We start from the raw sequence: 57,366 nt of genomic DNA, 5'->3' as shown, positions 1-57,366 counted from the left end.
TTGCCTGCGAAATGCTTATACACGTAAAATGCTTATTTATTGCACGTAAAATGTGCCGAACAGTTGCTCCATCACGTCGGTGAGCTTCACGTTCCATTGCAGGAACACTTGATCCGGCTCCGGTTTGATGACTGGTGCATCGCCGTAGTAAGCCGGGTCGAGAATGACATCGTAGCCATCTGCTTCGATGACGTTGCTCAGCGACAGCTGTGCCAGGTATTCTTTGATTGCACCGATAAGCGCCAGACGACCTTCCACCGTGTTGTTGATTTTGCCAATGTAAGTCTCTTCGGCTGCACGCTGCAAGTCAGCATTAATAGCGTCCATGACACGGATGGAACGGATTTTCTTCCATGCGTTATTTTGTCCGGCAGACGGGTTTACCAAGCTGTTAATCCCACGCAGCGCTTTGACCTGACGTCCGTCGAAGAACAGCAGGAAGACACCATTACGGACAGCCTGCTCCTGCTCGGAACGTGTCCAGCGGCGGGTTACATCCTCAAAAGGCGTAACCGCATACGTTGCCGATTGATTCAGACGTTGGCCTGCGATCAGTCCGGCTACATAAGCAGCCGTTTGGGCAGAACTGTAGTCCGTACCTGCCAGACGTACGCCTGTACCGACGTTTACGATGCCTTCATGGTTCAGTGCCAGGGAACGTGCAGAGGCCACGCTGACGGCTGTTTTGGACACATCATCTGCCGCAGAACCGCCGAATACAGCGATTACGCCTTTACCTTCGTTGCGAACACGCTTGATCCAGGCCGCGAAGCTTTGCAGCAATGCCAGATCAGCTGCATAATCCAGGGCCAAGACATTAAATTCCTGTCCTTCAAGCGCCTCCTGCATCGCGATGTAATCGGCATTAACCAGCTTGCTATTGCCGCTGTTGCCGCCAGTGAGGTGTACGCCGCTGACATCCACCGGAATGCCGCCGTCGCCGACAACCTCAGCCTTCACCCATACGTTTTCGCTGTTCTCGTTCATGGCCTTGGCAATGGAGGCAGCCGTACCGTCACTGCCTTTGTACGTACCGAGCAGCTTGGTTCCTTCATAAAGGCGCACCTCACGTGCTTGCTCATCACCCAAAGTTGGCTGTACAGTTACAGCAAAACCATTACCACGGCTACCTGTATACAAAGCCTTCAGGCGCAGCACATCCGCTGGGGTCTCACCGCCGCTTTTCAGCGTCACAGATGCTTCAGCAGCTGTATCATCTGCCAAACGGTAAGCTAACAGCTTTTTCGGACCGCCCAGCAGAGCCAGATACAGCGTCGAATACGCGGTCGCCCCGTCCAGACTGTCACCCGAAAAGATTTGACTAATTGCCGTTTCACTGCCGATCTCTACAAACTCACGTACTGGGCCCCAATTCGCCTTAACGGGCACAACGACCGTACCACGCGACCCACCTTGAATTGCTGAAGCTGCTGCTGCCTGAAAATTCATATACAAACCCGGCAATACCGGTTTATTCGTGTTTTCCCATGTTCCGCCTGCCATAATTAGTCCACCTTCGCTTTCATAAATTGTTCGATTTTAGTGTGTGCTTCTGCTACCGTAAACAGCTTGTCCTGTGTGCCAAAAAAGGCGCCTGCCAGCACTTCTTCTTTCACGGAAAACAATTGTTCTGCGTGCTCCTTTAGCTCCTCCAGCGTATAGCGAGGGCCACTTGCTTCCTGCCCGGCATATACCAGGGCCTTCTCATGGTTTTCCAAGGTCACTCGGACCACCTCATTTCAAAATAGGATGAATTTCCACTCTGCGAATCAACGCCGCTTCCTCAGCTGGGCGCATACGCCGCTGTACCAGCGTCAGCCGAAGCTGACCGTCTAAAATGGCATCCGCCTGCAAATCGGCTGAAGCTTCAGCTGTAGACATATAACGGCCTTTGTCCTGATCCAGAGGAAGCTGGATTTGAGCGGCAAAGCCCTCGATCAGTGCGGAAGCTGCGCGGTTTTCTTCAGTGGTGTCCGGGGCGGTAATATGCCCGATGAACCGTTTGCGCAGCTCATACATGGAGGCTCCCGCCATCCTAGTTTCGCAGCCGCTCATCCGCCATAGTACCGCTTGCCGCCCCGGCTGTGCGGGCCATGCGTTGGCGTATACCGACCACGTTTCGCCCAGTTGCTTCTGCGTCCAGCGGACCAGCGCGGCCAGCCACTCTTCCGGCTGTGCAGCACCGCTTGCTGTAGTGGCCGAACCACTTTCCGTTTCAGGCACATACACGCCAAAACGCAGCGTTCTATAGGCCTTCCCCGTAACAGTGTCCAGCTTTTCTGCATCCCGCACGCCCAAATAGTGCGCGGTAAAAGCCGACGTGTCCTCACCTTCGCCTGTCACCGATTCCCGGTGCAGTCCGGCAATCAGGGCATTTGCCCATACATCAGCCTGCGCCAGTCCGGCTTGTCCTGCGTACAGCTTGATGCGAATAACCTGCCGATAGCCGGCCCAGGAAGACTTCCAGATCTCCTCGCCCAGCGCCATAACAGCATACGGCTCCTCTGCCGTCTGCGACGGTGGCTGAACATCGTATACACGCCCTTGCAGCGCTGGAATAATTTCAATGAGCTTTTGCTTAAAGGCTTGTCTCATCCTGCGGCATGCCACCTTTGCGTCCCCTGCGTTCGCATGTTGTGGCTGTTCAGCCAGGCTTTTTTCCACTTCCGTGTTTTCAGCCGGCGTAGCCTCGTGCTCATGCATTGCAGCATCCCTTGCTTAGGCAACACGACTCCTCCTTTCTATTCAACGAATTCCCGGGAACCGACAGAGACGATCACCGCATGAAAAAACCGGCCCTAATGGCCGGCTAACGTTTGACTGTGTGTGTCTTCGGTATGTCCTCTTGTCTTGATTCCCGATGATATAATCTTACACCCTAATAACGAATGCGTTGCCGGGCAAATGGACGATAAAAGCAGAGACTAGGGATGAAGTTGGGAGGTTTTTCGAGAACATGTGTTCCCGTCATGAAAAAAGGCCTTGATCCCTGTTATTACAGGAAATCAAAGCCTTTTAGGAAACGATTTTAAAATAGAAATGAGAACAAGTGGATAATTATTACATTAACCCAGTTTTCGATCCGCGCCCTTCTGCAAGCCTGCCAGATTCAAAATGCCTTGGTCCGCCAGCGCAAGCGCCATTTTGTAAAAAGCACGCGTACGAAGCTTCGTATACGTATCCTTGCTGACTGGCGGGTCTAACACATAATTGTAAACCTTGTAATCAAACACATCGTCATCCTTTAAATAACGTTCACGGATGAGCAGCTGTTCGCGTTCATTCAAGCGACTCACTACGGTATCCACCATTTCGCAGTAGGCCAAGCGGGCGGCAGGAGCATCTACATTATATACGGCTGTCCGAGCCGTTGGATCGCTTGTCACATTCGTTGGTCCGTTCGGGCGATCCGTATAGCCAGCAGTAATAAAGCTCTCCCGATCCATAAAAGTAATCGTTTTATAAATTCGGTATTTCTCAAACACACCCTCCAATGCATTCTGCGTTTTGCGACGGTCCAATTCGGGTAAGTTATTTCTCATGTAAAGCAACACTCCTTATCTTATGCCTTTTGACAATGATGTATTTTTAAATGAGGATTTTGCACTTCGAAGCGACTGGAATCGAATTTTGCAAAATCCTGAAATAGAAAAACGCTCGTGTTTACAATTTGTTCCCCTTTTGTTCGTATCTTGAGTATAACATAACATTATTTAGGATAGGTATCCATCCTCAAAAAAAGCAGTATAGCTCCAAAAACAGGATATTCGCTTTATTTTCCTATGCCTTTTGGCATATTACGTGCTTTTACTATTTACCTAATGGTATAATAAAACTAATATCTATGATTCTCTTGCAGAAAGGAGCCCCCATTGTGGAACAGCCAGCATTCGGAACTTACTTAAAGCAGCAGCGTGAGCACAAACAATGGAGCATCAACCAGTTGGCAGATGCTGCAGGTATTAGCAATTCACAAATTTCCCGCATTGAAAATGGACTGCGCGGAATTCCCAAACCCTCCACTCTCCGCAAAATAGCGGACGCGCTTAGCGTATCCTATACCGAAATGATGAAGGCCGCCGGATATTGGGGAGACGATGATTCAATGGAGCCAAGTCCACATGAACTTTATCCTTCTACTGTGCCGGAATGGGCAACCTCTAAAGACCGCCGGGATTTTAAAAAAATGCTGGAGGAAGACGACGAATTAATGTTCGATGGCATTCCGCTGGATGAAAAAGATCGTCAACGGATCAAAGACGTGCTGACAGGTCTGTTCTGGGAAGCCAAGCAGATGAACAAACATAAAAAGCCCAAAGAGCCCCGAACGGGCAAAGATCAGGGATAGCAGGTGAGCGTATGAACGAACTCATTCACAAACTTGTCCGAAAATACCGTACCAACTGCCCCTTCGATATTGCGAAAGCCCTAGGTATCCATATCCGATACTGCGATCTAGGCCCCACAACCAAAGGGCTGTATTACCACAAGCTGCGTAGAAGATTTATCGTTATCCACAATGGCCTCACACCCGAATGGGAACGGTTCGTCTGTGCGCATGAATTGGGACATGACCGACTGCATAAAGGCATCAGCCGCTTTTTTATGGAGGAGCATTCCTACTTTTCCCCAGGAAAATTTGAACAGCAGGCCAATCGGTTTGCCGTGCTTTTGCTGAGTGAAGGAAAACCGCCACTAGCTGACGAAACGTTGGATCACTATTTACCCCGTATCGGGCTGCCCAAAGAGACTGCCCTTTTTTTTGACCATAAATTAGAACATTAGTTCTCATTCTGTGAGCTGCTGTTGATTACTTCCTCTATAATATAGGTAACTAGACGATAGATTTAACAACCGATATATCAAAAAATTTTAATGCTTTGATATAAAATAGAAGTTATTTTTACAATCATCTGATAAAATGTGGTCGTAAGCGGTTTCTCTAATTCATTCATTTTATGGGAGGTTGAAGGAACAACATGAACTCATGGAAAAAACTCTCGTCGATCCTGACGACTGCCGCGCTTCTACTTGGTTGTCTCGGTACAGCAGCAGCAGACCCAGCAACCAATGTGGGAACAGCGGGAACGGCAACGGCTCCAGTCAGCGGTAAGCACATCACCATCCTACATACGAACGATACCCATGCCCACGTGGTCGCGAACGACAAGGAAATGGGATTCGCCAAGCTGGCGGGTATCATTGATCAGTACCGGGCTTCCAATCCCAATACACTGCTGCTAGATGACGGGGATACCGTTCATGGAACGACCTTCGCTACTTTGGTTAACGGTGAGAGCATTGTGAAAGTGATTAACAAGCTGCGTTATGATGCTATGGTTCCGGGTAACCACGAGTTTAATTATGGTTGGAAGCATCTTGTTGAGCTAAGTAAGGAGATTCAGTTCCCTGTGCTCAGCGCCAATATTAAACAAACAGACGGAACACGTTTGTTCGAACCCTATGTTATTAAAGAAGTGGACGGCGTTAAAATCGGTATTATCGGTCTGACTACGCCAGAAACAGCATATAAGACGAATCCCAAAAATGTTGAGGGTATTCAATTCACCGATCCTGCGGCTGAGGCCAAAGCGGCTGTTGATGAAATCCGCAGCAAAGTAGATGTCGTTGTTGTTCTTGGTCACCTGGGGCAGGATGCGTCTAGTAAGGACACCAGCCTCAAGGTTGTTAAGGAAGTGCCTGGCATTGATATTTTCATCGATGGACACAGCCATACCGTACTGGAAAAAGGCTTGGTTAGTGACAATGGTACATTGATCGCTAGCGCAGGTGAATACACCAAGTATTTGGGTGTTGTGGACTTATGGGTCGACGGCGGTAAGGTTACGCAAAAGCAAGCCAAGCTGATTGATTCGACTCAAGCAGTCGACGTTCAGCCCAACGCTGAGATTGCTGCATTGATCGCCTCCATTCAAAAGGACCAGGAACCTATTCTTAAAGAGGTTGTAACGCAAACGAGTGTGGATCTGGAAGGAGCACGCGAAAAGGTACGTGCAAGTGAAACCAATCTCGGTGACCTGCTCACCGATGCTATGCGTGACATTTCGGGAGCAGACGTAGCTTTAACGAATGGTGGCGGCATCCGGGCTTCCATCAAGACAGGGACGGTAACCAAGGGAGACATCATCACTGTACTGCCCTTCGGCAACCAGATCGTTACCCTGAAAGTGAAGGGCTCTGACATTCAGGCCGCACTGGAAAATGGTACAGCCTCCTATCCAGAGCCAAGCGGAGGTTTCCCACAGGTATCAGGTATCACCTTCAAAATAGACACATCAGCAGCCAAAGGCAGCCGTGTTCATTCCATCCTGATCGGCGGAAAAACACTTGATCCTGAGGCAACATACACACTGGCCACCAATGATTTTACTGCCGTAGGTGGTGACCAATATACGATGTTCGCTAAATATCCACAAGCAGGTATGTTCGGCTCGCTTGATGAGGCGTTAATCCGCTATATGCAAAAGGTCGGCTCCGCTAGCCTGCAAGTACAAGCGGACGGTCGCATTCAAGAAGCCAAGGCTGACGGTAAAACTTCTGTCCCTGCCACACAAGCTGGGCCGTCTGCCTCAACCGCAACACCTGCACCTGTGCAGGAAAAGCCGCAACCCGTTCCTACACCGGCTGCGAAACCAGCACCCGCAAAACCGGCGCCGGCAAAGTCTCAAACAGCCAAGCCACAGCAGACATCAAATTCTGCACAAGTTACAAATAACCATGTATATGTTGTGAAATCCGGGGATACGCTGTATGACATTTCCCGCAAACATGGTACCACCTGGCAACAGCTTCAGCAGTTGAATAAGTTGAAGAATCCTCACCGCATTTATCCGGGACAAAAGTTAGACCTCCCGGCCTAATTCAATAGCTAGCAAAAGCAGCGTCCGGAATCCTAGTGGTTTCGGATGCTGCTGTATGTCAGTGCGTTTTTAGATATGCGATAGTCCAAGCTTATTTGGACATCGCATATTTTTTTTTAAAAGCAAACCTTTTAACCGCTGACAAGTTGTGAACCGAGAGGTATGATGGAGAAGAGTCATTCGGGCAGAGAACATTCGTCCCGATACCCATCGGGATCAGTTATATGTGTGAAAGGAGTCCAGAAATGCAATACATTATTTACGATCTTGAATTTACCGTTAGTCGTAACGCCAGATATTCCTCCGAAATCATTGATATCGGTGCCGTCAAAGTTGTTCAGGGAGACGATGGCCTATACGTTGCGGATACGTTTCACAGTTTTGTAAGACCCTCGAATCGGCCTGTACTCTCTACAGATACCGTTCAGTTCACAGGTATTACTCAACGAGATATTGATGCCGCTCCACTATTTCCTGAAGCTGTGAAGGAATTCATAGCCTGGCTCGGTACGGATTCCCCTTATTATTTATGCGCATGGGGCCCGGATGACCGTCAGAAGCTGGTATCCCATTGTCGTACCCATCATGTAGATCTCGGATGGATTCATAATACAAATGATATACAGAAGCAGATTTCCCGTCTGTTTGGTTCCAATGGAAAGTACCGTCAGTTGAGCCTGTCTCAGGCGCTGGAATTGTGCAACATTGACTTTGACGGTCAACAACACCGGGCACTGGATGATGCCGTGAACACCGCTCAGGTTTTCATGTACCATTTTGATCGTATTACATTAGTTCATAATGCTGCTGACGATGAGGAAAGCCGTGGATCGAAGCTCGTCTACTCCTCACCAGAAGAAGAACAGGAGCAGTACAGTCCTTTTGGCAATCTCGCCAACCTGTTTAAGGACCGTTAAGCGGATAGCTCCCCGGCCCGTTCCGGGGGATCTCCCCCTGTTATTCTTGATTTCCTGCCTTTTTATCGAAATAGAATGTCCCCCAGGTCCGCAGCATTTCTTGCATTCGTTTGCGGTACCGTAAAGGCTCCAGGATCTCGGCCTCAGCTCCATAGGAAGTGAGCCAATCCAAAAATTCACGGTCATGATTGACCGTCACCTCAAACAACAAACTTCCATCCGGCAAATCCCTAAGAAAAGGCTTGATGAACAGCTCCTCTTCTTTGACCCGATATACAGACTCGGCAGAAAAACGTACCACAAACCGGATATTCTGATTTCCTTTGGTCACCGACCAGGTCCCTTTAAAAAACATTTCCATTTCAGTTGTATTTTTTTGAAACGTATACGGCAAAATTCTCATGTTCCGAAATCGACTGATCCGAAAGGTTCTCATCGCGGATTGCTTGTGACAAAAACCAAGCATATAGAATCGCCGATCCTGCGGAACCAAACAATAAGGATCCACCTGAACGAGTGATACATCTTCATTTTGAGGTGAGCTGTATTCCGCTTCAATAGTCTGCTGCGTAAGACTCGCTAAAACAATCAGCCTGAGCAGATAGGGCTGGTTTTCCCGATCAAGTGTCGAGCCGAGCCGGACAATATTTTTCATTTCCTGCGCGAAGCTCGTCTGGTCCATCTTTTTTTTCTGACTAGAGGCCATCACTTTCTCATAAGCACTTTCAAAAGCTGGCGGTAAAAGAGGCTTTACCGTTTCCATAATCTCTCCCAGCTTAGTAAAAGCCTCTGCCTCTTCTTCCGTCCAATTCAAAGGATACAAAGCAAAATTGCTAATAAAAATGTACCCCTTGCCATGCCCCATATTCGTAATCGGTATATGCATAGCGCTTAGCGCCTCCATATCTCGGTATATGGTACGTTCTGATGTTTCACAACGTTCGGCAAGCTCTCTTGCCAATATCCCTGGATTTGCCTGAACAATAGTAATAATCCGCATTAAACGTATCAACCGATCAGTCAAGGAAGTCTCTCCTTTACAAAAAGATAGTAAATTAGACTCACTATATTACACAAATAAACTAGCATAATTGCCTATCTCAAAGTATCATTTTCAGTAAAACGAACATTTTCTAGCGATATCGCCTTATTAAAAAAGACTTTAGAACTATACGCTGTAAATGATACAAAAGTACCACTCCATTTATTACGTATAGCCAGAAGCAACTCGGCTTCCTGCAGGTAGTCCATATCATCGCTTCTTGCTGCACGTATAAGTAATTCATCTGCTTGTCTGGTAAGGATGAACGCCCCTTGCTCATATTCCCCTTTCTCGTACATACGCAATGCCTTTTTTACAATAGGAGGCGTCTCATTCAGTTTTATGTATTTTTCCACCTTCGGGTTGGATGGAATGCTCAGCAGACCAAGATGATGCGTAAAATGAATGTAGAGCTGGTCTGTCCGGATCAGCGTTCGCTTTTCCTGCGATGGCTTGCGCCAGCTCCACTCCATCATTCCAATCGTATGTCTTCCGGACGAGTGAGCCGGTATAGAAAACGTCAAAATAGCCTGTCTATATTTTCCCCGCCTTACATCACCACAGTGAACAAACATTCTATCTCCGTTTTCCGAGCGTTTAAAACCGAGCCTTACCCCTTCAGCTTTTAATAGACTTACCCCGTTTTCTGGAATGAACTGGAGTTGAAGGTCACATCCCGCTGCTTTCGGTATTAGATTTCCTTTTCTTTTGCGTATAGCTCCATAGCCCCATTCTATCAGTAGATTTACTTGTTTGGACCCATTCGCAGATATAGACTCTTTGTCCCATGTGTACGTTACATTGAGCATTGACTTCACCACTGGTAAATTCCCCCTAAAAGAACATGTAACTCTAAATTAACAGTGTTATCTGACACTATATTGTCAGGGAACGTATGTTTGATTGTGAAAATTATACATGGGAATCTTTATGAAGGGGGACCTAGTTTGGTAAATAACATTTTAAACCATTTGAATTACATGAATGCGCAAAAATAGCCCGGCGTATGCCGGGCTATTTTATAGTCTACTTCTATATTTACTTATGAGATTGTAGTTTCTGTTAAAGAAACATTCGTTTTTGTGCAAATATCAGATATAGGAGCAAAAGTAGTGCTATCTACGACGAGATCCTTTGATAACGGCTTTCCATTTACAGTGATTTTTAAAGTTTTATAGTTTTGTTCTCTCTCATTCATCTTGCAAAATCTCCTTTTATATCAATTTTTAATATATTTCAGTTCATTTATTCAACTTAAGCCCCTGATCAGGTGCGGATCGTTCTTTACTCATATGCTGGGAAAAATGCCGGAATGTTGCCGCTTCCTTGATATACCCGTTTTAAGGTACACTTAAACTAATATATCGACTTTTTTGAGAACATTTTCTTCATATTTATCGTCCGTCTATTCTAAAATCTGCATCCGAATCGTTATATTATACGTAACCATGTCATATGGGTAATGATCTATATCATCTAACATCTTGGTTTATCAAAAGGGGGAACATCTCTTGGCACGACCAACTTGTCGTTTTGCTTTGTACCGCCGCATTGTCTGCGCTGCTATAGCACTTTTGTTTATTTTTGGGATAACTCGTGTACCCGAAGTACATGCTGCTTATTGGGATGATGTGTACCAAGGCTTCGAGCAATTTTCGCGGTTGCCCGGTGATGTGTATCAGCTCAAGGAAAGCTACCGACAAACACAGGAGGATCTGGAGAAGGCCCGTAACAGCTTAGAAGCCTATCAAGAGCAAAACGCCCAATTACTGGAGCAAAACCGCAAGCTGACTGACACTGTCACAGAATTAAAAAATCTTCAAACCCAGCGCGATCAGGCTTCACACCGAAATAAAATGCTCATCATCACAGCTATAATTCTGCTGGCCGGTTATTTTATCGGTATCCGACTGTTGCGTTACGGGATGCGTCGACGTTCGGGAAGATACTAACTGCCTGAAAGGATGAAAGGTCTGAATGGACATACAAGCAGGACAACACCATGATGAAAGCGTCGGTTCGGTCGTAACGCTCGACCTGGCGGAAGGAGAAAAGCTGCACGTTCTGCATCCGCAGCAAATCATCGCATACCGCGGACCCAGCTCAGGCCGTAGTGATAAACTAATGAATATAAAGGGCATGTATCGCAAACACAAACTGATTCAGGCCGATTTCACAGGTGCTTGTCGCCTAATTGCCGCACTTCCACCTGGCTTTAGTCTAAAAATGATTAAGCTTGAAGGAAGCGATGATCTGTTATACGATTTTCGCAACCTGTTCTGGTACAGCTCCGGTATTCAAATGCGTACCAAGCTGCTAAGCATGAAAAACATGTTGTTTAGCCGCGATGTTATAAAAATGAAATTTGACGGTGTGGGTCAAATCGGTCTTTTGACACAGGGATTGGTATGTCAAGAACAGCTTCATCCGACAGAGCCGATATATGTGGATGCGAGCAGCGTCATTGCCTATCCCGAAAACGCCAAACTGGAGTTGACCGTGTACGGCAACCATCTGGCCAGCCAGCATATGAACTATCATTTTAAAATGACCGGACAGGGTACCGTACTATTCCATGCCGGGGAACATCATCGGCGGCTCCAACAGGATATGAACGACGATGGCGTGATCAAGCGCTTTTTACGGGAAGTCATTCCATTTGGTGGAGTGTTTATCAAATAGCCCTGCCATGCTATAATGACAATGCTAAAGCCGTCTGTCCTCGTGGCAGATACTAATGAAGAAAATCCATGCGTCATGCATGGGAGAGGTTCGCGAACTCCCTCTATAAAAAACTAACGATGCTTTGTCCTCCGCAAGAAAAATGAATTCGCGGGGCAAGGCCTGTTTTTTGTTGAAGTCGGTTCAAGAACTCTCCTTCTTCCAAGTGACAAGACTCCGTGTCTTGCACCATTCCAAGAAGATCGAGAGGTTTTTTTATGTTTGCAAACGAAAAAGCAGTCGTCGTATTCAGCGGCGGCCAAGACAGCACAACCTGTTTATTTTGGGCAAAAAAACATTTTGCTGAAGTAGAAACCGTGACGTTCGATTACGGTCAACGCCACAAGCAGGAAATCGAAGTAGCCGCTGGAATCGCCCGTGAACTAGGTGTTCCGCAAACGGTACTGGATATGAGCCTGCTTAATCAACTAGCCCCTAATGCCCTCACACGCACCGACATTGACATTACACAACAGGAAGGCGAACTGCCTAGCACCTTTGTAGACGGTCGCAACCTTCTGTTCCTGAGCTTCGCGGGAGTTCTCGCCAAGCAAAAAGGAGCGCGCCACTTGATTACAGGCGTTTGTGAGACGGATTTCAGCGGCTATCCCGATTGCCGGGATTCTTTTATCAAATCGCTGAACGTCACACTGAACCTTTCGATGGACTATCCCTTTGTGATTCATACCCCGCTCATGTGGCTGAACAAGGCCGAAACCTGGCAGATGGCCGATGAGCTGAAAGCTTTTGAATTTGTAAGAACACGTACACTAACGTGCTATAACGGCGTCATTGGCGACGGCTGTGGCGAATGCCCTGCTTGCAAACTTCGCCGTGCTGGACTCGAGCAATATCTCGCGATGCGCGGAGCTTCCTCCCAAGGAGTTGAAGGTCATGCGTGATCCAGGTACCTTCCGCATTGTCGACAAGCTCCAGCAGTTCGGGACAGACATTAAGCACTCTCAGCTGCGTTATCACCGCAAACGTGTATTGGTCAGCAAACAATTTACATTCGATGCAGCACATCATTTGCACTGCTACGAAGGCAAATGCAAAAATCTGCACGGTCATACCTACATCGTCGTTTTTGGCATAAGCGGTATACCGGGCGAAACGGGTCTAACGCTGGATTTTGGTGACATCAAAACGATCTGGAAAGAGCGGATTGAACCTTTTCTGGACCATCGTTACTTGAATGAGACGCTTCCTCCAATGAATACAACGGCGGAAAATATGGTCGTCTGGATCTTTGAACAAATGGAGTCAGCCTTGACCTCGGATGCATATTGCAACCGTGTCGAAGGTGGACGTACCGAGTTTGTACGGTTGTTCGAGACACCTACCAGCTACGCCGAGTTCCGACGGGAGTGGATGCTCGATGAGTAATACCGTGACTACTCACCAACCCATGACAGCCTCCCGCGGGACCCAAATAGCCCCTATTCCCGTACTAGAGGTGTTTGGTCCCACCGTTCAGGGCGAAGGGATGGTCATTGGTCGTAAAACGATGTTTGTTCGCACCGCAGGCTGCGATTACCATTGCTCGTGGTGTGACTCCGCCTTTACCTGGGACGGCAGCGCCAAGGATCAGATCCGTCGTCTGAGTGCCACAGACATTTGGCAGGAGCTGAAGGCCATCGGTGGCGAACGGTTTTCGCATGTGACCCTTTCTGGAGGAAATCCTGCCCTGCTACCGCAGCTTGGGGAGCTAATCACCCTGCTACGCAGCCAAGGCATTGCCACCGCTGTCGAAACACAAGGCTCCCGCTGGCAGGAATGGCTGTACGATATCGATGAGGTAACCCTGTCCCCGAAGCCACCCAGCTCGGGTATGACGACCAACTGGGATGTGCTGGATGATATCGTCGCCCGTCTGTCGAACCGGAAGATGGCTAGTGAGCCCCGAGCTACGTCCAACGTCCCAACCACAACGGGCTTGAAGGAACCCGCTAATGAATCTGCGCGGCTCTATATCGGAGCTTGCAGCTTGAAGGTCGTCATCTTCGATGACACCGATCTTGCCTACGCCCGCACCGTTCACGAGCGCTATCCACACGTACCGCTGTTCCTCCAGACGGGTAATCCAGATGTGAACACGGAGAACACCGGACAGATTGCGGAGTCCCTACTCCATCGTTATGAATGGCTTATCGACCGTGTCATGGACGATTCCCGACTAAACGACGTAAGAGTACTCCCACAGCTCCACACCCTCGTATGGGGCAACAAACGCGGCGTATAACACTTATATGTAATATATTCCGTATGAGCTGTATGTGATACACAAGATAGTCGAAGTACACCTTCGACATCCAAGTTACAAAGAAACCCTCGTCCGAGGACGGGGTTTCTCACAACGCTCCTTTCATATAGGAGCGAGCATTATTCACTTCTGCCCCAACCTACAGGTAAACGAGCAGGGACTTTATGGTGTTGACGGCGGTCGGCAGCGAAGCGGAGGATTTGAAGCTGGAGAAGCGTTAGCGTTCGCCTTTGAAATGGGATTCTAACCTATATCTTTTAAATCATCAGAAAGAATCCCATTTCAACAGCGATCGGAAGCTCAAATCCTTCGCGGAGCGACCTTCCCATTCTCATAACTCCCTCTCTCTTTTACCAAACTAAACTTAAGGAGCCGCATCCATATGACCGGAAGAACACCCGAAGAAATGACCGACGTTACCCTACTTGGCAATCAAGGCACACAATACACTTTTGCCTATGATCCCGCCATTCTCGAAAGCTTTGATAATAAACATCCGTATCGGGATTATTTTGTAAAGTTCAATTGCCCGGAGTTCACCAGCCTGTGCCCGATTACAGGACAGCCTGATTTTGCAACCATCTACATCAGCTACATCCCTGATATTAAAATGGTAGAAAGCAAATCCCTTAAGCTGTACCTGTTCAGCTTCCGTAACCACGGCGATTTCCATGAAGACTGCGTCAATATCATCATGAATGACTTGATTAAGCTGATGGACCCTCGCTACATTGAAGTATGGGGCAAATTCACGCCACGCGGTGGCATCTCTATCGACCCGTATACCAACTACGGCAAGCCAGGAACGAAGTATGAACAGATAGCGGAGCACCGCATGATGAACCATGATATGTACCCGGAAAAGATCGATAACCGTTAAGCTAATACTCCCTATCCTTAAACAATAAAGTGCACCCCTAGAATACACGTTGGGATAACCTTCTGGTTTATCCCCATGTATTTTAAAGGTGCACTTCAATTGTTATATAGCGAGCTAATTATGTTTTACTTCGTGACTTTCAACTGAGCACTGTCAGCTGTATAGATAACCTTCACTTTATAATTGCTTGGTAAACCTACCGTTTCAATCGAAGAAAATGCTCCATTCCGTTTAGCATAAGTTAAGATCGTAGCACCATTAGCCGGTACATATTTGTTAGAAAAATTCAGACGTAATTTTCCGTTGAGTATAGCTGTTCCCCTCGTTTTGAGTACATCATTTTTACTGCGCAGGTTAAGCTCAAGTGTTCCCTTGGCAGATTGTCTGTAATTTCCGCCAATAATCAGCTTTCCAGAAGCATTTTTAAGAAGAGTTCCCCCGTTATTCGTAATTCCACCACTTCCGAAAGCCGTTTCCGAAGTTCCCTCCAAAGTACCTTGGTCGATCTGTGTACCGCCGGAATACGTATTGTTACCCATTAGCTTCAACGTACCTGTTCCCTTTTTAGTCAGCTTTCCAACACCAGAGATATTATTGCGCCAGCGATCCAATGCATTGAAACCGCCTTTGGAAGCGTCCATATTCACCGTCACATTATTGGCGAAAGCACCGTAGCCATCCGCAGCGGAAAACAAGTTCAATCGTCCCCATCCCTCAGCATCATCAAGTACAGGATAGCCGGAAGGAATCCCCGTGGTAGCCAAAACCCAACGACGTTGTGTGCTATCCAGGTAAGGCAAGCGTGTCTCCAATAGTACCTCAGCTCCCTTAGGCACTGTCATTGGCGTCGTAGTTGGATTAACCTGACTGAATCCGTATGTTAATCGTTGATTATAATTTTTTTTGTTTGTGGCATAATTGCTGAACCGATCTGGAGCTGTACCTTTTTGAGATAGCAGTTGTTTACGAGCATCCTGATAAGCGGCTTTCTTCAAGCTGCTATTGGCTGGATCAGACAGGATAGCAGCCGCCATCGCCGTTGCCATGACACGCCCTCCCATAACATCAAGCGGTGAATGCATACCAGCAACAACACGGTTATTGCCCAGCTCCGAAGCTCGCGTCAGCAGTTCTTGATAACGCTCCGGCACGGCGTAGGCCATAGCAATAGAACTGAGATACGCAGCATTGGTATGACCGCTAGGAAAGCCGCCATCGCTAGTAGCATCAGCTTTGAGAGCGGGAATAAGGCTCGGAACAACTACTGAGTTATCGCTCCAGCGAAATGGGCGAGGGTAGCTAAAATAAGACTTAGCTGGGTTCGTCGTAGAATATTCCCCGCGCAAGGTATTTACCAGATTTACGATGTTGCCGAGATTGGAGCTTGTACTCCCAGCATTCGTTCCCTCATCTTCGTATTTCTTAGTCAGAGCATCTGCCGGAATGTCGTTGATCGTTGTCGTGGCACCTGCATTCTTTCGATATACATCAGTGAGCGAAACCAGACCGTCGATCACACTGTAGCTCTGGTTTCTGCGATCATCCAAATAAGCTGCATCAGCCTCACTAGAAGTGCGACGGGCAGCTATATCAATCACTTTTTGAATATTGGCGTCCAGCACGCTGCTGTTTTGCTTGGTACCTGTATCCCAAGTAGCACCGGGAGTCCAAAGCTTATTAAATTCGGAGAGCAATCCGAGAGTCGGATTAGAGCTTTCCGTCTTATTTGCAGAACTATTATTTTTATAATGATCTACGAAGTATCCCCATGACGGTTCTGTTGGAGTTACCGTTGTTGGTAGGGTTGCCGCACTCGCATAACTTCCACCCAGGGAACCTAGAAGTAATGGTAAAGATAGTAATGCAACTGATAATGGTTTCCTTAGCGATTTCATTCTCAAATCAGATCCTCTCTTCTCTGGTGCTCTTCATACTTTCTCTACGGAGCTATTATCTATATAACAAGATGTATGACATAAAGAATCATATCTTAAGTTTGTTAAATCAAGAGCTTAGTTTTGTTAAATGAAAAAAAGGCATCCCAAGAGCCGTATATACGACTCTGGAGACACCTCGTTCAAACCGTTATAGAAAAACCAGCTACCCTACAGCCATACTTCTATGACTTTGCCATTCACGAAAGCTACCGCCTTGAAATAAAGACTACGGTTGCCGTATACCCAGGCTTCGACTTGAGTTCCGTTTGAAGCAGCCCCCTTTTCTCTGACTGTTGGGTTTCCCCATGCGAACTGCACCTGCGTCGTATTCATGCCCAAGCTTACCTCATTATTTTTAATCTTGTTCCAGATGGCTTGCGACCATTGGTATTTCTTGTACGGATCGTAAGTCAGAAATTGATCGGAATCAGACAGCATTTGTGGAATGCGTGAAGCTCCGAGGATGGAAAACGTGTCATAAGTTTCGCCATTGGCCCCCTGGAAAATAACTTCGTAAGATTTAACACCATTCGGGTCCGTGCTGACTTCGATATCTTTAACTGTTACCTTGCCAAATCGCTCTCCAGCGCTATAGAAGTTATTGACCCAATAGGTTTTGCCAATTAATTTGGACAGACTGCCCAGATCAATGGCTCTGATAATTTTTGCCGTTTCCGGCGTCTCAATGACCAGCTTGGTAGCGCCCACAGATAATTCTCCTTGCTGGCGGTCACGATTCCATTTGAATCCGCCCAACTTCAGATCGGTCAGTAATGTTCCCGGGAATACAACCTGTCCGTTAACCGTTTGAACCTTGCCCTTCAGTGCAACAGGTTTACCATTCACCATTGCGGTGGAACTCCCTTTTTGGAGTACGATATTGTTTTTACCCAGCTTGATCGTAAAGGTCTGGTTCGCCACGATAACAGATCCACCCAGCGTCTTGAACACAGACTGCACAGGCAAATACACATTGCCGTTCAGTATAGCCGCCCCGGTCAAGGTTTGATCGGACGATACCTTTAGTGTAAAAGAAGAGGGTATTCCTTCGGTCCGCAGAGCTACGGATGTGCTTCCAATGCCCCTTACTTTGAGTGTACCGGAACCATTCTGCTGTAGCTCGGCAACCTGCGGTTTCTCCACTTCAATCTCACTAGCTTCGGGATGACGTATTAGTCGATAACCGTTCGAATACGTCTCTTGTACATTTAATTGAATCGTATCGCCGATGGCAGCCTCTTTGGAGGTCGTCAACAAGGACATACCCGTTAATGTAGGCAAGCTCAGCGCAGTCGTGATTCCGTCCTTATAGCCGACCCAAGAGCCATCCTTTAATTGTGCAAAAAGCTCGTCAGGCGAATCAACCAACCGTGCAACATTAGACAACCCGCTAAGCTGCACAGCTGGATATTTCTTCATTCGGTCATAGCTCCATACAGTCCCGTCATGATGTACAGTAATCAAGACATGTGTACCTTTTTTCCATAAAATCGAAGCAATATCACTTCCCACTTCGCGCGGTGGTTCATTGGTCAGCATATCCAGCATCGTGACATGGCCATCTTCCTTAAGCACTGCAGCATACGCCGTACTCATTTTGATATCAAGCGCACCATCTACATGACCTATCTTGCGGGGCTTAGATTCTGCGTACCCTGTGGAATACCATACATCACCGGATCGAGTAAGAACCGTAAAGTAAGTACTTACCTTATCACCGTCTATAGCATCCGATATTCCCTCAACCTGTTCTCTTCCCCAGGAGATCGTCCCATCGGTTTTAATAGCCAAACCCTCACCTGTAATTTCTTTAACTCCTGAGGATTGAGCCGTCACTTTTGGGTCGGAGTTATCATCCCAGATGGCTACCTTCCCGTCCTCAGTCCAGCCATAATAACCTTGGCTCTCGTTTTTGCTGCCTGTAATGCCTTTCAAATTCAATTTCTCAATAACCGGGCCATCTATACTCTTTCTCCATAAAGAACCGTCATCCAGTATGTAGTTATTCCGGTCGATCACGTCTATAATTTTAGCGTTTTTCCAAGTGTTGTTCGTCGTTACATTTGCCGCTACTGCTGTTTCTCCATTGTTTAACGCAGTTCCCACCACCGCTCCACATACCAAAGATACTGCCAGCAAAATCTTCATTGCTTTTCTCATCGTGGTTCCCCTTTTCTATCTATATTTCAATATCAATATTTTGCATAACTTCATTCCCAACGCTCAAAAATACATTATATAGACGAACTAGATCACTTCGATCTCAATATTGCTGATTTGAAAAGCGCTCTTGGGACTTATGCAAAATACTCACATATATATCGGTTTTGAGGATGGTAAATGTTTGAATTCGGATATGTCATTTTAGAAATTCTAACTAAATGGAGCAATGAAGAGTATCCAGCAGGATGGGCAAGCAGTAATGAGTAAAGGTGGCCTTTATCCCACTTTCAGCCATTTGCTGCAAACGGATCGCTTCCTATATCTTAAAATATACATACATATTCGGAGGATGCCATGACTAGTAAATCTGCTACAAAAAATGAAACGGGCCGATCGCTCCCCCTCCCGGGTCCACAAGCGAAAGGCACCGTTTTTGCGATACTGATTGCGATCAGTTTCGTCCATCTGTTCAATGACTCGATTCAATCGGTCATTCCAGCGATCTTTCCGATCTTAAAGGAATCTATGAGCCTGAACTACACGCAAATCGGCTGGATTTCATTCGCGATCAATTTTACAGCTTCAATCATGCAGCCTGTGATTGGCTTGTTTTCAGACAAACGGCCTACGCCCGCTATCCTTCCCATCGGCATGGGCTTTACGCTGACTGGCATGCTGTTGCTCGCCTATGCTGCCGATTATAAAGCGGTGCTGATCGCAGTCATTTTTGTGGGTCTGGGCTCGGCTGCCTTTCACCCTGAAGGCTCGCGCGTATCCCATATGGCGGCCGGGCCGCGTCGGGGATTGGCACAATCCATTTTTCAAGTTGGCGGCAATGCGGGCCAATCGCTGGCGCCGATGCTCACGAGCTGGATTTTTATTCCGTTAGGACAATTTGGCGCGATCTGGTTCACAGGTATTGCGGCAGCGGGAATTGTGGTGCAATCGTTCATCGCCCGCTGGTACGGTAACGTCCTACGTACAGAAGGCATTGCACGCAAAAAAGCGGTGGCACGCCGCATGAAGCCCGAAGTGCGTAACCGCGTTATGTTTGCCATGATTGTCCTCATTCTACTGGTATTCGTCCGTTCGTGGTACTCGACCTCGGTCGGAAGCTACTATTCGTTTTACCTGATGGAAGTATTTAAAATGCCATTGGCTGATGCACAGCTTTACATTTTCCTGTTCCTCGGGGCTGGAGCGCTGGGCACCTTCTTTGGCGGTCCGCTCGCGGACCGTTTTGGTAAACGCAACATGATTTTTCTGTCCATGGTATTAGCTGCACCACTCGCACTGGCACTACCTTATGCCAACCAATTCTGGACGGCAATCCTGCTGGCAATTATCGGATTTATTATGCTGTCTAGCTTTTCGGTCACAGTCGTATATGCACAGATGCTCGTGCCCGGCAAAATCGGGACCGTGTCCGGTCTCATTACGGGCCTCGCTTTTGGCCTTGGTGGTGTGGGCGCACTTGTGCTCGGCAACTGGATCGACAAGGTAGGCATCACTCACATCATGTTCCTATGCGGCTTTTTGCCACTGCTCGGCATCTTAACCTTCCTGCTTCCTACAGATAAAACCCTGAACCGCTGGGCGGAAGAAAATGGAGCCGAAGTGTAACAGGCAAACGTGTGGCGGCCATTTTGGCCGCTGCACACCTTTATACCCACCTAACGTAACTCCTCACTCTCTACTTCTGCCAAACGCATTAAAATCCGACGCTTCCGATACAGCATTTTCCCTGCTTCAGCTACGTCACTAATAGCGCTTCGGTTCGCAATGGAGCCAAACAAAATACCCGCAATCGGGACCATTTGAAGCAGCTTTTTCCATCCAAACTGGTCACGATAAGTGTTAATGACCTCTCTCCATCCCTGCATCTGGGAAAAAACCTGTGCCTGACGTGAAGGATCATCAAACAAAGCCAGCTCCTCTAATACGGCCTTCTTACCCACAATATCGGATGAAGCAAATTGCATACATTTAATAATAAAAATGCGTTCCTGCTTATCATGGGGATTAAAGCCATAACACAAGGCTATTTCCTGAAGCACTTTGAGTGACAAGCCGAGCAAAAGAGGAATATCCGCCGCAATCGTAAACACACCGCCAATTCCCGTTGTTGCTCCCTGAGCGGTAGCAAAGGTAATACGAGCCGACGTCATATCGTCAGCAGTCCGATCCATGATTGTTAACGGGAGCTCAGCCGCCTGCTTCAACTCCCACCTAGGTTCGGCACTATGTTCCGAATCAGCGTTTTCCCCGGCACGAGGCAGGTCCTGCGTATCCGACACGGAATCTGCGCCATTTTGCTGAATTACATGTTCATGGGCCATCTTTTTCAGCCTGTTCAGAACCGTTTCTTCCTTCACCAAATATTTGCCGCCGTTCTGAATGAAACTACCCATCTCATTAAGCAGTTGCTCCAGCTTGTCTTTAATGACTTTGGGCGTCAGCCGATCCAGCAGCATAAAAGGCCATCTACCGATTTTTTCCCAGAAAAAAATGTCCTTCTGTTCCTTTTCCCATTTTTCAATATTCTTCAGCTCATGACGCAATACGTCCTGGCTTTCCCGATATTCTGTAAGCTGCTTCATAACCGTAGACGTCTCCTTTTGACTATGCTAGTTTATGTATGGGTAATACGTAAGTAAGGCGAGTTCAGGTTTCTTTTTTTAGCAAACTAGATGATAAAGAAAGTTAAAAATCCATACAGATCGGAGTGTAATGATGAATAATCCCACATTCGCCTCACAGTCTTCTTCAACTGCTAATGTAGAGCTTGTCCCTTACCATTGTGAACATCATGCCATTTTACATACCTTCTACTTGCCTGAGGAGCAGAAGCAGTTTACTGGAATGCCGGATGAAATGCTGACACTGGCCAAGGAAGATCCGCACCGCCATCCTGTCGTGATTACGGCTACTAGAAGACCCGTTGGATTTTTCATTTTATACGATGGGGATGAATTAGCGGACTATACGAATACTTCTGAGGCACTGCTGCTGCGCGCGTTCTCTATTCATTACGCAGATCAGGGACAAGGATTCGCTAAGAAAGGGCTGCTTCTACTACCACAGTTCATCGCCAGACACTTCCCACATATTCGCGAGATTGTACTGGGCGTCAATGCCCGTAATCTATCTGCCCAAAGTCTGTATCGCAAATGCGGCTTTATCGATGAAGGCAACACTAAAATGGGACAACACGGATTACAGCATATTTTAAAAATGAGCCTATAACGTTGACCTCATAGCCCTCGCCCAAATAAAAAAGCTTTCGGCACAAACGCCGAAAGCTTTTATCGTTAAATCTCACCAATGGAAAAACTCAATTTGTAATTACCAAACTTCGTAAGCTCATCCAGCATGGTATTTAACTCTGCCTGTGATGACATGCGCAAGCGCATCCAATAACAGCCTTCCCCACTCACTCGATGGATTTCGACAATAGAGGGATGCTCCCGTGCAAAAGCCTGGAAAGCACTGTGAGTTGCTCCTGAATTCAAAAAAACCGTAATAAAGGCATGAATCGTCTGTCCAATTTTCTCAGGGTTCCAGCGCAGCGTATAGCCCTCGATAATGCCCGCATCCTGCATTTTTCGAACACGCGCTCCTACTGCTTGGCCTGTCAAATGAACAAGCTGACCGATCTCCTTGTGCGATAAAGAGCTGTCTTCAATTAAATGATGAAGAATGCGCAGATCGGTGTCATCAGGTACGAATAGTTCCATAGTTATTTTTCCTTTCATGATGAAACGATAATGCTGGTTTTCCTTTCAGCAGGCCGTAGCCTGTAGCTCCTTGCGTCAGATATGATTGTAACAGAAACAAAGAACCACCGAAAATACACTCTGTCCAAAAACATTCACTACCAAAGGAGCTTCCATAGATGAAAATCACACTAATCCGCAACGCAACCTTATGGATCGAATACGCTGGAGTAAAATTTCTGGTTGATCCGATGTTGAGTGATGCTGGCGTAAATCCGCCGGTTCCCAATACGGAAAATGCCCGCCGTAATCCGCTGGTTCCCTTGCCGCCGCAATGGCAGGCACTCGGACAGCCTGATGTTGTGATCGTCACACATTTGCATCCCGATCATTGGGACCCGGCAGCAGTACGCTGGTTGGACAAACAAATTCCCGTCTTCTGCCAGCCCGGAAATGAAGAACAAATTACTGCTGACGGTTTTACACAGGTTACTCCGATTTCGGTGGCTGGCTCCGTGGGAGAAATTGAGATCATCCGTACTACCGGGCATCACGGCACCGGAGAAATCGGGGAACAGATGGGACCCGTATCCGGCTTTGTGTTTCAGGCACCAGGTGAACCTGTCGTCTATTTGGCCGGGGATACGATCTGGTGCAGTGAAGTCGCGGAAGCACTGGATAAATACCGTCCGGAGTGGACAATTGTGAACGCTGGAGGGGCTCGGTTTACGATTGGTGATCCCATCATTATGACTGCCCAAGATGTAACGGCTGTTGCGCAGCATGCCTCTTACACACAAATCGTGGCTGTCCACATGGAAGCAATCAACCATTGTTTACTAACTCGCTCCGAGCTTACGGAACACATCAACCGTGAAGGTTTGGAGGGACGTGTCCATATTCCATCAGATGGAGCGACGATTTCGGGATAAGGCGATAATCCCGAGTCACCGCTTGCGCCCATTTTGAATATATTGGATTTCAAAACGCCTAAAGAAGGGATTATCAATGAATTGGCAATATCCTTATTATGGTACACAAACCCAATGTAAAGAAGTTCCGATTGTCTTTCCTCCCCAGCATCAATATAGACAGCCGGGGTTGGAATACCTGATGGTTCCACGCCCTATTTATGATAATCCAAAGTATATCGGCACCGGAAAGCTTCTGGATCGGGTGGCTATTATTAGCGGCGGAGACAGCGGTATTGGTCGTGCGGTTGCTGTGGCATTTGCCAAGGAAGGGGCCGATGTGGTCATTGCCTATCTCGATGAGCATCGAGATGCTATGGAAACCCGTGATGTCATTCATAAGCTCGGCAGACGTTGTTTGTTAATTCCGGGCGATCTAAGGCTAAAAAGCAACTGCTGTCTGGTTGTTCAACAAACGATGGAAACCTTTGGTCGTATTGACATCCTGATTAACAACCTAGGTATTCAGTTTGTGCGCGAATCGTATCTGGATATCAGCGAGCAGCAGCTTCGTGATACGTTTGATACGAATATTATTTCCTTCTTCCATATGACTACAGAAGCACTGCCGTATATGCGGGCTGGGGCCAGCATCGTCAATACGGCATCGGTTACAGCCTATGTTGGTCAAAAAAATCTGATCGACTATTCAGCTACCAAAGGAGCCATTGTCAGCTTCACCCGCGCTCTGGCTAATAATCTGGTCGATCAGTGCATCCGCGTGAACGCCATTGCTCCGGGCCCGATCTGGACTCCGCTGAATGCCGTGACACAGTCGCCCGAAGCGATCCGCACCTTTGGCACCAATACGCCGATGAAGCGTGCCGGGCAGCCTTATGAATTGGCCCCCGCCTATGTGCTGCTGGCTTCGGATGATGGCTCCTACATTACAGGGCAAACGCTGCATGTCAATGGCGGACAAATGGTGACGGATTAGTTGCGTTGGCTGACAAGACCTAACAAACAAGACACCTCCAGCATCCACATTTTAAGTGGGACTGGAGGTGTCTTGTTTTACGATATCGAATCTGAGCTTAAGCTGATCTTTTGTTTTTGTTGTAAATATCGAAGGCAACCGCCAGCAACAGTACCAAGCCCTTGATGCCTTGCTGCCAATCAATACCCAAACCAATCAGAGACATACCGTTATTCAGTACGCCCATGACCAAACCACCGATAATGGCTCCAAAAACGGTACCGATCCCGCCGGATGCCGAAGCACCGCCGATAAAGCAAGCCGCGATGGCATCCAGCTCAAAGTTCGTACCTGCTCTCGGCGTAGCCGCGTTCAGACGTGCAGCAAAGATCAGACCGGAAATGGCGGCCAGCACGCCCATATTGACGAATACCCAGAACGTTACTTTTTTCGTTTTGACACCGGACAGACCCGCTGCCTTTTCATTTCCACCCAACGCATACACATGACGGCCCATAATCGTGCGGTTCATGACGAAGGAGTATACAACGATCAGTATGAACAACAGCACGAGAATGTTAGGTATCCCCGCGTAGCTCGCGAGCATGAAGGTGAACAAATTGATGACAGCAGCTACCACAATCAACTTGAGTACAAATAACGTCTGTGACGGAACCTCAAATCCATATTTAAGCTGAGAACGGCGTTCGCGAAGTTCGTTCACGATAAACCATACCGTGAGTGCAATACCGACAATGATGGATACCAGGTTATAACCGGTAGATGAAAAATCCGGTAGGAAGCCTGAACTGATTTTTTGGAATCCCCCCGGAAATGGAGAGATAGATTGGCCTTCCAGCACGATCATGGTCAATCCGCGAAAGAGCAGCATTCCCGCCAATGTAACGATAAATGCCGGAATCCGTACATAAGCGACCCAGAACCCTTGCCATGCGCCGATTAACGCCCCGACCAGCAAAGATGCAATCACAGCGATCCATGCTGGAAGCTGCCAGTCGACCATCATTATGGCGGCAACCGCACCGACAAAAGCGGCTATGGAACCGACGGACAAATCTATATGCCCAGTGATGATAACCAGCACCATCCCGATGGCCAGCACGAGAATGTAGCTGTTTTGCAGAATCAGATTTGTAATATTAATCGGCTTCAACAGCAGGCCGCCCGTCAGCACCTCGAACAAAATCATAATGACGACCAGCGCAATCATCATGCCATATTGGCGAATGTTATTTTTAAATAGTTTAGTTATGGTTTCCATGCTTCACGCCTCCTGACTTGGTCATATATCTCATCAACGTTTCCTGCGACGCGTCCTCACGGCTAACCTCTCCAGTGATCCGCCCAGCATTCATGACATAAATCCGGTCACACAAGCCTAGTACCTCTGGCAGCTCGGACGAAATGACCAGCACTCCCTTGCCTTCAGCGGCAAGTCGATGAATAATCGTATAAATTTCATATTTGGCGCCCACATCAATGCCGCGTGTCGGCTCATCCAGAATCAGAATATCCGGCCCGGCAAAAATCCATTTGCTCAGCACCACCTTCTGCTGATTGCCACCACTCAGATTACCCGTTTTCTGTAAAATGCTCGGCGCTTTAATGTTCATGCTTTTTTTCATTTCCTCTGCAACGACGACTTCCTCCTGCTCATTGACGACAGCGCCCTTCGTCAGCTTGTTCAGGCCAGTCAGCGAAATATTACGCTTGATATCATCCATCAGAATGAGGCCATACTCCTTACGATCCTCTGTCACATAGGCAAAGCCGTTGTTGATCGCGTCCGTAACCGTGTTGTTCTGGATCGGCTTGCCGTCTTTAATCAGCTGACCGGAAATGTTGCGTCCGTACGACTTGCCAAAAATGCTCATTGCCAGCTCGGTCCGTCCCGCCCCCATCAGCCCGGCAATACCGACAATTTCACCGCGACGAATGTTCAAATTCACCTGATCCAGCACCTTGCGGTCTGCATGATGCTCGTGATACACCGTCCAATCCTTCACTTCCAAAACGACTTTGCCAATCTCGGCATGACGCTCTGGATAACGGCTGGTCAGATCACGTCCAACCATCCCGCTAATGATCCGATCCTCCGTGACCTCATCCTTTTTCATATCCAGTGTCTCAATCGTCTTCCCATCCCGCAAAATCGTAATTGAATCCGACACCTTTGCGACTTCATTCAGCTTGTGGGAGATGAGAATGCAGGAAATGCCCTGTCTTTTAAATTCCAGCATCAAATTAAGCAGATTTTCACTATCATCCTCATTCAACGCCGCTGTCGGTTCATCGAGAATAAGCAGCTTCACCTTTTTAGAGAGCGCTTTCGCAATTTCGACCAGTTGTTGCTTCCCGACCCCGATGTTCGTAACTAATGTATTGGGATTCTCACTCAAACCGACCTTGGACAGCAGATCGCGTGTACCCACAAAAGTCTCTTTCCAATCAATCACACCACCACTGGCGCGTTCGTTGCCCAGATAAATATTTTCCGCAATCGAGAGATACGGAATCAGCGCCAGCTCCTGATGGATAATGACAATGCCCAATTCCTCGCTCTGCTTGATATCCTTGAACTCACACGTTTTGCCCTGGAAAACAATATCCCCTTCATAGGTTCCATGCGGATATACACCGCTTAGTACCTTCATCAGCGTCGATTTGCCCGCACCGTTCTCACCGCACAGGGAATGGATTTCGCCTTCCTTGACCTTGAGATTTACATTTTCCAATGCCTTCACGCCGGGAAAGGTTTTGGTAATTCCCTTCATTTCCAAAATGATTCCAGTCATGGGATACGCTCCTTTCGGTTGGATTCTTACCCTTATTTCAGTCCGATTTGCTCTTTGGTGTAATAGTGACTGCCGACAATATCCTTTTCCACATTCGTCCGATCCACCGAGATTGGATCAAGTAAGTAAGCAGGAATGATCTTTTTACCGTTGTTATAGGATTCAGTGTCATTCACTTCCGCTTGTTTGCCCTGTAAAATGCTGTTGGCCATCACGACCGTTTGCTCAGCCAGCTTGCGAGTGTCCTTAAATACAGTTTGCGTCTGCTCCCCAGCCACAATCGACTTGATGGAAGCCAGCTCCGCATCCTGCCCTGTAATGATCGGCAGCGGCTTGTTCGCTGATCCATATCCGACCCCTTTCAGGGATGAAATGATACCGATACTGATTCCGTCATAAGGGGATAGTACCGCGTCCAGATTAGCCCCCGAATAGTACGCACTCAGCAGGTTATCCATTCGCGACTGGGCCAATGCTCCATCCCACCGCAGTGTAGCGATCTGCGCCATCGTCATCTGCTTGCTGCGCACGACCAGTTTGCCGGAATCCACGTACGGTTTAAGTACAGACATCGCGCCATTAAAGAAGAAATAAGCGTTATTGTCATCCGGTGAACCACCGAATAGCTCGATATTGAATGGGCCTTTGCCTTCCTTAAGTCCTAACTTTTTCTCAATATACGCCGCCTGTAGCACGCCCACCTTAAAGTTATCGAAGGTCGCATAATACGTCAGATACGGTGTGTTGCGAATCAGCCGGTCGTAAGAAATGACCTGAATGCCTCGGTCGTGTGCCTTCTGAATTACATCCGTCAGCGTGTTTCCGTCGACCGAAGCGATCACCATAACATTGACACCCTTGGTGATCATATTTTCGATTTGAGAGATTTGGTTTTCCACCACGTCCTCGGCGTACTGTAAATCCGTTTTATAGCCTTGCTCCTGAAACAACCGGACCATATTCTCTCCGTCCCCTACCCAACGCTCGGACGATTTGGTCGGCATGGAAATGCCCACATAGCCTTTTTCCTTGCTACCCGTTCCACTCTCCGCCAAATTACAGGCCGAAAGCATCAGGGCCAAAACCAGAAGCCATACGACAACAGCTCCTTTTTTCATATGAAGTTCCCCTTTCCTCATGTGATGCGGGTCAATTTGAAGGTAAGTGCTGATTAGAGTTGAAACGAGATAGCGCTTACATAAGTGAGGCAACGAGTACCTCTCCTTTTTTTATGTGCAAACACATGGTATCATTCCAGCCCGGGAAAGGTCTTTGCTGGTTTTGAACTTTTTTTATAAAATTTTAACCTTTGTGTGGAGGGAGGAGACGGGATTGGATTTAAGGAGAATGGAGATTGTCGGGAGAGCCGTCAAATGTTTTGAAATGAAAAAAAAGACTTAGCCTTCTTACGATTGGCAAAGTCTCAATTTGTTGAATCATTAAATCGGCTATCTAAAGAGTTCACACTTTTATTTACAATTCATCAATGAGAGGTTCGTGTGGGCAAGTAAACGCCAGCTAATCCTATTAGATAAAAAGACTATATAGCAGGCCCAGGCTCCAACGGAGTCACAGCTTGAATATTTTTGTTATACGACGGAATCACTTCTTCGATCAACTAAAATTCTTCCTTGATCTTGATCTGTCATTGCTCTGCTAAGTGTTCCAATAAATCTCCTGGCTGACAACCTAAAGCCGCACATAATTTGTCAATCACTTCTAGTGATACATATTCGTTCGTATTGAGCTTCGCCATTGTAGCAGACGAAATCCCCGTCATTTTAAGTAAGTCTTGCTTCTTAATTTCCCTATCGATCAATAATTTTTGAAAAGGTTTGTAACTAATCATCTGTTATTCCTTTCACACATGAAGTGAATTTTCTTTAATTATATGAAAGTATATTTTCTTTATCAAAAACATCTTCAATATGTATTGATCTGTATGTTCGTTATGTTAAAATTATATTCAATAAGTTAAACTTTTATTCACAAAATCAAATCCGTTGGATGGTGTTTAATTATGCATAATTCTTTAGAAGTCTTACTTGATTCACTGATTCACACTCGAATTGAATCTTTATATGGCAAGCTTATGAAACACAACTCCAGCTACAACCAGTTCTCATCCGAACGGAATCTCTATTTCAAGCAGTTACGTGAAGGAGTACCGGAAAATATACAGAAGACCCTATTTCTTTACGATGATGCTGAGCTTTCTGTTCAAGCTATTTTAGAACGTGAAATTTATTTGCAAGGTTTTAAGGACGCTCTTCACCTGCATAACGAATTACATATATCTTTAGACTGAGAGCCTTCTGGCTCTTTTTTCTTTTGATTCTGTCGTATAACGTCTTGCCCATTCACGAACTCCGTCAGGAGTTATCTGCCACGATTTTTCGGCAGATCAAGGAACGTAGTGACGCTGCGTGAATGGGATGTTATTCAGAGTCCTTGTCGTCACTGAGTTACTTACTGAACTCCTTAATTTCCTCCTTCGCAACAATTGCTTCAGCCTTATAATCTATCATTGTTCTCATGTGTTTTTTATAAGCTGAAAATGTTGAATAAATATAGTAAAAGTAAAATACTGGGATACCGATACCCAGATACATTAACAAGTCACCAAGTAATAATTCTGTTGAAAAAAGATTGATCTTACTATTAATATTGGAGTTATTATTTGTATAAAGACCTAAGATAAATATTATGATGGGTATGGGGGAGAACGTCTTTAACAGGTCTAATTTTGTTTTAGTTATTTCAACAAAAGTCCCTGACCACACTGCATACATCTCTAACTTTGCATAAGACAATTTTTCTTTTTTAGTTTCATAAATCAAGTCCATGTGTTTAGAAGAGTCAATAATTTCTTTATAATTCTTATAACATATACCAATTACAATGATCGAATAAATTAACCAAAAATAAAACGAGAACATAAATTTTGATACATCAGGAAAAAAAGTTTTTCCCAAAAATGAAACTATAATCATTAGAATAATCTTAGATATAAAGGACTTAATAGATCGTTTTAAGTGATAATTCAATTATTTGTCTCCCTTCATAAATATTTTTAATAACGTTCCTGATTCACGACCTCGGCGAATGCCTAGGGATCCGGCTACCTCTACTTCTTCGAAATCCTTCCATGCCGGACCAAGGGCGAATGCCCGTAGCGTGAATATTATGTTAAGGGTTGCTTCTGTCTTCCTGAGCTACCCTCGTTGCATTTTCTTATCGCCGGGCGCGCTTCGATTCCGAGTTGAGCATGCTATTCGGAAGATGGCAGAACTTAACTCCAACAAAAGAAATTTAAAACCCACGAAAAGCATTGATAAATCAAGGTTTTTGCGGTTTTTTCTGCTTCCCTCAAGCTCCACAAGACTTTTCGACGCGAATCCAAATGTTTGACACCACCTAATGCCCTACTTTTTTGAAACAATTAAGTTGCGCTACAGCGAATATGCGCATGAATTAGAACAATCACAACCAGTTCTTCCCTTGCCTATACCGGTCGACAGTGACGTGCAAGAAGCATATGAACGAGAAATCTGATTCCGCGTCCTTCATTTCAAAGGAGAAAAGAGTGCCCGTTATGAATCGAGCAAATCGACTGCGCGACCTGTACACATCAGCCCTAGCCGAACCCACCCAAAGCGGCGGCGCTTGGCAACGATATCTGGATTTCGCAGCTTCTATTTATAAATACTCCTTCGTTAATAGCTAACCTCCTTGAAGTTTGCATAAACGTATACTTATTTAGGTGCGATTCTTTAATAAAAAGGCCTTGAGAAAGAGATGTGAATGAAAGCTTAATAGTTATCTAAAGTAAAAATCGTACACCTGTTCCTCCACAATGATCGGAGATTTTTGAATGAAATTTTATTCATAAAGAATATGCTGTATTTTATTCTGAGTAAGAAACGGGCTTGTAAAACTGAAAACCTGCATATCATCTTTTTTATGTTCATTCTTTTTCAAAAATAGTTTTACAAAATCCAAGTCATGTGTAGAAAAGATAATCTGCTTATCCAGCTGACCTAACACATCACAAATGGAATACTGATTTACATCATCCATATTTTGAATAGGGTCATCAATTGCAATGAAGTCGAGAGCATTGATATTTTGAGCTTCATTAATCGCCAAAAAAATAGAGATGGCCAAGACGTTTAGTTGCCCAGAACTCAGTATATTTTGAGCATTACTTTCTTCAAAACCATCCTTAAAAACAACTTTAATAGACAATTTTTCATCTGCTCCGTCGAACTGAATCAGATTGTTAGTTGGAAGTGGATTCAAATACCTGTAATACTTTTGTATAGGAGAATTGCTGTCGTTCAAATAATCTTTTGTGTCCGAATCGAAGAAATCAAATAATTGCATAATATATTTCTCTAGAGAATCAGCAATCTGATCAATTTCACTTTTCTTATTATCAAGTTCCTCAATTGTTTTTTTGACTTCTTGAATTTGGTTTTGAATTTCCTGATTGTGCTTAATTGTATATTGCACTTGACTTACATCTGACAGTCTGCTTATCTTCTGTTCATTACTGGAAATCAAATCTTTATTTTTAGAAATTAAAGATTGGAGTGGAATATCGTACTGTTCCTGCTTTAGAAATGGACGTAGACGCTTTAAAATAATTTGGTTATCCTGAATATCAGAATACAGTTGTTGAATATTGCTCTCGATTTGATTCTGATACTTTACTACTCTGCCGCTCGCCCTTCTCATTCGTTCAATCGACTGCTCTACCTCATTCTCCGTTTTTATTATCTTTGAAGAAGTTGCATTTCCAAGATCCTTCAATTCATCTTTTAGTTTTTCAAGAGAGATTTTCAATTCAATGATTTTTTGCTGCAAGATAATTTCTTCTCTTGCCTTGCTTAACTCATCGTTTAAATCAGAAGCCGCAGCTTGACTCAGTTCCTCAGAAAACAAATCGTTATTTCTGTAGGTGTTGTACTCCTCATTCAAACGTTCTAATTCTAAATTCATTTTTGTGATGTTATTGTTCATTTCGTTGATTCTCTCATCCGTTTTAGCCAACTTATGGGAGATCTTGCTTCTTAATGAAATAGCTTTACTAACGTAAGAAGTATCCTCTTCTAACTTTGTTGTATATGAAAGAATGTTATGATCAATGCAAGTCTCTAAGTTTTCTTCGGGGATAGAAGAGCATACTGGGCATCTCTCCAAGTTATTTGCAGCGACATAACCTTTTATATCTTTTATGTTTGCAATAAGTTGAAGAAGTAAATTGTCCTTATTTTCTTGTATAACCAGAGATAGTTTTTCCGTCAAATTAACTAACTTTTCTTTTCTTTTTCTAAGAGTAGCTTCTATTTTTATAGAAAGTCGTCTGTTAGCAGGTAGATTTTTTTGTCGTTCTAAATTTTGCGCGATAGTAGGCTGGAAAGACAGCACAAATTCTAAGGAAGAGGCCTTCTTTCTAATAACATTAAGATTCTCCCTGACTTTATCTAAGTCCACGGAATCCATGTCATATGAAGCTAACTCTTGTTCCTTTTCTTGAATGGTTTTTCGCGTTTGATTGTACTTTTGAATATTCTCCCTTTCTTTTATATAGGAATTAGTTCTCTGGTTTATTCTCTTCAATAATTCTTTTACTTCTTCCCCTCGGGTCTTCAAATTTTCATGAATTGATTCTTTCTCGGAAATTTGATTTACAATAATTCTCACTGTTTCGAAACGCTCTAAATTTATCTCTTCGTAAAGCTCTAAAAACTTCTCGGCATTAACTTTATCAGAAAGTGCCTGCTTGTGAGATTCATTAATTTGAGTATCTATATTACTATCAAACTCTTTAAAACCAATGTCCAGTAGTTTCCTATTAAACTCAAAAATATCGACTTCCTTTTTCACCTCCTGCTTCCCCTTCATTGAATTCTCCTGTAAGGTAATTTGATTACTTATAGCCTCAGATTGCTTGATCAAAGACGTGTGTATTTTCTTCATATTATCAGACTCATTTAGTAAAGCCCTGAATCCCATAATATCTGCCAGCGCTCTGAATCGTTCAGAAGGTTCTTCCGATGTAACAAAATCCGTGACTTGGCTTTGAGATAATATAAATGTCTGTTTGATAAGTTGTCCATAGCTGCCGCGTCCAAAGCTTGTCTGATCTAAAGTTCCTTGTTTCAAGAATGTTTCAACGTCCACTTGCCCCCGATAAGATTTTCCATCACTACTATTCAAGGCAACCTGCGTATATCCATAGTCGTTTCCATGGCCATTTCCAGTGACACTGAACCAACGAGTTAATGTGTTTCCATCAAATTCAATAGAAACTGATAAAACCTCATTCTCTTGAAATTTACAACGTTTATTAAAAATGTCCCTTTTTATTTCTGCATCAGTGCCATTCATGTGCGAAATTTTACTTGTAAAGCACCACTCAATGGCATCAAAAAAAGAGCTTTTTCCAAACCCGTTATCTCCATGCAAAATAGTTATTTTTCTCGTCAGATCAAATGAAACTTCGCCACAATAGTTTCTAAAATTTTTAAGAGTTATTTTGTCTATTTTCATAGCGTAGCTCCACCATTTTCAATATTTTATTCATCAACTCATCCAACTGATCTGCAGTCAATTTATTCTGTTTCCCATCGCTTTCTTGTAGAAAAAGAATGATTTCTTGTAGGTACTCACTTTCCCCCTCCAGAGTTACATCGTTTTTAATTGGTTTATTTATGACTCTATATTTGTCCAAAAAGGGGATTCGATCTAAGTCTAACTCACTGCATATGGCGTATTTACGCAGTGAATTAGTATCACGTTCAATCTTGTAGTTTGTTTCAAAATCAATTTCATTACCTATGCAGAGTAACAAATAAGTATTCCAGATATTTTCTCTACTTTCCATTAAAATAGATCTTATTTCATTGGAGAATGATTTTATCAAGTTTATTTCTTCGTTATAATGCAGCTTTTTTAACACCATATTATTTACAGAAGACTTATAAAATGAGGCACCTAATCCCCTAATTTCTTCTATGTCGTATACTTCAAAACCATTTTCGAGTAGCCTGTTATGAGTAGCGTTAAAAATATCCATCAGTTCACCTCGTTGCAATACTTATCCCAAATTTCTTGCATTTTATCTCGAAAACAATCTTGTTCGTCTAAAACTTCCAAAAAGTCATCCCTAATTTCTTTCCCTGGAATGATGTCAACCAGATACGTTACTTTATTAAGTGGCTGCTCATTTTCAAATCCTTTTAGCTGAATCTCCGAGAAGCTTTTAATTTCATGACGAACGGTTTCCGTAAATCTCCTGTCTGTATAATTTTGAAACACAATTCTTAGTGACTTATCCAACAGGTAAAGATGATCATTCGTGTCAGATTGTTGTATGATTGATTCAAGTTTCTGTAGGCCTGTTTCTAAATTGCTTCTTGATTCCAAGCTTAAAAATGAAAATAAAAGATTAGAAACCGTGCATTTCTTAGTTAATAAGCTATTCGAATCAGTGAATTCCAAAACGGAGTCCTTAACAATCATCATGATGAATACAATATTGAAAAAATCGTATAGTTTTTGCTCCCTATTTACCTCTTTTAAGTTGGCATAAGCTGAGCTTTTAATAGTACCGTCAACATATCGCTCAATTAGAGTTCGAATGTTACCTCCGTTTTCAACCCATTTTTCAAGATATTCTCGATAGGTGTATAATTTGTCCTTGAATGTAGATGCATGAACACAGGACCCAATATCGCTGACTATAGAATCAATAATTCTTGAAACGGCAGACATATTACCATGCTTCTCAGAAGTCTGCTCAACTGAGTTCAGGCATCTTGCTCTAATTTCGCCCAAAATTTCTTCTAATTTATCCCTCGTTATAAGCAATCTTTCTGCACTATCTCTATATGTACACCTTGTACATAAATCACCAATTAATGTATTCAGATCCTTGGGATGAACCCTGACTCTGTCCCCAACATCTTGGAATAACCACTCGCTGAGCCTCATACACAAATGATCCTCAAATACCTCTAAATTCTGTAGTCCCGTACCAGTATGCAAATAAAATCTCCTTAAAAGCTCTTTAGGTTTTTCTCCGCATTTGATTTCGTAGTCATAACTCTCTCCATTTTTATTACATACAGAATCACTAACTTTTAAAAGCAAATGATCGGCATCTGCAATCTCCATATCGTAATTAGAGTTTCCAGTATATACATCAAAATCATAATCTCTAGTTTTTATAAAATGATAACTCGAATATAACTGGAATTGAGTGGTATACCCATCTTTTTGTTGGAGTAATTCTGCCTTGGATAATAATTTGTCAATCCAACTGTTATTTTTTCTGTCTGTTCTTCCCGCTAATGGTGATCGAAGATACAAACCAGATGCAGGACTAGTTGTCGCTTCCATTTTTACATTCTCACTAGTCTTCACTTGAATGAACCTTACCGTTTTGTCTTTTCCAACAACTATGTCATCAAGATGCTCTATAAAAATATAATCCCACTTGCCTTTAAGCATGTCTATCATATACTCAATTGCAACTAAGAATTGATAATAAAATCCCGAAATTGCAACAATTCCTCCCGTTTCTTCTGGAATAACCTTTGCAATTAACTCAGCGATCTCATTGCTATTTTTACCTATTACGTTCTCTTGCAAAAATGTTACGCTCTCAGCGATTTTGTCTTCTTGGTTTTCAATATAGTGCGTAATGATTTGCTCTAACTTTTCCATAGTGAATTAGACCCCTTAATGTCATTATGTTCTTTATCGTAGTTATATCGTCAATCTTATTAAATCGTTAGTAATTCTTAATTTCTAAGTAAGGAGTCGTAGCTTGAATATTATGTTATTGGAAGTTCGTCATCTGTGACTAGGCTATCACTTCATTTTTTTTATTTATCATCCTTTTTTTCATTCCCTTTTTAATATTTCTGCTAAAAACAAACTCCATAAATCTTCTAACATATTCATAAATTGATATTATATTTTCGTAAGTCATTCGGATATTTCTATCAATAACAAATACATCTAATTCTTCTTGATAGATTCGTTTTTTATCTTCCCTACCCACCATTCCATAACGATGAATTAAGTCATTCCTTAAATCACTAATTACAGTCATCTTACCCCATAGAAAATTCGATTTAATTGTTTCAACTTCGGCGACTGTCTCTAGGTACTTTACACTTCGTCTAATTCCTTTGTCTTTATCAGAAATAAACTCAGAAAATTCACTTGATAATTTTGATATTCTTTAAATTCTTTTGCTTCCATGAATAATCATCCTTTATAGAATTTTTTCAACGGTTACATCTAACGTTCCTGTATTCACGACCTCGGCCAGAAGCGAGGTGTCCGGCTCCTGCCGAACCCAGGGCGTATGCCCGCAGCGTGAATATTTTTATGCGTAGTTCTTTTTTAGTACCTTATCTTCATTTCAAAATCTCTATAAACACCTTTGAACTTTAATAGAATTTGTTTTCTTATTTTATCCATTGTTTCAATTGCAACAGGAGAAATGAAATGAACGCCACAACTTTGATCGTTACATCCACAAACCTTAATTTCATTTTTACGAATAAGCTCTTCGTATAGATATCTTAATTCAATGAGGTCATCGACGATTTGAGATAATGTTTCTCTCACTCCTTTATCTTTTAAACTTGCCCTAGAGCTTATTTCTTTAATAACACTTCCATCCCTGAGTCTATATACTCCAGTATTTAACACTTCAATCGTTCCTTCAATAGCCTTAATAAAATTAGGGAGGTTACTTTCTTGATAAAAAGGGGTTGAAAATGCTGGCCTATCAAAACAACGAGATATTTCTTCTAGCATTTCCAGATCATTTTTCACCTCTATATTTCTACTGCCGAACTCATGCCGTAATGTTTTCAGTATGGTCAAAAAGTGATCGTAGTCCGTTCGGTATATTTCTTCTATTTTTTTCATTAGCATTCTGTCAGTTATCACGTCACTTGAAAAATCAAAATTTTTGTATACATTTTTGTATCTATAATGTCCTTTCTTTACAGACTCAAAATTTAAAATTAGAAATTTAACACCATTTGTATACGATTGATCCAGTTCATTCTTTACAAAGTCAATTAATGTCTCTTTGATTTTTTTACCATCAATCCTGGAAGTAACTTGGATAGCAAGTTTATTTTCGTGATCTATTAAATCAACAGCACAAGCATTAGTGATTTCATTGTTGGCATTAATTAATTTGTATCCATAAAGTTCATTTAATATAGTTACACATAAATTTTCTGAAATTTTATTAATGTCATAGTATCCAATTGCATTATTTAATCTTATCTCGCTTATCCAACGTGTTAGATAAGTAATGCATTCATATACTTCATCTTGATTTCTCATCATTTCACCTCTGAAAAAGAATTACCCATAACGTTCACTATATTCTCGACACCTGGCGAAGGCCAGATGTGTCCGGCTGCTTCTACTTCCCCGAAAACCTTCTGCCGGACCGAGGGCGTACGCCCAATGCATGAATACTATGTTATGCGTAGTGACTACCCTTTCCGAATCTTCTAAGGTCTAACTTCAAACTTATTTTAGCTATAAAAAAGTAAATCAGAATGAAAAGGTTATAAAAGTTCAAGTCAATTTATAATTCGTTATTCAAAAGTTAAAATTATACATTTCACTCATACATCCCTTGTTGCATGTAATAGAGAGCTTTGTTAATACAATATTCTGCTCGTTCTCTATGTAGTTACTTCTTCTCAATTCGGACTTCCTTAATTGTCATACATATTATTTATGTTTGCTTGGCTTCCAAAATCCAAACAAAAAGCGAAGGTTCAAAATAATGTTTATAACATACATATAGTAGTATCTGAGAGCGAATCCTAAATGTAAACGATCATTGTGCCAATTAAACTTTGTTTCCACCTTCGCTCTAACTTTTAATGGTCCCACTATACACACTGAAAACTCCGGTTTTCTTATATATATGTTCTCAATCTCAACTTCTGAAATTGGAACTATAACTTTGTAACTTACTAATTCTAACCACTGAACATGATTACGGAAGAATGACATTAGTCTCGATTCTGTGTCGTTGTTTTTCTGAGACAGATGAAACCAAGTTTTTTCGTTCTCTTTTGATGCAAAAACCAAAAATTCACCTTCTTGCTGTGGCTTTTCCTTGCAATATCGAATAAGGTTTCTTACCTGCTTTTTATCAAGCCACTTTTGAGAAGGATGAGGCATCAACCCTTCACAAATTATGCTTATAAGAGTGTCAAAAATTAGTAAACCAAAAAAAGAAAGTAAGATTAAGAAGATATCCCCTTCCCATTTATAAGCATAACCAAAAAAATAATGATGCATTGTAACAAAGAAAAAAGAAAGAAAAAACGGAAACAATAAGGCACACAGAACTCTAAGCTTCATTCTCCACATTATGATAAATCTCCATTTAAAATTCAATTTAGATATAATTTTTTAATTACAGTAATTACGCATAACGTTCCTGTATTCATGAACCCCGAAGGGGTTGTCTGCTGAAATACCTCTCCGAAATCCAACTTACAGACCAAGGCTCCAAAGGAGCCGCAGCTTGAATATTATGTTATCCGATGCCACTTTTCTTTGAATAGTTGAACTATATATTCTCTTTGATAGCTTGTTTAACTATTTCTTTCAGCACCTTGTAACAATCTTTCATTTCATTGATAGCTTTTGTGATTTCACTATCTTCTTGTGTGTGGCCGACTTGATTCCTTAACCAAGTAAATCTAGTTTCAAGCCTCTTACTTCTCTTGCGAGTACCGTCTTTTTGTTCAATTAGCTTTGTTGATCGTTGTTTTAATTTTTTTTCATCTTTCTTTGCTTTCACAATAAATTTATCAACTTCCGACTGATAATCAGTCTTAAGAACTAGCATTAAAAGACTATACAAAAACATAAATTTCCCTAAATTATCATCGTGATTAATCGCTTGACGATACAGATCATAATAAACGTGATTTGTCTTTTCAGATTTAGTCAAAGATTTTATTTCATCTAACTGGGTAAGGTTAAATTTAAACGGAACAGTAAGTACCATTGAATGATCACTAAAACCACTCTTATATTCAGCAAAATTATGTAAAGTTTGCTCTATTCCATGAACCTGGATTCCACTAGTAAATATTATTCCTTTTATGATTTGGTCAATCTTTTTTTCTGCAATTCTCTTAGCAAGCTCAAATTCAATATCGTTCGTAAAATCGATTTTGATAATAACTATTCCCTTGTTTTCTTTATTATCGAAAGTTATAGATATGTGCTCAATTTCATTTTTTCGTGTCGAGAAATCTATCTCTAATACTTCTTTAGATATAGGTAAATTCGAATATCCTGTGTATTCAATAAACTTTTTCATTCTTCATCTCCTCGGCTTTAAGTGGTTTCGGATAACGTCTTATTTACGAACTTCGTGAAAACAAGGAATATAATAAGTTAAATGAATCATCATATTTGAAATAGTCCTTTTGAATCATGTTTATATTGTATCATCAAATGGAAGAATATTACGACTGCTAACTATAGTTAAAAACAAAAAAATCCCTGCCTTCACAACAGAAGACTTTTTGAAAAATTGATTCACACGGGCATCCCATCAATGACATGTACGTAAGAATCATCAAACGTTAACTATACATAATATATAAGAAAATAGGTTTATTCCATGTGTACCACTTGTCATTATGCTTCATCAACATCAATTAAAAACACCCGCTCCTGAAGGCCACCTCGCGCCTTGGCTTTGTCTGCCCGCAGCTTGTCCAGTTCTGCTGCATTGGCTCCATGTACTTCTGCCAGCGCTCGGATGACTTCCAGCATATCCGCCAGCTCTTCCAGTGCATCCTGATCTTTTTCCGCTTCAAAATATTCCTCAGCCTCTTCACGAAGCTTCGTTCGCAGTTCCTGCTTATATTCCTCAGGGTCCAAAATGCGTGTCCGACATTCCTTGCCCTGAGACATAATAATATGCGGAATCCGATCCCGCACCAGCTTGTTGTATGTAGGCATATGAAATAACACCCTTTCTGATGTGGAGGCATTAGCCTGTATCCAACATCTTCCTTTTCATTATTATATCATTGGCTCAAAAAGAATCGGGTATTATTGATAAAAGATCTAACGACTCATTAAATGGATTTTCTTTATAAATAGATGGATACCGCTTAGACGGATCAGCTACGATTCGCTGTGACAGAGACTCTAGAATAGAGTCCGTTTTATAAAGCAACTTGTCTACTTCCCCCAGCTTCATCGGCTCTTTAGTTACATCATCTTCTCCCGAAACCAGATAATGTACCGTACCGAAAAACAACACCATATCTAAATTGGGCTCAGCCTCTGTGTGAATTAAAGGGAACAGGTCAGTGACGGATAAACGAATATACGATGGAATGATTTGGTTTCGATGAACATAAATGGCCTTAGCCATAGAAAACAGCGCACGATCACAAAGAATGAGGCAGTTGTGAAACTGTTTATGGTCGCGCATCATTTGTGCAAGCTTGATCTGGTATTCGGCAAGTTTTTGAAAATCCATCATGCAATTGAATATGTAGGTGTCGCTGTACTTAGGCAGTTTGAACTCGGAAACACTATGTAGTTGGGGACTTAAGGAGTAATGTTTCAAGGGGAATCAACTCCTGAATTAAAATTTCATAAACGAGATTTTGCAAAAATCCCATAAGCGACTTCCAATGAACAAGATATAGATCGAAATGGTTTAGTTCGTCTATATCTTGCACTTCGGAGCGACTGGAATCGAATTTTGCAAAATCCTGAAACAATGTGAGCAACGTAGCACAATTATGTAACCATCAAGATGTATAATTTTCTAGCTATCGGACAAGCTTCATAATAAATATTACTATATAGTAGTTTTTAATTCAATTTACTTACTAACACTTATTAATTAGATGTAACTCTTTCTCTACACTTCTAACTAGAGGATTTTGCAAAATCCAATAAGCGACTTCCAATAAATAATATATAGGTCGAGATGATCTCGTTCGTCTATATATTACATTTCGGAGCGATTGGAATCGAATTTTGTGAAATTCTTACTATAGAGAGGTGTAATCATGTCAGAACTTTTAGAATTAGTCGGTACGCGTATTCGAGATATTCGAAAGTCTAAAGGGCTTTCCCAGGAAGCTTTAGCCGAAAAAGCAGGATTCAATTCGAGTTATATTGGTTTCATTGAGCGTGCGGAGAGAAATATATCTTTGAAAAATCTGGAGAAAATAGCGAAGGCATTGAACGTGGGCGTCTATCAGTTGCTTACATATGTAAAGGAAAATGATGAGCTTACCGAAGAAGATTCGAGTATAAAAACCATTTTGACTCTCCTAAGAACTCGTGAATCCAAAGATACTGAGCTGGCACTAAAGATTCTTACGGACATCTTTATGAGAATCGATGAACGATGAAGCAGAAAAAAGGAACTGCGCTTTGCAGTTCCTCACCATCTCTATTCCTTACGATAACGCCAGCATCGCTTTCATATCTTCCTCTGCAGTCGTAATGAGCTTCAAGCCAAACATCTCCACCAGTACATCCAGCACGCCAGAAGAAATGAACTCAGGCGGCTTCGGCCCAATGCGAATATCCTGAATGCCCAGGCTGAACAAGCCTAGCAGGATGGCAACCGCTTTTTGCTCAAACCAGGACAGCACGATGCTGACAGGCAGCTCGTTCACTGTACAGCCGAAAGCATCTGCTAATGCCAGAGCGATTTTCACAGTAGAACCCGAATTGTTGCATTGTCCCAAATCAATATAACGCGGAATGCCGGTATCTCCAACGGTGCCGTAGTCCACGTCATTAAAGCGGAATTTACCACAAGACGTGGTCAGAATAACTGTATCGTTCGGCAAGGATGTCGCCAGCTCGCGGTAATAGTTGCCGCCTTTGCCCGGTGCATCGCAGCCTGCAATGACGAAGAAACGGCGGATATGCCCGTCTTTAACCGCCTGAATAATCTCAGGAGCCAGCCCGATAACCGTTTCGTGATGATATCCTGTCGTAAGCACCTGCTCCGAATCTACATCTGCGGCTGGCAGGGCTAATGCACGCTCGATCAATGGTGAAAAGTCGTCGTCCATGATCTTGGCTACTCCCTCCAGCCCGGCTACTTCATAAGAGAAGAAGCGGTCTGCATACGTGCCTTTAATCGGCATAACACAATTCGTCGTGGCGAGAATCGCACCCGGGAACTCCTCGAACAGTCTACGCTGATCGTACCAGGCCTTACCGATATTCCCTTTGAGATGTGCATATTTCTTCAATGCCGGATAACCGTGGGCAGGCAGCATTTCTGAGTGGGTGTAGATGTTGATACCTTTACCCTCCGTCTGCCGCAACAATTCCTCCAGCGCATACAAATTATGTCCAGTCACGACGATACATTGGCCTTCGATTTTATTCTGACTGACGGTAATCGGCTGCGGAATACCAAAACGATCCGTATGCGCACGATCCAGCACATCCATGATCCGTACAGCCGCATTTCCGACCTTCATCGCCATTTCCAAATGCTCTTGTACATTAAAGTTAGAATTGGTTAAGGTCATATATAACGCTTCGTGCGTGATCCGATCCACCTCAGGATCGCTATATCCCAACTGACGAGCATGTGTCGCATAGGCAGCGATCCCTTTTAATGCAAAAATCATCGTATCCTGCAAGCTCGCTACCGTCTCATCCTTCCCGCACACCCCAACTACTTTACACCCGCCACTCGGCGTCTGTTCACACTGATAACAAAACATATCGTTTTCCTCCAAATATTGATAGATATTTGTTCGTTATCCCCAGCGTAACAAACCCCTGAATGCGTAGGTGTGATTACACACACATTTTTTCTTACAGTTTATTATTAGACAGTGTCGGACTCATCCCTCATTTCAATTCTTCCTACTCCACCGTGTTTTCTTGAATTCCCCCGCCTTTACGGTACTGCACAGGAGACACGCCCATAGTCTTTTTAAAAGCGGTGCTAAAATAGTGCTGACTGTCGTAACCCGTACGTTCTGCTATATCATAGATAGACAACGTCGTGGAATCCAACAGCTGCACTGCTTTACGGATACGGGCACGGGTGACGAGGGTTACGAAGCTGTCGTTGAGCTCCTTTTTGAGCACGCGGCTGAGATATACGGCGGATACTTGTAACCGCGAAGCAAGGGCTTCCAGCGTTAATTCCCGATCGGCGTAACCTTCCTGAATGAGCTGCCGGGCCCGACGTACGATAGGAGACAGCTGCGATTCGCCATACACTCGATCCCGACTCACCCGATACGCGTCAATTGCACCTTCTAGTCCACCCGTGTTGGACTCCACATGCGTATGAACCGCTATATTCAGGTAGCGTCCAATCACCTGTTCCATGGAAGCGCCTATCGTCTCGGGTGCCTCCTGCCACAGGCATATGCCGATCAGCCCGTTCGCATCGCGGAACAACACATGCGGTCGGTCCTCCAGCAATTCGCCAATAATATTTTCAGCGGCAAAAAGAAACAACTGGCGGTCATTCTCACGCATAATCGTCTGCCGTGCCTCTGCCGCAGGCCACCGTACGACACCGATCTGAGCAGGCGGCCGCGATGGAAGGCGTAAAAACGCCAACTGCTCCATGACGTCTTTGCCCGTGTGTTGCCCTTCCAGCCATTCCAAACAAAACCGCTGGCGCAGCAGTGGAATATTTCGTTCAATCTGTCCGGCGGCTTGTTCTACATAGGCGGCACGCTTGTGCTCTTCGTCCATTCGCTGACGAAGCCGCAACAGTGCAGCATGAAGCTGATCTGCATTTACCGGCTTCAAAATATAATCCTCTACGCCAAGTCGGACAGCCTCCTGCGCATAAGCAAATTCATCATGCCCGGAAATGATCAGACAGCGGCATTCTGGACGCTCTTCCCGCAGCCGCCGAATCAGTTCAATCCCGTCCATGAACGGCATATTCATATCGACCAGCACGATATCGATATGAAGCTGACCCACCAGCTCCAGCGCTTCTTCTCCGTCCTCCGCCTCTGCTGCCACCTCCATGCCCAGTGCCGCCCAATCTATGCAATCTCGTATCCCCTCACGAATGATCGGCTCATCATCTGCGATCAATACTTGGTAACGTTTTGCCGTTCCTATGGTCACTTCTGTTATGGCCTGGTCAATCAGACTCGCCGTTGTCGAGTTGTGTGTGGCCTTTGATTTCGTCATCCTGACCCTCTCCTTTTTCATAAGGCTTCTTCAGTTCCGCCATATCCAGCAGCAACGGATGAGTGATCGTCACGCAGGTACCTGTCCCTTCTTTGCTCTCCAGTACAATTCCATATTCCTCGCCAAAAGACAACCGGATACGCGCTTGTACATTCAGCATGCCATAGCTTCTGCCCTGGGTACTAACTCCCTTTTGCTTCTGCTTTACTTCCATCGCCTCCAGGGGGATTTCCAGCCATTCACGCAATTCACGCAGACGGTCCGCCGTCATCCCTGCGCCATCGTCACGTACCGTCAGCAGCAGCTTGTCGCCCTCAGCTTTAGCTTCTATCCAAATCGTGCCTGGACCACGTCTGGCCTTGATGCCGTGATAAATCGCGTTTTCCACTACAGGCTGAAGCATTAACTTCAACACGAACAGATCCTTTAGCTCGTCAGGTAGATTCAATTCCCAGCGAAGTCGGTCACGATAGCGGGTTTGCTGGATTTGCATATAGCTAGATATATGCTCCATCTCGGAGCGCAGTGGAATAAAGTCATCCCCCTTGCTGAGCCCGAGACGGAACAATCTCGATAGCGCTCCCACCATATCGGACACGTCGTCTGCTCCATTTTTTCGGGCCATCCAATGAATCGTATCTAGCGTATTGTATAGAAAATGGGGCTTAATATGCTCCTGAAGGCTGCGCAGCTCGGCATCCCGTTTTTGCCGTTCCCTCAGTTCGCTAAGTGACATGAGACGGCGAATTTGCTCCAGCATTCGGTTAAAGCTCCGCCCCAGCATTCCAACTTCATCCCCACGGTCACTCCATTGGCGAACTGTAAGATCCCCTGTCTCTGCCGTCCGCATATAGGACATCAGCCGAAAAATTGGCTGCGCAATGGAGCTCGACAATCGCAAGGATGCCGTTAAGCCAAATAGACATACAATGAAAACAAAACAGATGACATAGAACTGAATTTGCCGCACTTCCAGTGTAGATTCGCGTGCCGGGAATACCCCCACTGTTCTCCAGCCCGTGAATTCGGAAGCCCTGAACATGAACAGCAATTCCCTGCCCCCAGCTTCACGGGTAAACATCCCGCTGTCACCTGCCCCGAACCATTGCGGCGGAATGCGCTCAATCAAAGGCATATCCGGCCTATACACGCTGCGTCCCTCAGCATCTGTCACCATTAAATACCCGCTTTTGCCCAAGGTTACGTCCCTGGCGGCCTGCGACACAGCCCGCAGCTTGAGGTCAATCATAATCGCGCCTAGCACGCGTCCGGTTTCCGGATCTGTAACCGAACGAACGACGGAGACAATTTCACTGTCCTTGTACCGGACATGAGTGGTCACATTACGGTGGCTCGGCTGTCCTAGCACAGTGAATATGCCTGCATGCTGCGCCGCCTGTTGGTACCAGCCTTCTTCCGTCAGGCTACGCGTGCTTCGAGCGTACATTTCGTTGCTGATATAGTCGCCTTTTTCGTTCACGATCAGAATCCCTGCAATCTCAGGATATAACGTGGTATAGCCCTGCAAAAATTGCTTCATTTTATACAGCGTATCCTGCTCCTGTACAGAACTTAATGCCTGCTTGGAAGTGAAGGCCTGATTTTGCACCGAGTTCTGTGCCCGCTCCCCCTGGTTTTCCGGCGTTACGATACTCGCATGACCCGCGTGGCCGTCAGCCAGCGTCTTCCCTTTCCAGAACTCCCCGATATCAGGGTTAAAAGCAATCAGATACGTCATGTTTTGCAAATTTTCCATTTTGGTATCCAGCGCTTCGTTCACCTTGCCAATCAACTGCATCGTATGATCTTCCACCTGCCGCTCAATAATCCGTTCCACCGTCCAATTGACCAGTAGACCTAATCCCAGCGAAGGCACAATGCCAAACAACAGGAACAGCAGCATGAGCTGATAACGTAAAGGCATATTGCGCAAGCGTAACCGCGGCATCGTTTGGCGCACCCCTAATTGGATACGCTCCCAAAATTTATTTCGCATAATAATCATCTACATTCGCCCGGGTGACTACGGAAATCCCAGTATCTACCCGCACAGGCAGCGGAGTGTTGTCTCCAGTGGAAGAAGGTGCAGGAATCGTCAAATGATGATGCAGATGGAACAAATATTGAAGCGACCAATAACCCATATTCCATGTTCCCTGGGCAATCGTTGCCGAGATTGTCCCACCACGAATCATATCCAGTGTCGCTTTATTCGTATCAAAAGAAATGATTTTCAGCGGATGGCTGTTTTTTTGGCTCAGTACCGCTTCACCCACACCTGTTCCTCCCGTTGCATCGGTCACAAAAATGCCCGCCAGTTTCGGATAAGCTTTCATCAGCCTTTGCGACTCATCCCGGGAGACCATCGCGTCTGCGCGGCCATCTGCGACTTCCACCACCTTCATCGCAGGATACTGCCGTTGAATGGTATCGCGAAAGCCACGCGAGCGTTCCTCATGATTTTGCTGTCCAGGCAGCGTCAGAACAGCGACCTGACCTTCTCGTCCCAACAGCTCTGCCATTTTATCCGCAGCGGTCACGCCCGCCTTATAATTATCCGTGCCCAAAAAGGAATACGCCCGGCTCCCCGGCGCTTCGGCATCAAACAGCACCACAGGAATGCCCGCATCCAGCGCCTTATTAATCACCGGAATCAGGGAGTGAGGATCAATCGCTGATATGGCAATCCCTGCGGGTTTACGAGCAATTGCTTGCTCAATAACAGTTGTCTGCTCCTGCGCATCATAACGGGTAGCTCCCCGATACTCCACAGTCACCCCCAAAGCATCACCCGCATCCTCGAAGCCCTTGAGCCCGCTTTTCCAATACTCCAAACCGGACTGGAACGTAATCATTATATAGGTCTCTCCGATACTGCCTCGTAGCCCCTTATCCTCCCAAGTGCCATTCAACGGGCCAGATTGTTCATACCTGAACACATAGAGAGCAAAGGCCGCAATCAACAGCATATATACCAGCAGCGTTTTTTTCATCCTTCCTCTCCTCTTCCTGTGTGTATCCTTAAGTTATAAATTCACTTTAATTTATTCTGGTTTTACTTAGATTGTAAACGCAATCATATTAAATTGGAACTACTTCACTCTTCTTACTTTCAGGTGGCGTTAATCCTGCACTAATGTTTCTACGTTACAATACCTACAATTGTGCTAGGAAAAACATGTGCGTATCTTGCGGAAAAGGAGTGATATGGATGAGCAAGCCGCGTATCGCGGAGTGGACAGAACTACGGGGCCTTGCCTACCTCGCTGTCGTGCTTCAGCATTGCATTGGCGAATATATTTATCGCAGCGACATCCAACAGCCAGATTCTGTTATGCTCGCGATGCTGTATCATTTGACACGTTTTGGCACACCGACGTTCGTTTTCCTGTCTGCGGCGCTGCTATTTTATAACGGCAACAAACCGATTGGCTATCCTCGCTATATTGGCAGGCGGTTTCGAGATATTTATGTTCCTTTCCTTTGCTGGACTGTTATTTATTGGGTATGTACTCAAAACTGGTCAACGGCGCAGTGGGGAAATATTTATTTTTACAAAGGTATGTTCGAGGAAATGATCATCCCCGTCAGCGGATATCATCTATGGTTTGTAGTGATGATCTTTCAGTTTTATATTTTGTTTCCTTTATTTTCAAAAGCAGCCGGGCAGGTTCAAGCGTTTCTACGTCGTTACAGCACGAAAAGACGCAAACAGCTTGTTTTGGCTATTATGCTGATTGCCGCTACGGCTTATGCTTTGCTGTTACAATGGTCCTACTATGACATGTCTGCATGGAGCACTGGGTTGCCGTCCTTTTGGCAGACTCTACTGGATTATCGCACCTATAACTTTGTCATGTACTTTTTCTATTTTATGCTGGGCGCAGTATGTGCTTACATGACAGACACGTGGCGTGGACTGGCCAAACAGACGTTGCCGTGGAATGTATTTGTGTTCATTGGTTTGTTCATGCTCATGGGTCACACGATGCTGATCCAGTCGGGCGATACGATCAATCTTAATATTTCCACCTATTTGAAGCCAAGCACCTTTGTGCTCATTGTCTCGCAGCTGCTTTTATTGTACGGACTGCTGCTCCATTTGCAAAAAGATACACGATCCGAGCCGTTTCGCCGTATGTTGAACTGGATCGGGCGTTATTCTTTTGGAGGATATCTGGCCCATGCACTCGTGCTGGCCTTCATATCCTACTACACCCGCCCGCTTGCACTGGGCGATCATCATTTTACAGCTACGTTCATTACGTTTATCGTCGTGGCAAGTGTTTCTCTGGGCATCAGCTGGCTCTTTGCCCATCTGCCCGGCGGCAACTGGATTGTTGGTTCCAAAGGCAGACAGCGGTTGAACTGGCATTCGTTTCGTTTCCAGTTCCTTTCCTCCAAACGTGCTTCCAAAAGCACGCAGGAGCTTGGCTAATCTTATGCGTCTGTGTTTCAGCATGGGGTTATGATTCCAATGAACTTTGGCAGGGCTCACTTATTGAGCTCTGCTTTTCTGTGCCTTAGTATGCCGTCCCCTCAAAAAGATGATTAACATTTTATGACATGAATATGTATTTTATTTTAAAATAAGTCATTATATAGAATAATAAACGTTACGCGGGAGAAGTCATAGTTTTGCATAACAAAGAAGGGAGAGGATGGACTAAACATAATGAGGTAGCTTCTTGGTCTGAAACATACGGTTGTACTGATTAATCAGTTCATCCAAAAGCATAGACTGCTCAAGTACACAAGCATGTCCGAAACCATACTCTTCGTAAAGATCATGCAAATGTTGTCTGGCGTGTTCCATCTGTTGAATTAACGTTACCGTTTCATACCTGTTCATCCTGCATACCTCCTAATGAATCTCATTTTAAGGAGGGATGTACAAATACCTCATGATCTTTTTTGAGTCGAAAAATTACAAAATAATACAAAAAAAGACCAGCCATAAGCTGGTCAATAGTAATGAATATGAAGATGATGATTACTTGGATCACATTCCACCAACGTGTCCTTGTGTTTGGATTGTGTCATGGCTTAGATTTGCAGTTTGAGCTGGTACTGTGAATACCAGTAAAAAGCTAGCTACCGCTAAGAAGAAAGCCATCCTTTTGATCATTTTTCTCCCACACCTCCTCATAAATAGATTGGAACCGAGCCTGTGTTTTAGGAGCCGCATGTGCTTTGAAATGATAAAATAATCCAAAACAATTGGCAATAAGTAGTACATGGTTAATTGTAACAGCTTTTTCAAACGCGTTTATTAAACATTTGAAACCATATAGATATCTGCATTTATTTAGGCTGTACTTGGCCATTTTGTACCAGAAGCGTACGTATTCTTCCGATAAAACTTGTTGAGTATACGTATCAGAAGATGATGGTTCCTGATACGCTGCAATTTGGGACTCAAAGCGCCGGAGGATATGATCTACATCTACATTATATCGATTAGCTACTTCAAGGACGTTCAGTAGCTCGGCAAAAATCTCTTTTTCGGCAGCCATATGTTCTACGTAATCCGGCAGAACACTGATGTCCCCAGACATAAGTCTATTGACGTACGTATTAATTTTCGCCCATTGCAGATACTGCTTCTTCCAATAGAGGGACTCGGAATCTTTTTCTTTCACCCAACTTAGATCCGCATAACGATGAATGTGTTCTAATGCTTGTTCATGATCTCCTTTTGCATCGCAAGCACTAGCACACATTAGTCCAGAATAGGCTATGTAAGTAAAAAACGGTCTAATTGGCTTTTTTTGCGGCTCTGTTCCTTTTCGCTTGGAGTTATAAACCAAATTATATTGGATCTGTCCTAATTGACCCATTCGATGTGCAAATTCATACACCTTGTCCCACATACTTAATGATCTGTACACGTTCGCCAAATCTTTTAATGCATCTAATTGTTCTATCTCGTCTAAACGATCCACAAAAGGGGCAAATTCAATGGCAGCTTGAAGATTTATAGCTCTATCTTGTCCAATATTGATTTGGAACAAACGATACTGGCAGATCGCCAATCGCTCTGAATGCTGCTGCTTCTCACTTTCAGCCACCTTTTTGTAAAGGTAAGCCGCTGCTTCATTGTAACCGTCTTTGTATACATTTTCGGCAACTTCAAAGAGCGATGGCGGATAATTAGGGTTATCCAATAACAGAATTACAACTCGCTGCAAGCAGTCCAGTCGTCCTAGCTCAATACATCGGTATAAGAAAGGGCTGATTTTTTTCCAGTTGAGCGGAGATTCTTCAATGCATTCTTCAATATAACGTTCGTAAAAATAATCCGATGGTAAATTCATTCCCGCAGTAATGCTATCCAGTTGGTGAACAGAAATAGATCGGTTACCGGTCACAATGCTACTAACTGTACCTACATTCAAATCAATCGTGTGACCAAACTTGGTCATCGTTAAGCCTTTTCGTTTCAAATAGGTTTGAATTTCTGCCTGTATCGTAGGTGTGATTTCCATGGATAAACCACCCTTTCAGCATTTTCATAAAATTTCAATTTCAATAAACAATATAGTTTGGAAACTAATAGTATAATTATTGATTTTCCTTCACGATAATACCATCTTTTGGAACAAACATAAATGCTTTTACTTTATTGATTTTTATATTTTTATTAGGAGATCTTTGGATGTTGGACAATGGAAGGAGAAGATCACTTGAAAAATACAGGTATGACACGTCCATTGGATACGTTAGGTCGAATTGTTATTCCTAAAGAGATGCGAACCTCTATGGGCATTCAAGCTGGTGAGTCCTTAGAATTTTATTTAGATGTTGAAACAGGTTTATTGAGTATGCGGAAGTATATTGGAGTCTGCTGTCACTTATGCTATTCGATTCAGGATTTAAGCTATTTCTGGGATTCATTTTTATGTAAAAAATGCATAAACGATCTGAAGGGAAATATAGGTGTGAGTCCATTACCTTTTCCTGTCGTAAAGAAACCTGCGTACAAAGAAAAAAGTAACCATCGGTCGTCTTCACAACATTTAGTCGAAAATCTAAGAAAACTCATGCGCGAGCATCCAACAGCCAAGCAAGGCGAATATGCTGAATGGCTCGGCGTATCCCAAGGCCGTATTTCCCAGCTTAAAAAGCTATTATAGGTATCGCTCAACTCATATTCTAGCAAAGCTAAATAACCAGTCGCTGGTAGATTTCAAGGCGACTGGTTATTTCAACTTCTAAACCTGAACGAATTACCACTCCTACCCATGACCACAAAAATTAGAGACGCCAAAAGAACAATCAGACAACCTATTTTATGAAAACCAAAGGGGATATTGTTACGATTGGTGTAACCAAAGACCCAGTGATTTCCTATGAGGATTTTAAAGTTACGCCTTCGGTAGCCCTTGATGAAGTGTCCGCGGAGGATATTCAACTCCTAATTATACCTGGTGGAGATAACACTCCATTAAAGACGAACAAGAACTTTTAGCTTTAATCAATACACTGAATAATGATAATAAAGTGATAGCGACCATTTGTTCTGCCACTGAACTTCTGGAGATAGCAGGTGTCTCCTATAAAAATCCTGTGAATCATCCAACGGGTCTGGAGATACACAAGAATATCATTACGGCTAAACCAAATAAGTATGTGGACTTTGCAATTGAAATAGGCAAGGTGGTGGACATTTATACGGATGATGAAGATTTAAAAGAAACCATTGATTTTTTTAAGCTCTTTAAAGATAGTTAAGCTCCAAGCAAACGAACTTTGATTCAAAAAATGATAGATAACATCTTTGCTGGGAAAGATCCGCTCCATGGTCACTTTCCAGAAGACGAAACCAGTCAACAATGGCTTCACTATCACTATCCGCAAAAGAGAATACGATGCTTTCGATACTGGGCATTCAATAGGTCCACACACTGGCTACGATATTAAACAGCATATGGAACAAAGTACCCAGTATTTTTGGAAAGAAAATTATGGTCAAATTTATCCGGGCCTAGCCGAGCTTTTGAAAAATAATTTACAACACTAAAGGGTTTTAATTACAAAAAGACCGGTTTTCACGCCGATATGGGTGTAGTTTTTTGTTATCTCTGGTTCAAAAGCCGCAATGATTTCGGGAACCTTCCTTTTCCATGCGGATAGAATTACAAAATTCAAAAAATGTTATTTGTATTTTGAATTTTGTTATAGTATATTCAATTTATCTTAATAAGGAGGTCTTCTAAATGAAACAAAGACGATTAGGTATAGACGGTCCATTGGTTTCAAGCATGGGTCTAGGCTGTATGGGAATGTCAGGAGGAACATACGGCTCTGCGGATCGCGCAGAAAGTATTAACACGATTCACGCTGCACTAGATGCAGGAGTTACGCTTCTAGATACAGGGGACTTTTATAGTTCGGGACACAATGAACTTTTGGTTGCTGAAGCTTTGAAAGGAAGAAAGCGTGAAGATGTCATCCTCAGTGTGAAATTTGGCATGCTGATCTCACCGGATGGCTCCTATTCGGGAATTGACTGCCGTCCTCAGGCTGTGAAAAACTCCCTCTCGTATACTTTGGCACGATTGAATACTGACTATGTGGACATTTATCGTCCTGCCCGGCTGGATCCTACAGTACCTATCGAAGAAACGATTGGTGCCATTGCTGATATGGTCAAGGCGGGATATGTCAGGCACATCGGTTTGTCAGAAGTTGATGCAGAGATACTCCGGCGAGCTCACGCTGTTCACCCAATCACAGATCTGCAATTCGAGTATTCTCTGATGTCAAGAGATATCGAGAAAGAGATTTTACCAACAGCGAGAGAACTCGGCATTAGCATCACAGCCTATGGAATCCTCTCGCACGGATTACTTAGTGGAACATGGGACAAAGATCGTCGAACTGATGGTTTCGATTTCCGTAAACATTTACCACGGTTTACTGGTGAGAATTTGGATAAAAATTTGGAGCTAGTAGAGGCCTTACGTACCATCGCTGAAGAAAAAAACACAACCATTGCATCACTTGCAACCTCGTGGGTTCTATCTCGTGGGGATGATATTATCCCACTTATTGGTGCTCGCCGTCTAACGCAACTTCAGGATGCTGTCACAGCGCTCGACTTACAACTTACCGCATCTGATTTAGAGAAAATTCAAGAGGCTGTCCCAGCAGATGCTGCCGCTGGTACCCGATATTAATGGTAGATCAGTTTCTAACAAAAGAAGCCATTCTGGACGCGACGGAAGACGTTCTTCGTCGATTTGGGCCAGAGAAGACGAGTGTAGTTGATGTGGCGCGATCATTGAATGTCACACACGCAACCATTTACCGTCATTTTCCAAGTAAAACGGCTCTACGTCTTGCAGTTGTAAAACGATGGTTTCATGTAATCACTGAACCTTTGGACAAAACATTCCAACAAGAATGCTCTGCCAGTGAGCGTTTACTTATATGGATGGATACGTTAATTCGGATCAAACATACCAAAGCCCAACAAGATCCCGAATTGTTTGCAATTTATACTAAAATTGCTGAAGAATCGGATGATATTGCTAACGAATTTGTTAATCATATCATCGGTAACATCACCAAAATTGTAGAAGCAGGGATAAGCAATCACGAGTTTAAAGAAGGATTAGCAGAAGAGGTTGCGCGTGGAATCTATGTGGCAACAGTCCGATTTCATCACCCTCTTCACAGTCGAGAGTGGTTATTACCGACCATTCATCAGGAATTCGAAGTTGTTTGGAATCTCATTATGTCTGGAATTCTGCAATAATTTAAGGATGGGTTTCCCCCATCCTTTTTTTGTTGTCAAACAATTTACTCCTCGACTTATTCATGAGGAAGATATCCACGGTATCCCTGGCTAACGCTTTAATTGAGCTTCATTCGAAGCCCCGGACTTACGATCGAATGTAATCGGGCCTTTATGGTTCACAAGCCGTTTCAGATCCATAGTCATTTCGTTCTTCAATTTATCAATGAGCTGATCTTCTTTGATGCCTTTGCTTTTAGCAACCTCGGCCAACGACTTCCCTTGTCCCAGCTCTTTCTCTAACTGGACAGGAGTGATGCCCAGCAACCTAGCTACTTTCTCGTTGAGATGGTGATTCAAGCCGCCAGGCCGTTTGCCGTGTCTATGTCTGTGAACATGCCCATGTCCGTGGTCGTCCTGTGGTTCAACATTCCATTGGCGGGCTGCCCCTTGGATAGAGCCGATGGGAGTGAGAGTTTGCAACGAATTACCCGGTTCGGTCCCGGAAGCTCCTGCTGCACCCGCAGTACCATACATCATCACTCCTCCATATAGGATAGCAGCGGCCAATTTCAATTGTTTTTTCATGTTGCAGACCCTTCTTTCATCCTTTTTCATCTATATTTTCTCTTTCTGCTTTTTTTATTCATTCCCTATGTTTTTTCACAACATTCTCAATGTAAAAATAACAAAATATTGAAATTTGCAATCTGTTGTATAATGGCCGGTAACAACTAGAAATCGCTATAAAAATATTCATAAGAGATGCAGGTGATGGCGATGGAATGGTATTTTGCATACAAAGACGAATTGGAAAAAGTATTTCGTCAAGCGGAGGAACGGACGTCCACGTTTCCAGCTCCCTTTCAGCAAGAGGGTTTGGACTTTCTGGCGCGTTTTAATCCGTTGCGGGAAGACAGCACGCGTAATTACATATGCTATTTGCTTCCATTTTGGCTGCAAGAACTCACCGGACTCCCCCCCGAAACATGCCACAAGCTGTCACTTGGCAACGTGTTTATCATGGCTCACTATTTAATTCAAGATGATGTGATGGACACAGCAGCAGACAACCGTAAAATGCAACTCGCCTTAAGCCAGCTCTTCTATACCGAGTGTATAAGCGTATATCGGGACCTTTTTCCGGCAACCTCTCCTTTTTGGTCATATGCCCGAACGTATGTTGATGAATGGGCCGTTAGTGTGATATCCGAAGGAACAGAGGACTATTTTCAAGGAGAAAGAAATAAGGTCGCGCTGAAAGCAAGTCCATTAAAAATGGCCGGAACGGGTGCTTTACTGCTCGCAGGCCGTGCCGATCTGGTCCAGACTATTACAAATATGACGGACTTGGCGCTACTCGTGCTTCAAATGTCGGATGATTGGGCCGATTGGGCAGAAGATTTGGTCGAACATAGCTATAACTGTCTTTTGTCCCATATCAGTGCCGAGCAAAAGACAGCTTACTGTGAAGGATTGGGACCCAAACAGATTCAGGAAGCAATTTATGTACGCGGTGCACTCGCCAGCTATGTGAGCATTGCCGATCAAGCAGTCCAACTGTTAGAGACCCTGAAGCCTTCTATCCACGGCCTACGTAGCTTTGCACATTCTATCGCAGCAGAACTGGGCGAAGTGGCGGCGGAAATTGAAGGCGGACGCTCGCATTTGAGAAGAGGCGGACTTGACTACTGGCTCTCCAAAAATATGAAATAATGCTAGATTTTTCTGAGCCTTTCGTGGTATACTGACTAGGTAAATATAACCAATTGAATGAGAGGGTGATTTTTGATGGCTACTGAAGTTCTTCAAACACAAGTCATTCAAAAAGCTTGGGAGGATGCCAGTTTCAGAGAGAAACTGATGTCAGATCCCAAATCTGCAATTCGTGATGTGTTAGGAGTCGTGATCCCCGATCATATCCAAATCAAAACGTTAGAGGAAACGCCTGATCAGTTTTTTCTGGTAATTCCTCCAGACCCCTCCGGCGTGCTCGCTGCATCCCAGAAACCTCGCTCGATGTGGTAAATTAGTTGTTAATGCTTATTTAATCTATATTCCTTAATCTCATGTGGGTGGGCTCAGCAAGCTTCCCTCCGTTTTCTCCGAATGCAAAAAAGCCGGATATTATCCGGCTACGGGGAAGCGGATGGTCGCTTCTGTTCCCACCCCTTTTGCACTTGTAAAAGTAATTTTGCCATTCATCGTTTCAATAATCCGAAAAGTCACCATCATCCCCAAACCCGTGCCTTTTGTCTTATTCGAGAAATAAGGCTCACCTAGTCTGGATAAAGTCTGAGCATCCATCCCTTCACCATTATCCCGAATATGAATGACAGCTTCTCCGTTGTCCACATAAGCCCATATATGAATATGACCCTGATCTCGCAGCGCTTCAATGCTGTTTTTGATGATATTGATGAACGCTTGCTTGAACTTGGAGGAATTCCCGCGCACTTTGATTTCCTGGGGAATATCCAGCGAAATTTTTCCACCTTGCAAATTAGCCATTGGACTGATGATTCCTTCAATATGTTTGAATTCGTTCAATATGGTCAACGTTTTGGTTTGGTCAAATTCTGGCTTGGCAAAAGTCAGAAAATCAGTAATAATCGCGGAAGCTCGATCCAGCTCCTCCAGAGCGATATGTAGATAGTCTTTATTTTTACCATCCTCCTGCTTGCTCATCAACTGAAGAAATCCACGTGTAACCTGAAGCGGATTACGTACCTCATGAGCTACAGATGCAGCCAGATCGCTAATAATCTCCATTTTCTCCGAACGTTGAAGCTCATTATTGAACATCTCCAGTTCTCTGGAATACCGAACCACCTGCTTGTGCTTTTCTGCCAGCCTTCTGCCCAAAATCGCGATCAACGCCAGTACAAAACCGAACACGCCCCATTTCCACAAAAACATATTGTAGTGTCCGTCCAGAATGAAGAACCAGCTCAGTTCCCCGATAGAGATGACTGCAAAAAATGCAAAGCCTGTCGATAAAATGATCGCTTCGTGATCACCCTTAAGTGCCATGCGAACCGAAGCAAATACCAGCAGTATCATTAAGGCGACGAGTAATATACCCAAGATGACTACACTAAAAAAATAATATATATCGTTCAACCGCTCCTGTGCTCCTAAATTC

General features: G+C 44.0%; 58 protein-coding genes and 1 riboswitch (1 of these 59 running past the window's edge). Of the genes, 25 read left to right on the top strand and 33 right to left on the bottom strand.

From position 1 onward, the window contains the following. Positions 1-36: 36 nt before the first annotated feature. The 4 genes from ACUYLD_RS00745 to ACUYLD_RS00730 all read right to left on the bottom strand — a co-directional run bounded on the left by ACUYLD_RS00745 (position 37) and on the right by ACUYLD_RS00730 (position 3,542). Positions 37-1,503, bottom strand: a complete 1,467-nt coding sequence (locus ACUYLD_RS00745) for a phage tail sheath family protein (protein WP_134903949.1) — start codon at positions 1,501-1,503, stop codon at positions 37-39. A 2-nt stretch (positions 1,504-1,505) separates the two neighbouring features. Further along, positions 1,506-1,724, bottom strand: coding sequence for a hypothetical protein (locus ACUYLD_RS00740; RefSeq protein WP_446674236.1), 219 nt, complete (start codon positions 1,722-1,724; stop codon positions 1,506-1,508). A 10-nt stretch (positions 1,725-1,734) separates the two neighbouring features. Further along, positions 1,735-2,703: a hypothetical protein gene (locus tag ACUYLD_RS00735; protein WP_446674235.1), complete on the bottom strand. Its 969-nt coding sequence runs from the start codon at positions 2,701-2,703 to the stop codon at positions 1,735-1,737. 362 nt (positions 2,704-3,065) lie between these two features. Then, positions 3,066-3,542 (bottom strand): ArpU family phage packaging/lysis transcriptional regulator, encoded by a 477-nt coding sequence (locus ACUYLD_RS00730; RefSeq protein ID WP_446674234.1) that lies wholly within the window; start codon positions 3,540-3,542, stop codon positions 3,066-3,068. A 332-nt stretch (positions 3,543-3,874) separates the two neighbouring features. On the opposite strand from ACUYLD_RS00730, the gene ACUYLD_RS00725 reads away from it, so the two are divergent. From ACUYLD_RS00725 to ACUYLD_RS00710, 4 genes are all read left to right on the top strand, one after another. Then, entirely contained in the window at positions 3,875-4,348 is a 474-nt protein-coding gene (locus tag ACUYLD_RS00725) for a helix-turn-helix domain-containing protein (protein ID WP_446674233.1), read from the top strand. A gap of 11 nt (positions 4,349-4,359) precedes the next feature. Next, positions 4,360-4,785 carry an ImmA/IrrE family metallo-endopeptidase gene (locus tag ACUYLD_RS00720; RefSeq protein WP_446674232.1) on the top strand — a complete coding sequence of 142 codons (426 nt, stop codon included), beginning with the start codon at positions 4,360-4,362 and terminating at the stop codon, positions 4,783-4,785. A 194-nt stretch (positions 4,786-4,979) separates the two neighbouring features. Next, complete coding sequence (locus ACUYLD_RS00715; protein ID WP_446674231.1) at positions 4,980-6,881, top strand: 5'-nucleotidase C-terminal domain-containing protein; 1,902 nt, start codon at positions 4,980-4,982, stop codon at positions 6,879-6,881. A gap of 245 nt (positions 6,882-7,126) precedes the next feature. Further along, the gene (locus ACUYLD_RS00710) at positions 7,127-7,798 is read left to right on the top strand and encodes a 3'-5' exonuclease (protein ID WP_061831175.1); all 672 of its coding nucleotides are present in this window, start codon (positions 7,127-7,129) and stop codon (positions 7,796-7,798) included. A 40-nt stretch (positions 7,799-7,838) separates the two neighbouring features. Here the strand turns inward: ACUYLD_RS00710 and ACUYLD_RS00705 are convergent, their stop codons facing one another. The 3 genes from ACUYLD_RS00705 to ACUYLD_RS00695 all read right to left on the bottom strand — a co-directional run bounded on the left by ACUYLD_RS00705 (position 7,839) and on the right by ACUYLD_RS00695 (position 10,038). After that, positions 7,839-8,822 carry a helix-turn-helix transcriptional regulator gene (locus ACUYLD_RS00705; RefSeq protein WP_061831176.1) on the bottom strand — a complete coding sequence of 328 codons (984 nt, stop codon included), beginning with the start codon at positions 8,820-8,822 and terminating at the stop codon, positions 7,839-7,841. 71 nt (positions 8,823-8,893) lie between these two features. Then, positions 8,894-9,661, bottom strand: coding sequence for a hypothetical protein (locus ACUYLD_RS00700; protein WP_446674230.1), 768 nt, complete (start codon positions 9,659-9,661; stop codon positions 8,894-8,896). A gap of 221 nt (positions 9,662-9,882) precedes the next feature. Beyond that, positions 9,883-10,038, bottom strand: a complete 156-nt coding sequence (locus ACUYLD_RS00695) for a hypothetical protein (protein WP_165176511.1) — start codon at positions 10,036-10,038, stop codon at positions 9,883-9,885. Positions 10,039-10,351: 313 nt separating this feature from the next. Here ACUYLD_RS00695 and ACUYLD_RS00690 point away from each other — a divergent pair, with 313 nt between their 5' ends. From ACUYLD_RS00690 to queF, 6 genes are all read left to right on the top strand, one after another. Then, a complete protein-coding gene (locus ACUYLD_RS00690) occupies positions 10,352-10,792 on the top strand; it encodes a hypothetical protein (RefSeq protein WP_023987365.1) in 441 nt (146 codons plus the stop codon). Between the two features lie 25 nt (positions 10,793-10,817). Then, positions 10,818-11,522 (top strand): AIM24 family protein, encoded by a 705-nt coding sequence (locus ACUYLD_RS00685; protein ID WP_013309110.1) that lies wholly within the window; start codon positions 10,818-10,820, stop codon positions 11,520-11,522. Positions 11,523-11,601: 79 nt separating this feature from the next. Continuing rightward, positions 11,602-11,645: riboswitch (PreQ1 riboswitch) on the top strand. A gap of 134 nt (positions 11,646-11,779) precedes the next feature. Beyond that, positions 11,780-12,463, top strand: coding sequence for a 7-cyano-7-deazaguanine synthase QueC (gene queC, locus ACUYLD_RS00680; RefSeq protein ID WP_061831178.1), 684 nt, complete (start codon positions 11,780-11,782; stop codon positions 12,461-12,463). Next, a complete protein-coding gene (gene queD / locus ACUYLD_RS00675; protein ID WP_061831179.1) occupies positions 12,456-12,947 on the top strand; it encodes a 6-carboxytetrahydropterin synthase QueD in 492 nt (163 codons plus the stop codon). The genes queC and queD overlap by 8 nt, the downstream gene beginning before the upstream one ends. Next, the gene (queE, locus tag ACUYLD_RS00670) at positions 12,940-13,803 is read left to right on the top strand and encodes a 7-carboxy-7-deazaguanine synthase QueE (protein ID WP_446674229.1); all 864 of its coding nucleotides are present in this window, start codon (positions 12,940-12,942) and stop codon (positions 13,801-13,803) included. The genes queD and queE overlap by 8 nt, the downstream gene beginning before the upstream one ends. A 403-nt stretch (positions 13,804-14,206) precedes the next feature. After that, positions 14,207-14,704 (top strand): preQ(1) synthase, encoded by a 498-nt coding sequence (gene queF, locus ACUYLD_RS00665; protein ID WP_013309106.1) that lies wholly within the window; start codon positions 14,207-14,209, stop codon positions 14,702-14,704. Between the two features lie 125 nt (positions 14,705-14,829). Here queF and ACUYLD_RS00660 read toward each other — a convergent pair whose 3' ends face one another. Then, positions 14,830-16,599: a phosphatase PAP2 family protein gene (locus tag ACUYLD_RS00660; RefSeq protein WP_446674562.1), complete on the bottom strand. Its 1,770-nt coding sequence runs from the start codon at positions 16,597-16,599 to the stop codon at positions 14,830-14,832. Positions 16,600-16,809: 210 nt separating this feature from the next. Next, on the bottom strand, positions 16,810-18,801 hold the full coding sequence (locus tag ACUYLD_RS00655) for a stalk domain-containing protein (protein WP_446674228.1): 1,992 nt from the start codon (positions 18,799-18,801) through the stop codon (positions 16,810-16,812). A 357-nt stretch (positions 18,802-19,158) separates the two neighbouring features. Between ACUYLD_RS00655 and ACUYLD_RS00650 the strand changes: the two genes are divergently transcribed. Further along, positions 19,159-20,427 (top strand): MFS transporter, encoded by a 1,269-nt coding sequence (locus tag ACUYLD_RS00650; protein ID WP_069291294.1) that lies wholly within the window; start codon positions 19,159-19,161, stop codon positions 20,425-20,427. A 50-nt stretch (positions 20,428-20,477) separates the two neighbouring features. Here ACUYLD_RS00650 and ACUYLD_RS00645 read toward each other — a convergent pair whose 3' ends face one another. After that, a complete protein-coding gene (locus tag ACUYLD_RS00645; protein WP_446674227.1) occupies positions 20,478-21,404 on the bottom strand; it encodes an EcsC family protein in 927 nt (308 codons plus the stop codon). A gap of 133 nt (positions 21,405-21,537) precedes the next feature. Between ACUYLD_RS00645 and ACUYLD_RS00640 the strand changes: the two genes are divergently transcribed. Next, complete coding sequence (locus ACUYLD_RS00640) at positions 21,538-22,050, top strand: GNAT family N-acetyltransferase (protein WP_446674226.1); 513 nt, start codon at positions 21,538-21,540, stop codon at positions 22,048-22,050. A gap of 65 nt (positions 22,051-22,115) precedes the next feature. Here ACUYLD_RS00640 and ACUYLD_RS00635 read toward each other — a convergent pair whose 3' ends face one another. After that, positions 22,116-22,541: an Lrp/AsnC family transcriptional regulator gene (locus ACUYLD_RS00635; RefSeq protein WP_446674225.1), complete on the bottom strand. Its 426-nt coding sequence runs from the start codon at positions 22,539-22,541 to the stop codon at positions 22,116-22,118. Between the two features lie 158 nt (positions 22,542-22,699). On the opposite strand from ACUYLD_RS00635, the gene ACUYLD_RS00630 reads away from it, so the two are divergent. Then, entirely contained in the window at positions 22,700-23,452 is a 753-nt protein-coding gene (locus ACUYLD_RS00630) for an MBL fold metallo-hydrolase (RefSeq protein WP_446674224.1), read from the top strand. A 76-nt stretch (positions 23,453-23,528) separates the two neighbouring features. Beyond that, positions 23,529-24,428 (top strand): SDR family oxidoreductase, encoded by a 900-nt coding sequence (locus ACUYLD_RS00625; RefSeq protein WP_446674223.1) that lies wholly within the window; start codon positions 23,529-23,531, stop codon positions 24,426-24,428. Between the two features lie 97 nt (positions 24,429-24,525). Here ACUYLD_RS00625 and mmsB read toward each other — a convergent pair whose 3' ends face one another. The 4 genes from mmsB to ACUYLD_RS00605 form a co-directional block, all read right to left on the bottom strand. Continuing rightward, positions 24,526-25,689 (bottom strand): multiple monosaccharide ABC transporter permease, encoded by a 1,164-nt coding sequence (gene mmsB / locus ACUYLD_RS00620; protein WP_023987351.1) that lies wholly within the window; start codon positions 25,687-25,689, stop codon positions 24,526-24,528. Beyond that, positions 25,673-27,223 carry a multiple monosaccharide ABC transporter ATP-binding protein gene (gene mmsA / locus ACUYLD_RS00615; protein WP_250259152.1) on the bottom strand — a complete coding sequence of 517 codons (1,551 nt, stop codon included), beginning with the start codon at positions 27,221-27,223 and terminating at the stop codon, positions 25,673-25,675. The genes mmsB and mmsA overlap by 17 nt, the downstream gene beginning before the upstream one ends. Positions 27,224-27,255: 32 nt before the next feature. Beyond that, positions 27,256-28,341 (bottom strand): multiple monosaccharide ABC transporter substrate-binding protein, encoded by a 1,086-nt coding sequence (chvE, locus tag ACUYLD_RS00610; protein ID WP_053324803.1) that lies wholly within the window; start codon positions 28,339-28,341, stop codon positions 27,256-27,258. A 527-nt stretch (positions 28,342-28,868) separates the two neighbouring features. After that, positions 28,869-29,072, bottom strand: a complete 204-nt coding sequence (locus tag ACUYLD_RS00605) for a helix-turn-helix domain-containing protein (RefSeq protein ID WP_446674222.1) — start codon at positions 29,070-29,072, stop codon at positions 28,869-28,871. Positions 29,073-29,243: 171 nt separating this feature from the next. On the opposite strand from ACUYLD_RS00605, the gene ACUYLD_RS00600 reads away from it, so the two are divergent. Continuing rightward, a complete protein-coding gene (locus ACUYLD_RS00600) occupies positions 29,244-29,531 on the top strand; it encodes a hypothetical protein (protein ID WP_446674221.1) in 288 nt (95 codons plus the stop codon). Positions 29,532-29,688: 157 nt separating this feature from the next. On the opposite strand, the gene ACUYLD_RS00595 is transcribed toward ACUYLD_RS00600, so the two are convergent. After that, positions 29,689-30,270, bottom strand: a complete 582-nt coding sequence (locus tag ACUYLD_RS00595) for a hypothetical protein (RefSeq protein WP_446674220.1) — start codon at positions 30,268-30,270, stop codon at positions 29,689-29,691. 548 nt (positions 30,271-30,818) lie between these two features. Here ACUYLD_RS00595 and ACUYLD_RS00590 point away from each other — a divergent pair. After that, a complete protein-coding gene (locus ACUYLD_RS00590; protein ID WP_446674219.1) occupies positions 30,819-30,950 on the top strand; it encodes a hypothetical protein in 132 nt (43 codons plus the stop codon). Between the two features lie 155 nt (positions 30,951-31,105). On the opposite strand, the gene ACUYLD_RS00585 is transcribed toward ACUYLD_RS00590, so the two are convergent. The 9 genes from ACUYLD_RS00585 to ACUYLD_RS00545 form a co-directional block, all read right to left on the bottom strand. Beyond that, the gene (locus ACUYLD_RS00585) at positions 31,106-33,781 is read right to left on the bottom strand and encodes an AAA family ATPase (RefSeq protein WP_446674218.1); all 2,676 of its coding nucleotides are present in this window, start codon (positions 33,779-33,781) and stop codon (positions 31,106-31,108) included. Then, the gene (locus ACUYLD_RS00580; protein WP_446674217.1) at positions 33,756-34,307 is read right to left on the bottom strand and encodes an ABC-three component system middle component 1; all 552 of its coding nucleotides are present in this window, start codon (positions 34,305-34,307) and stop codon (positions 33,756-33,758) included. Before ACUYLD_RS00580 ends, ACUYLD_RS00585 begins: the two co-directional genes overlap by 26 nt. Next, positions 34,307-35,959, bottom strand: a complete 1,653-nt coding sequence (locus ACUYLD_RS00575; protein WP_446674216.1) for a dsDNA nuclease domain-containing protein — start codon at positions 35,957-35,959, stop codon at positions 34,307-34,309. The genes ACUYLD_RS00580 and ACUYLD_RS00575 overlap by 1 nt, the downstream gene beginning before the upstream one ends. Positions 35,960-36,098: 139 nt before the next feature. After that, positions 36,099-36,350, bottom strand: a complete 252-nt coding sequence (locus ACUYLD_RS00570; protein WP_446674215.1) for a hypothetical protein — start codon at positions 36,348-36,350, stop codon at positions 36,099-36,101. A 296-nt stretch (positions 36,351-36,646) separates the two neighbouring features. Continuing rightward, positions 36,647-37,612: an SMEK domain-containing protein gene (locus ACUYLD_RS00565; RefSeq protein WP_446674214.1), complete on the bottom strand. Its 966-nt coding sequence runs from the start codon at positions 37,610-37,612 to the stop codon at positions 36,647-36,649. Positions 37,613-38,008: 396 nt separating this feature from the next. Continuing rightward, positions 38,009-38,659 (bottom strand): hypothetical protein, encoded by a 651-nt coding sequence (locus tag ACUYLD_RS00560; protein WP_446674213.1) that lies wholly within the window; start codon positions 38,657-38,659, stop codon positions 38,009-38,011. A gap of 202 nt (positions 38,660-38,861) precedes the next feature. Further along, positions 38,862-39,623: a hypothetical protein gene (locus tag ACUYLD_RS00555; RefSeq protein WP_446674212.1), complete on the bottom strand. Its 762-nt coding sequence runs from the start codon at positions 39,621-39,623 to the stop codon at positions 38,862-38,864. Between the two features lie 323 nt (positions 39,624-39,946). Continuing rightward, complete coding sequence (locus ACUYLD_RS00550) at positions 39,947-40,273, bottom strand: nucleoside triphosphate pyrophosphohydrolase (RefSeq protein ID WP_446674211.1); 327 nt, start codon at positions 40,271-40,273, stop codon at positions 39,947-39,949. 76 nt (positions 40,274-40,349) lie between these two features. Further along, positions 40,350-40,892: a hypothetical protein gene (locus tag ACUYLD_RS00545; protein ID WP_446674210.1), complete on the bottom strand. Its 543-nt coding sequence runs from the start codon at positions 40,890-40,892 to the stop codon at positions 40,350-40,352. 451 nt (positions 40,893-41,343) lie between these two features. On the opposite strand from ACUYLD_RS00545, the gene ACUYLD_RS00540 reads away from it, so the two are divergent. After that, positions 41,344-41,691, top strand: coding sequence for a helix-turn-helix domain-containing protein (locus tag ACUYLD_RS00540; protein WP_446674209.1), 348 nt, complete (start codon positions 41,344-41,346; stop codon positions 41,689-41,691). 48 nt (positions 41,692-41,739) lie between these two features. On the opposite strand, the gene hcp is transcribed toward ACUYLD_RS00540, so the two are convergent. The 4 genes from hcp to ACUYLD_RS00520 all read right to left on the bottom strand — a co-directional run bounded on the left by hcp (position 41,740) and on the right by ACUYLD_RS00520 (position 47,472). Further along, positions 41,740-43,032, bottom strand: a complete 1,293-nt coding sequence (gene hcp, locus ACUYLD_RS00535; protein WP_061831199.1) for a hydroxylamine reductase — start codon at positions 43,030-43,032, stop codon at positions 41,740-41,742. A gap of 145 nt (positions 43,033-43,177) precedes the next feature. Continuing rightward, positions 43,178-44,479, bottom strand: a complete 1,302-nt coding sequence (locus ACUYLD_RS00530; protein WP_446674208.1) for a response regulator — start codon at positions 44,477-44,479, stop codon at positions 43,178-43,180. Then, a complete protein-coding gene (locus ACUYLD_RS00525) occupies positions 44,430-46,484 on the bottom strand; it encodes a cache domain-containing sensor histidine kinase (RefSeq protein ID WP_446674207.1) in 2,055 nt (684 codons plus the stop codon). The genes ACUYLD_RS00530 and ACUYLD_RS00525 overlap by 50 nt, the downstream gene beginning before the upstream one ends. Further along, positions 46,465-47,472: a substrate-binding domain-containing protein gene (locus ACUYLD_RS00520; protein WP_069291277.1), complete on the bottom strand. Its 1,008-nt coding sequence runs from the start codon at positions 47,470-47,472 to the stop codon at positions 46,465-46,467. The genes ACUYLD_RS00525 and ACUYLD_RS00520 overlap by 20 nt, the downstream gene beginning before the upstream one ends. A gap of 218 nt (positions 47,473-47,690) precedes the next feature. Between ACUYLD_RS00520 and ACUYLD_RS00515 the strand changes: the two genes are divergently transcribed. Beyond that, the gene (locus ACUYLD_RS00515; protein ID WP_446674206.1) at positions 47,691-48,917 is read left to right on the top strand and encodes an acyltransferase; all 1,227 of its coding nucleotides are present in this window, start codon (positions 47,691-47,693) and stop codon (positions 48,915-48,917) included. Positions 48,918-49,145: 228 nt separating this feature from the next. Here ACUYLD_RS00515 and ACUYLD_RS00510 read toward each other — a convergent pair whose 3' ends face one another. Then, positions 49,146-49,331 carry an aspartyl-phosphate phosphatase Spo0E family protein gene (locus ACUYLD_RS00510; RefSeq protein WP_025723187.1) on the bottom strand — a complete coding sequence of 62 codons (186 nt, stop codon included), beginning with the start codon at positions 49,329-49,331 and terminating at the stop codon, positions 49,146-49,148. Between the two features lie 238 nt (positions 49,332-49,569). Next, on the bottom strand, positions 49,570-50,967 hold the full coding sequence (locus tag ACUYLD_RS00505) for a helix-turn-helix domain-containing protein (RefSeq protein ID WP_446674205.1): 1,398 nt from the start codon (positions 50,965-50,967) through the stop codon (positions 49,570-49,572). 180 nt (positions 50,968-51,147) lie between these two features. Between ACUYLD_RS00505 and ACUYLD_RS00500 the strand changes: the two genes are divergently transcribed. From ACUYLD_RS00500 to ACUYLD_RS00480, 5 genes are all read left to right on the top strand, one after another. Continuing rightward, the gene (locus tag ACUYLD_RS00500) at positions 51,148-51,615 is read left to right on the top strand and encodes an AbrB/MazE/SpoVT family DNA-binding domain-containing protein (RefSeq protein WP_446674204.1); all 468 of its coding nucleotides are present in this window, start codon (positions 51,148-51,150) and stop codon (positions 51,613-51,615) included. A gap of 158 nt (positions 51,616-51,773) precedes the next feature. After that, a complete protein-coding gene (locus ACUYLD_RS00495; RefSeq protein ID WP_254350923.1) occupies positions 51,774-51,950 on the top strand; it encodes a DJ-1/PfpI family protein in 177 nt (58 codons plus the stop codon). Positions 51,951-51,982: 32 nt separating this feature from the next. Further along, on the top strand, positions 51,983-52,213 hold the full coding sequence (locus ACUYLD_RS00490) for a hypothetical protein (protein ID WP_254350922.1): 231 nt from the start codon (positions 51,983-51,985) through the stop codon (positions 52,211-52,213). A 485-nt stretch (positions 52,214-52,698) separates the two neighbouring features. Continuing rightward, on the top strand, positions 52,699-53,661 hold the full coding sequence (locus ACUYLD_RS00485) for an aldo/keto reductase (RefSeq protein ID WP_446674203.1): 963 nt from the start codon (positions 52,699-52,701) through the stop codon (positions 53,659-53,661). After that, positions 53,661-54,242 (top strand): TetR family transcriptional regulator, encoded by a 582-nt coding sequence (locus ACUYLD_RS00480; RefSeq protein ID WP_254350920.1) that lies wholly within the window; start codon positions 53,661-53,663, stop codon positions 54,240-54,242. The genes ACUYLD_RS00485 and ACUYLD_RS00480 overlap by 1 nt, the downstream gene beginning before the upstream one ends. 90 nt (positions 54,243-54,332) lie before the next feature. Here ACUYLD_RS00480 and ACUYLD_RS00475 read toward each other — a convergent pair whose 3' ends face one another. Continuing rightward, positions 54,333-54,809 carry a hypothetical protein gene (locus ACUYLD_RS00475; protein ID WP_446674202.1) on the bottom strand — a complete coding sequence of 159 codons (477 nt, stop codon included), beginning with the start codon at positions 54,807-54,809 and terminating at the stop codon, positions 54,333-54,335. Positions 54,810-55,001: 192 nt separating this feature from the next. Here ACUYLD_RS00475 and ACUYLD_RS00470 point away from each other — a divergent pair, with 192 nt between their 5' ends. Beyond that, the gene (locus ACUYLD_RS00470) at positions 55,002-55,937 is read left to right on the top strand and encodes a hypothetical protein (protein WP_446674561.1); all 936 of its coding nucleotides are present in this window, start codon (positions 55,002-55,004) and stop codon (positions 55,935-55,937) included. Between the two features lie 75 nt (positions 55,938-56,012). After that, positions 56,013-56,249, top strand: a complete 237-nt coding sequence (locus ACUYLD_RS00465; RefSeq protein ID WP_061831210.1) for an NHLP leader peptide family RiPP precursor — start codon at positions 56,013-56,015, stop codon at positions 56,247-56,249. 99 nt (positions 56,250-56,348) lie between these two features. Here the strand turns inward: ACUYLD_RS00465 and ACUYLD_RS00460 are convergent, their stop codons facing one another. Then, positions 56,349-57,366: the 3' portion of an ATP-binding protein gene (locus ACUYLD_RS00460; protein WP_446674201.1), read on the bottom strand. Its footprint extends 872 nt past the window's final position; only the last 1,018 of its 1,890 coding nucleotides appear in the window; the start codon falls outside the window, past its right edge; its stop codon occupies positions 56,349-56,351.

The sequence above is a fragment of the Paenibacillus sp. SER-28 genome, from assembly GCF_052906305.1.
This window is presented reverse-complemented; position numbering and strand designations above follow the sequence as displayed.

What these genes read in the sequence shown, in the direction of transcription:
- ACUYLD_RS00540 (WP_446674209.1), top strand. Translation starts at nt 41,344, where the DNA reads ATGTCAGAACTTTTAGAATTAGTCGGTACGCGTATTCGAGATATTCGA.
- ACUYLD_RS00530 (WP_446674208.1), bottom strand. Translation starts at nt 44,479, where the DNA reads ATGACGAAATCAAAGGCCACACACAACTCGACAACGGCGAGTCTGATT.
- ACUYLD_RS00710 (WP_061831175.1), top strand. Translation starts at nt 7,127, where the DNA reads ATGCAATACATTATTTACGATCTTGAATTTACCGTTAGTCGTAACGCC.
- ACUYLD_RS00730 (WP_446674234.1), bottom strand. Translation starts at nt 3,542, where the DNA reads ATGAGAAATAACTTACCCGAATTGGACCGTCGCAAAACGCAGAATGCA.
- ACUYLD_RS00575 (WP_446674216.1), bottom strand. Translation starts at nt 35,959, where the DNA reads ATGGAAAAGTTAGAGCAAATCATTACGCACTATATTGAAAACCAAGAA.
- ACUYLD_RS00640 (WP_446674226.1), top strand. Translation starts at nt 21,538, where the DNA reads ATGAATAATCCCACATTCGCCTCACAGTCTTCTTCAACTGCTAATGTA.
- ACUYLD_RS00695 (WP_165176511.1), bottom strand. Translation starts at nt 10,038, where the DNA reads ATGAATGAGAGAGAACAAAACTATAAAACTTTAAAAATCACTGTAAAT.
- ACUYLD_RS00600 (WP_446674221.1), top strand. Translation starts at nt 29,244, where the DNA reads ATGCATAATTCTTTAGAAGTCTTACTTGATTCACTGATTCACACTCGA.
- ACUYLD_RS00715 (WP_446674231.1), top strand. Translation starts at nt 4,980, where the DNA reads ATGAACTCATGGAAAAAACTCTCGTCGATCCTGACGACTGCCGCGCTT.
- hcp (WP_061831199.1), bottom strand. Translation starts at nt 43,032, where the DNA reads ATGTTTTGTTATCAGTGTGAACAGACGCCGAGTGGCGGGTGTAAAGTA.
- ACUYLD_RS00510 (WP_025723187.1), bottom strand. Translation starts at nt 49,331, where the DNA reads ATGAACAGGTATGAAACGGTAACGTTAATTCAACAGATGGAACACGCC.
- ACUYLD_RS00590 (WP_446674219.1), top strand. Translation starts at nt 30,819, where the DNA reads ATGAATCGAGCAAATCGACTGCGCGACCTGTACACATCAGCCCTAGCC.
- ACUYLD_RS00570 (WP_446674215.1), bottom strand. Translation starts at nt 36,350, where the DNA reads ATGACTGTAATTAGTGATTTAAGGAATGACTTAATTCATCGTTATGGA.
- queE (WP_446674229.1), top strand. Translation starts at nt 12,940, where the DNA reads ATGAGTAATACCGTGACTACTCACCAACCCATGACAGCCTCCCGCGGG.
- ACUYLD_RS00500 (WP_446674204.1), top strand. Translation starts at nt 51,148, where the DNA reads ATGGAAGGAGAAGATCACTTGAAAAATACAGGTATGACACGTCCATTG.
- queF (WP_013309106.1), top strand. Translation starts at nt 14,207, where the DNA reads ATGACCGGAAGAACACCCGAAGAAATGACCGACGTTACCCTACTTGGC.
- ACUYLD_RS00480 (WP_254350920.1), top strand. Translation starts at nt 53,661, where the DNA reads ATGGTAGATCAGTTTCTAACAAAAGAAGCCATTCTGGACGCGACGGAA.
- mmsB (WP_023987351.1), bottom strand. Translation starts at nt 25,689, where the DNA reads ATGGAAACCATAACTAAACTATTTAAAAATAACATTCGCCAATATGGC.
- ACUYLD_RS00635 (WP_446674225.1), bottom strand. Translation starts at nt 22,541, where the DNA reads ATGGAACTATTCGTACCTGATGACACCGATCTGCGCATTCTTCATCAT.
- ACUYLD_RS00745 (WP_134903949.1), bottom strand. Translation starts at nt 1,503, where the DNA reads ATGGCAGGCGGAACATGGGAAAACACGAATAAACCGGTATTGCCGGGT.
- mmsA (WP_250259152.1), bottom strand. Translation starts at nt 27,223, where the DNA reads ATGACTGGAATCATTTTGGAAATGAAGGGAATTACCAAAACCTTTCCC.
- ACUYLD_RS00605 (WP_446674222.1), bottom strand. Translation starts at nt 29,072, where the DNA reads ATGATTAGTTACAAACCTTTTCAAAAATTATTGATCGATAGGGAAATT.
- ACUYLD_RS00495 (WP_254350923.1), top strand. Translation starts at nt 51,774, where the DNA reads ATGAAAACCAAAGGGGATATTGTTACGATTGGTGTAACCAAAGACCCA.
- ACUYLD_RS00520 (WP_069291277.1), bottom strand. Translation starts at nt 47,472, where the DNA reads ATGAAAAAAACGCTGCTGGTATATATGCTGTTGATTGCGGCCTTTGCT.
- ACUYLD_RS00645 (WP_446674227.1), bottom strand. Translation starts at nt 21,404, where the DNA reads ATGAAGCAGCTTACAGAATATCGGGAAAGCCAGGACGTATTGCGTCAT.
- queC (WP_061831178.1), top strand. Translation starts at nt 11,780, where the DNA reads ATGTTTGCAAACGAAAAAGCAGTCGTCGTATTCAGCGGCGGCCAAGAC.
- chvE (WP_053324803.1), bottom strand. Translation starts at nt 28,341, where the DNA reads ATGAAAAAAGGAGCTGTTGTCGTATGGCTTCTGGTTTTGGCCCTGATG.
- ACUYLD_RS00580 (WP_446674217.1), bottom strand. Translation starts at nt 34,307, where the DNA reads ATGGATATTTTTAACGCTACTCATAACAGGCTACTCGAAAATGGTTTT.
- ACUYLD_RS00465 (WP_061831210.1), top strand. Translation starts at nt 56,013, where the DNA reads ATGGCTACTGAAGTTCTTCAAACACAAGTCATTCAAAAAGCTTGGGAG.
- queD (WP_061831179.1), top strand. Translation starts at nt 12,456, where the DNA reads ATGCGTGATCCAGGTACCTTCCGCATTGTCGACAAGCTCCAGCAGTTC.
- ACUYLD_RS00735 (WP_446674235.1), bottom strand. Translation starts at nt 2,703, where the DNA reads ATGCATGAGCACGAGGCTACGCCGGCTGAAAACACGGAAGTGGAAAAA.
- ACUYLD_RS00550 (WP_446674211.1), bottom strand. Translation starts at nt 40,273, where the DNA reads ATGCCTACATACAACAAGCTGGTGCGGGATCGGATTCCGCATATTATT.
- ACUYLD_RS00720 (WP_446674232.1), top strand. Translation starts at nt 4,360, where the DNA reads ATGAACGAACTCATTCACAAACTTGTCCGAAAATACCGTACCAACTGC.
- ACUYLD_RS00625 (WP_446674223.1), top strand. Translation starts at nt 23,529, where the DNA reads ATGAATTGGCAATATCCTTATTATGGTACACAAACCCAATGTAAAGAA.
- ACUYLD_RS00485 (WP_446674203.1), top strand. Translation starts at nt 52,699, where the DNA reads ATGAAACAAAGACGATTAGGTATAGACGGTCCATTGGTTTCAAGCATG.
- ACUYLD_RS00685 (WP_013309110.1), top strand. Translation starts at nt 10,818, where the DNA reads ATGGACATACAAGCAGGACAACACCATGATGAAAGCGTCGGTTCGGTC.
- ACUYLD_RS00505 (WP_446674205.1), bottom strand. Translation starts at nt 50,967, where the DNA reads ATGGAAATCACACCTACGATACAGGCAGAAATTCAAACCTATTTGAAA.
- ACUYLD_RS00560 (WP_446674213.1), bottom strand. Translation starts at nt 38,659, where the DNA reads ATGTGGAGAATGAAGCTTAGAGTTCTGTGTGCCTTATTGTTTCCGTTT.
- ACUYLD_RS00585 (WP_446674218.1), bottom strand. Translation starts at nt 33,781, where the DNA reads ATGAAAATAGACAAAATAACTCTTAAAAATTTTAGAAACTATTGTGGC.
- ACUYLD_RS00660 (WP_446674562.1), bottom strand. Translation starts at nt 16,599, where the DNA reads ATGAAATCGCTAAGGAAACCATTATCAGTTGCATTACTATCTTTACCA.
- ACUYLD_RS00470 (WP_446674561.1), top strand. Translation starts at nt 55,002, where the DNA reads ATGGAATGGTATTTTGCATACAAAGACGAATTGGAAAAAGTATTTCGT.
- ACUYLD_RS00565 (WP_446674214.1), bottom strand. Translation starts at nt 37,612, where the DNA reads ATGATGAGAAATCAAGATGAAGTATATGAATGCATTACTTATCTAACA.
- ACUYLD_RS00655 (WP_446674228.1), bottom strand. Translation starts at nt 18,801, where the DNA reads ATGAGAAAAGCAATGAAGATTTTGCTGGCAGTATCTTTGGTATGTGGA.
- ACUYLD_RS00475 (WP_446674202.1), bottom strand. Translation starts at nt 54,809, where the DNA reads ATGAAAAAACAATTGAAATTGGCCGCTGCTATCCTATATGGAGGAGTG.
- ACUYLD_RS00630 (WP_446674224.1), top strand. Translation starts at nt 22,700, where the DNA reads ATGAAAATCACACTAATCCGCAACGCAACCTTATGGATCGAATACGCT.
- ACUYLD_RS00525 (WP_446674207.1), bottom strand. Translation starts at nt 46,484, where the DNA reads ATGATTATTATGCGAAATAAATTTTGGGAGCGTATCCAATTAGGGGTG.
- ACUYLD_RS00555 (WP_446674212.1), bottom strand. Translation starts at nt 39,623, where the DNA reads ATGAAAAAGTTTATTGAATACACAGGATATTCGAATTTACCTATATCT.
- ACUYLD_RS00650 (WP_069291294.1), top strand. Translation starts at nt 19,159, where the DNA reads ATGACTAGTAAATCTGCTACAAAAAATGAAACGGGCCGATCGCTCCCC.
- ACUYLD_RS00515 (WP_446674206.1), top strand. Translation starts at nt 47,691, where the DNA reads ATGAGCAAGCCGCGTATCGCGGAGTGGACAGAACTACGGGGCCTTGCC.